We start from the raw sequence: 57,671 nt of genomic DNA, 5'->3' as shown, positions 1-57,671 counted from the left end.
TATTACTTTAAGCAATACTGCCGCGCTTCCGTGTTTCCTTATAAGAAATTCCGACATTTTTTAAGCCGGCTTTAATCATTTGCTGCTCTAACAAAGCGAAAAAGCGAGTTCGATCGCCCCCCGTGACTACCGCTTGATTATGAGCTTCTGCTAGCGTCACCGGATAGCCGCCGCCTTTGTGTACTTGAGCCAGCATCATTCCTAATGCTAAATCTAGCTGTGCTGTATCTTGTGCTACCCATTCCGGCACTTCTATTCTAGCAATTTCTGTGCCAACATGAACGTAACAGAAATAGACGGAATTAATGCCGTACAAATCTAAAATTCGAGCTTGGGATTTCCACAAAGGGCTTCTTTGTCCCGGTGACAGGATTGTTGCCCACAATATGGCATCCCGCAAGGGTTCAAATTCTTGACAAGGTGCTTTTTCGGCGAAAGAAATTGTGGCGGCAAATCCGACGTTGGGGCAATTTGTCATGCAGTCGGGTACTTCGTGGGTGCAAGCTTCAAACCGCAAAAAAGATAAGCTTTCGCTGCTGCGAGAAGCGCTTAAGTATCCTAAAAGGGGAATTCCTGCTAAACGCAACTTGTCCCAAGATTCTAAAATTGGCAGCAAAATTTGATCGCGCGCTTCGCTGGGTAACTGTTCCAAAAACCAATAAATCAGGGAACCGTCTACCATTGCTAAAGCTGGCGCGGGTAATTTATTGTCGTTAACTTTTGCCCAATTGCAGCCCATTTCTGCTAAGGCAATTGCTTCGGAAACTGCTCGCCGATATCCCATCCATTCTTCGGTTCTAATTCCCCACTGCCGCGAACCGTACAAGTCTTCGGGTTTGTAGAAAACCTCGGGTACGCTGTCTAAAACTGGGTGGCGACTTTGGCCGTAGTGTAGCATGACTGTGCCGACGTTTAGCAGGTAGCAGTAGGCTATTTCGTGATGGTTGGGGGAAATTTGCGATCCGTCTGTGGCAAAGACTGTGTGAGAGGCGGGGGGTGCGGTGATGTAGGTGCGATCGTCTAAGGGCTCGATCGGGGTGGCAGCATTAAATAAAGTGCGATCGCGCCAATTCTCTTGCAATTCCACCAATTTTTCCTGTTCCGCTGCAGCCTTTACCAGCAAATTCTGAGCCACTTCCAAACGTTGGCGAGCGGCAGCCGCTTCCACATTCAAATGTTGGCTCATTCCCTGCATTGCCTTGGCTGCTTTAGTTAAATCGAGCATGGGTTTTAAGTCTCAATATTAGAAAGCTTTCAAGCTGAGAAATTATCAAAACACTTTTCAAATTTTTGGTTCCGAATCTGGTTTTTTTGTGATATACGCGGTTTGATTAACTAAAATACTTCGTACCCGCCCCCAGAAATAGTAAAAAAACCAGGTTTTTGATGTCAAGAGTACCTGAAAAAAAAAACCTTTTTTTTTGTCGATCGGCTTGCTTTTTTGAGGAATTTCTGTTATATTTATCTTATAATGGGATGGTGACAAAAATATTATTTTTGCCACCATCCCATTATATTAAAATACCATGTCTACGCCGCCAAAGTCAACAAAAAAGATGTAAATTTTTGTGATTTTTTTTTGACTCTGAGAAGCGAAAAAAATCACCACTGTAAACAAATCTAACATCAACAGTCGATCGGCAGCCAATCGGCAAAATCTCCGGCAAACTGCGACAGAGAAAGCAATTGAACTGGTGGATTTTGAGCCACAGATTCCCGTTCCGGCAAAGTATTGTAACCCCAATCAGCCAAAAATAACCTCACCTGAGATAAATCCGGCTGCTGCTTCACCGACAGCAAAGTTTTTAACCTGTCTTCCACAAACCAAATAGTCGAATCTTTGCCAGACGCAGCCAAAAATTCCCGCAAAATCTGGTGTTTTGGCTTGTTGTATTCCTTGCCAAAAATTAACTCTGACGGCATTTGTACGCCTGCTAGTTGCAAAAGTTCCCGCACAAAACGGCCTTCCTTCGTAGTGACGATCGCCACTTTCACTCCCCTCTCCTGCAACGAGTGCAAGCGATCAGCAACCCCTGGATAAAAGCGGTGCAAAGACAGCCACCCCGCTAAATCCTCAGCAATCCAATTATCGCGCAATCCGTCTAACATAGCGCCGACAGACTGCGCTTTTAAATTATTTTCGGTCAACAAATACGGTACTATATTCGGCCACTCTAGCAAAATTTGCTCTGGGGAAATTCCTGTCAGTAGTGCGCGGATCAGCAGCGGCATTTCCCAACCGGTTTCTATGGCTGGGCGCACTCGGTAAAAACTCAAAGCTAAATCTGGATCGGGCACTGTTTCCACTGGTTTCCAAATTTGACAGTAGGTACGCCAAGCTGTTTGGAAATATTCGATTAGTCCGTCACAAATCACACCGTCAAAATCAAGAGCTAGAATTGTCGGAAAGTTATTAGCCATCAATCGATTTTAGATTTTAGATTTTGGATTTTGGATTGAAGAATTGAAGAATTGGAGAATTGAAGAAAGCGATATCACTGATGAATCCGGGGACTGGTTATCGGATAGTATTTTTGGGTTGTACCAGGATAAGAACGGGGGCTTGTACCCTGGCTGCTTTCGGTCACTGGATTGAATAATTGAAGAATTGACTATGCAAACACTCAGCAATGATTGGTCAAGAGTCGTTATTAAAAAGACTGAACTAGCGGTTGATCTGCGATCGATTCTAGTCCTTGGGACTGCAACAATTGCGTCCACTCGGTCGTCAGCCGCGAATCATTGGGTGCGAGGCGTCGCATTTCGGCTAGAGTAGCAAGAGTCTCGTACCAAATCCCATTTCTAGCATAAGCAATCACCTTAGCCATAGGGTCGGGATTTGCCAAATCGTTCTTGAGATTTGCCTGGGGTTCAATTCGCTGCATCCATCCTTTAACAATATAATCTCCAGAACGCTCCAGAGGATCGCAGGCTAGGGCAAACGACCACACATATCGCTTACCAACCTCAATTTTTTTTGTCTTGTCTTTCTCAGAAAGGTTAACTCCAACTATTCCGGCTTTGTCATTTTTTAAAGTAGTTTCGTAAACTACTTCGGATTCATCTGCGTTTAGCAAAATAAACTCTACTTGAGCTGCCGGTTGAGAAACATATACAAAAAATGTTGGCGACTCTGTTAGCGTTAAGCCAATATTGCTTTCAGGTACTAAGGGAGTAATGAATAAACCATCCCGTAACTTACAGCCTCGATGCGTTCCCCCTTGCCGATTGTCGGGGGCTGTTACATCGGGAGGTGTGAAATTAACATTCTGACTCAGCAGGATTGGTGCGGGCACAGCCTGCATCGGTGTCAGCAAACTGGGGAGAGTAACGGCGATCGCCAATACAGTCATCACCAGTGCAGTAAAATTTATAAAACGTTTCATTTTTCCACCAACTTGTAGAAATATTTATAGAGTACATCTCTAATGTTAACCCGGAGTTTTAGCTCCGGGCGCGATCGAGTGAATTTGTCAATCGATTTTAGATTTTAGATTTTAGATTTTAGAGGCGACCCCACGGATAAATGCTCTTTCTTGAGGATTTTCGATTTTGGATTTTGGATTCATTCCACGGATAAATCACGTGGCGGGTACCACCTTTGAAATTCGTGGTCAATTTTCACATCGCCATCGGCCGATCGACAAAACTTCAAGAAATAGCGAGATTTAAAGAGGCGCAACCAGTGGTTGAGCTGCAACTGATTCCAGTCCTTGGGACTGCAATAATTGCGTCCACTTGGCTGTCAGCTTCACATCCCCCGGTGTCTGGCGCCGCATTTGGGCTAAAGTAGCGATAGTTTCGTACCAAATCCCATTTTGAGCATAAACGTTGAGCCTAGTCATGGGGTCGGGATTTGCCAACTCGCTCTTGAGAGTTGCCTGCGGTTCAATTCGCTGCACGAACCCTTTAACAACTAAATCCGCAGCTCGGTCTTCGGGGTCGCAAACTAGCGAAAATGACCACACGTATCGCTTACCAACTTCAAGGGATTTGTTGTTGTCCACGGTAGCAGGAATAGTAACTCCAACAATCCCAGATTTGTCTAGTTTAAATGTTTTTTCGTAGACGACTTCCTCTTCCTTGTCGTTGAGCACAGTAAACTCTATTTTTGCAGAGGTTTGAGGAACATAGACAAAAATTGTGGGAGACTCTGTTAGGGTTAAACCGATATTAGTTGGAGGTACTAAAGGAGTAATAGATAAACCCGCTGGACAAAGCTTGTTGCCGCGATGTGTTCCTCCTTGTCGGTTGGCGGGGGCTGTTACATCGGGAGGCTGGAAATTAACATTTTGACTCAGCAGAAGCGGCTGGGATTGTGCGCGCATCGGTGCAAGTGAACTGGGTAGGGTAGCTGCGATCGCAGATACGGCGACGGCAAGTGTAGCCCGATGTAGAAAACATTTCATTTTGTTGTACCTTTCACTATAATTGCAAACACAGGCATTCGCTGATGGCGATAAATATTTTTGAGATGCTAGTCGAGGGCGCAGATACACAATTTATACCTTGACATATCATCAATAACATTAATTAATTCGAGCGGCAAGTGGATTCTCTGTCGGAAAAATCCGGTTGCCTAGGTCGCAAGTATCATTGGATACAGTTGGTCGCTACGTAAGGTAAATTTTTGTAACAAAGTGGTCGGAGTTTCCGAGTGTTCTAAGATGGAGGAAGTCTCCGGCAGGTGGGGAATGTGAAACAACTGCTGTTCCAGAAACGAGTCAAACTTTTATGCTCGGATAATGAGTAAAATATCTAACAAAATTCGATCGGCAGTGGCTCAAGTGAGTCAAAGGTATAAACCATCACTAGCATTGGCTAAGTCTGTATTAATTGCCAGCGCGGCAGTAACATTATCCTTGATGGGAGCCAGACAGCTAGGAATACTCGAACCAGTAGAATTAAGCGCTTATGACCAAATGGTGAGGTGGCGTCCCGATGAACAGCCAGACTCGCGTTTGCTAGTTGTGGGGATTACCGAAGCAGACATTCAGAAACTGAATCAGTGGCCAATATCCGATCGCAAAATAGCCGAAATCTTACAAAAACTGGAAAAAATGCAGCCGGCAGTCATCGGTTTAGATGTACTGCGAGACGTACCTTTAGGAGACGGGCGCGAGGAATTGACTAAATTTTTACAAAAAAGCGATCGAACGATCGGGGTATGTTTAGTCACCGACGGAAGCCCGGACAATCCCGGTTCTCCGCCTGCGCCGGGGCTGCCACAAAACCGGGTGGGATTTGCAGATTTCGGAGTCGATCCCGGTGGCATACTCCGCAGGGCTTTATTATTTATGAAACCGCCGAAAATTGAGGGCAACTCTTCTGCCCAAAAACATCTTTGCAATGACAATTCTCAAGTTTTATATTCCTTCAACCTCCAGCTAGCACTCCGCTACCTGCAAGGGCAAAAAATCTATCCCAAACTGGCACCAGATCAATCTTTATGGCTGGGAGAAACTCAATTAAAACAACTAGCAAGCAATGACGGAGGATACAAAAATGCCGATGTCAGGGGATATCAAATATTAATTAACTATCGTTCCAGGCGGCAAGTCGCAAACCAAGTCAGAATTACCGATGTTTTAGAAGGGAAAGTTGACCCAAATTTAGTTAAAGATAAAATAGTTCTCATCGGTTACACCACAGAAACCGTTAAAGATTTATTTTATACTCCTTACAGTGGGCGACAGCAAAGCAACCAATTCATGCCTGGTATCGTGGCACACGCACAAGTAGTCAGCCAAATTCTGAGTGCTGTTTTAGACAACAGACCGATGTTTTGGTTTTGGCCGGAATGGGCAGAAATCTTGTGGATTTCGGCATGGTCAATTGTGGGAGGAACCTTGGCATCGCGGATGGCTCACCCAGCGAAGTTGACGGTGACATTCGGAGCAATGCTGTCCGGGTGTTGCGCGATCGGCTTTGGGATTTTTCTGTTGGGAGGGTGGGTGCCTGTGGCAGCGCCAGCCTTAGCATTAATCGTAACTGGCGGTAGCATTGTATCAGCAGAGAGATTTAATAAAGCCGGATACGGGAAAGCAATTAGCGATCGAGTAAAACAAGTCTTCAAAATCGAAATAGACCAAGCCAAAAAAGAACAGCAAGTCGCAGAAATCACAGAATCTGATTTCTTTAAAGAATTGCAGCAAAAGAAAGATAAACTGAGGATTAGCAAACAAGAAACCTCTGAAAAAGCATCTTCCGAACCCCAAGAAATAATTGCCATTACCCCAGAGCTTCCCAAGGTCGAAAGTCAGACAGACGATTACTTAGCTCAGTTGCAGGAAAAAGCCAAACAGCAGAAGCAGCGCGCCGCCGTGACTGAATCGGAAAGCGGCTCTCAAACAGGTGTCCCCATCAATGGGGGCGGCGGTGCTAGTTCAGCCGAAACCAAACCTGATGACGAGTTCAGCGATTTGCAAACCAAAGCCAAACAGATGCGGCAGCGCAGGGGCGGCCAAAAGATGATAAAAGATGAAAAAATTGATAGTTTAGCAGACAAGGAGGATTTGGGGGACAAGGAAGAATGACCGACAACTCGACTGTATCATCGAGAATTGCATCATAATGGGTTCTCCCCGTTTCTTACCCTCATACGCAGATCATGTCCAAAATCATCTCTGTCCACTCTTACCGGGGCGGAACTGGCAAATCGAACACGACAGCAAACCTGGCATCTATTATCGCTCGCGGCGGAAATCGAGTCGCCATTGTGGACACAGACATTCAATCGCCGGGGATTCACGTGCTGTTCGGTTTCAGCGAGAGCAATATGGATCGCTGCTTGAACGATTACCTGTGGGGCCGATGTCCGATCGCGGATACGGCCTACAATGTGAGTTCCCTGCTGCCAAAATTAGCCAGTAACGGCAGCCTCTACCTGATTCCTTCGAGCATTAAAGCAGGGGAGATAGCGCGAGTTTTGCGCGAAGGCTACGATGTGGGACTGCTTACCGACGGCTTTCAAGAACTGATCGAGGTTTTGAACTTAGACTACCTATTTATAGACACGCACCCGGGGCTCAACGAAGAAACCCTCCTCAGCATCACCATTTCCGACATCCTGCTGCTGATTCTGCGTCCGGATCAGCAAGATTTTCAGGGAACTGCTGTCACGGTAGATGTGGCCCGCAAATTAGAAGTTCCCAAGATTTTGATGACGATTAACAAAGCCCCAGAATCGCTGGATTTCGAGGATTTGAAGCAGCAAGTAGAGAGTATTTACAACATCCCAGTGGCAGGGGTACTGCCCCACAGCGACCAGATGATGCTGCTCGCCAGCAAGGGGGTGTTTGCGCTGCACTTCCCTAACGACCCTCTAACTAAGGTTGTGGAAGGGATTGCCAAACAGATTGTGGGATAATTGGTGCAGCGAATGCCGAGATCCCGCCCAGGAGTTTCGCTTTCGCTCTCAATTCTTGGGGAGCGATGTCCTCCTGCGTATCCCGAATATTTGCTTAGAGAGTCAGGAGAATGGCGACAAAATGAGATACAAATAGATTATGAGAATTTGTTAAAAAACTTTAGGAGGAGAACTCATGGATTTTGACTTCCGCATACTAATAGTATTGATGCCCGTATTGTTGGCGGGCGGCTGGGCGGCTTACAACGTCGGCGCTATAGCTCTCAAACAAGTGCAGAAAATGTTGAACAAGCAAGCATGAACTAAGCATTATCACCAGTAATTTCGCAGCCGGCTGTTTTTTGAGATACAAAACAGCCGGCTGATTTGTGCATGGGCTCTGCTTAAGTGATGGCTGATTTTTTGTGGGCAATTTACGACTGCAGAGAGATGGGGCAAAAACCCAAAAAAAGTTAAGTTTAAAGGTTAGGCAGAAACCGACTAGGCTCAAGCAACATACTTTGTTGCAGCAAACGATCCTGGGTAAAAAAAACCTAGCTGTGAAAGCAGGGCGATCGTGTAAGTTCGGATTTTGATGTTTTGAACTCTACTGAGGATTTATGAGTAGAGTTCCATAAAAATATTTGGTAAGTACGTTATCGCAGAAAATATGAGACAATCACAAAAGTATTTGCCCTGAAAATCGCCCTAAAAACTGCGAAGTTTAACTGGTAGGGAAGATAGGTCAAATTGTCAATGTTAAATTCCTATATCTTTAGATAGATTATGCTTTTTCCCCGATCGAGCGGCATATTACTCCACCCCACATCCTTTCCCAGTCGATTTGGCATTGGGGACTTGGGAATGGAAGCATATCGCTTTATTGACTTTTTAGTAGAGAGCGACCAGCTATACTGGCAGATATTGCCGCTGGGCCCGACAGGATACGGCAATTCTCCTTATTCATGCTATTCAGCAATGGCGGGAAATCCGCTGCTGATTAACCCTGAACTGCTGCGGAACGATCAATTGCTCGCAGATGAAGACTTCGCTAATTTGCCAGAATTTCCGCTGGATTATGTAGACTTCGAGCGGGCGATCGCCCTGAAAGTGTCTTTGCTCAAAAAAGCTTGCGAAAACTTCAAAGCCAAAGCATCGCCGGTGCAGCAAAGAGACTTCTCAGCTTTTTGCGAAAGCAAAGAGAGTTGGCTGGAAGATTATGCCTTCTTTATGGCACTCAAGGATCACTTTGGCGGTGTTAGCTGGAACAATTGGGAACCCGAAATTGCCCGTCGAGAACCCAAGTCCCTAGAAAAGTGGCGCCAGCAGCTAAATGCTGAGATTTATTACTACAAATACGTTCAATTTGAGTTTTTCCGCCAGTGGACGGAGTTGAAACGCTATGCCAACCAGCGTCACATTCAAATTATTGGTGACATTCCGATTTATGTAGCTCACGACAGCGCGGATGTGTGGTCGAATCCCCACTTATTCTGCTTGGATGAAGCCAGCAGAGAACCAGCTTTAATGGCCGGAGTTCCCCCGGATTACTTCAGTGCAACAGGTCAATTGTGGGGCAACCCCGTATACAATTGGGAGAAGTTGCAAGCAACTAATTTCGAGTGGTGGGTGCAGCGTTTTGAAGCGATTTTCTCTTATGTAGACGTGACTCGGATCGACCACTTTCGAGGATTTGACGCTTACTGGGCGGTGAAGCGCGGACAAGAAACTGCGATCGAGGGAGAGTGGATTAAAGCGCCGGGAACAGCTTTGTTGGATGTAATTAACGAAAAGTTTGGCAACTTGCCGATTATCGCTGAGGATTTAGGGGTAATTACTCCAGAAGTGGAAGCTTTGCGCGATCGATACGAGTTTCCAGGAATGAAGATTTTGCAGTTTGCTTTTGGCGCTGGTCCGGGCGATCCTTTTTTGCCTTTCAATTACGATCGCAACTCCGTAGTCTACACCGGCACCCACGACAACGACACGACTGTTGGATGGTTCAATCAACTGCAAAACTACGAAAGAGACGAGGTTTTGCGTTATTTGGGCTGCATCGATCCCCAAGGAATTCACTGGTCTTTAATCCGCATGGGCTGGATTTCTGTTGCTAATATGGCAATTGTGCCGTTTCAAGATTTGTTGGGTTTAGGTACTGACGCGCGGATGAATTTTCCGGGGAAACCAGAGGGAAATTGGGGCTGGCGGTATCGGCCCGAAGCTGTGAATTGGGAAGTGCGCGATCGGCTAAAAACTATGACTTACATCTCCGGGCGCGCTCCTAATAAACATTGATTGTCGGGAAGGGGTAATTGGTAATTGTTAATGGGTAATATCAAATCTGTTAACATCGGAATTATTCCTATCTCTCTTCTCTTTATCTGCGTGAATCAGCGTCAATCCCTTGTCCGGGGCGGTTCAGAAATTATCTTTTCTTGACCGCAGATACAGGCAGATGCAACACAGATTAACGCAGATGAATTCTATCAATTCCGGTTGCACCATCCGTGATTGTTAACCGAAAGCATCCAGGATACAAGCCCCCGGATTCATCCGTCCAGAAATAAAAAACCTGTATCCCATGAAACTTGCCGAACGTATTTATCCGTGGGGTCAATGCTTCAATTCTAAAATCTAAAATCTAAAATCTAAAATCGATTGACTGTTGACTGGATATGACTATTCCGATGCAACCGGGTTTGATAGAATGGGTAATTGGTAATTGGTAATGAGTGCATCAAGACGGACATTCTAATTAAAATGTATGGACTGCCCGCTATTACCTATTACCCATTAACAATTACCCATTAACACTCAACCTTCATTCTGGGGCGGTGCTGAAGGCTTAAGTTCGCTTGCTTTAAAAACAACTTCTTTAGCGACTCCAGGCTCTCCGAGTTGTTCGGCTTGTCCGTTATTAACAGCAACCATTACCCCGCCGGCGTTACCTGCTACCACTACCAATTGCTTTTGAGCCCCCCAGGTGCGAACAGTCCCGGTCGGCAAAGTTCCCTCAAACTCTGTTTTACCATCGACTTCAACCTGCATCCACGATTCTGCTTTAAAAGTGACGCTAACCATTACTGGTTTATTGCCAGATTTATTTAAATTTTGACCGGTTCTTACTGCTTCGACAGCCTCGTAACTATCCGGTTTCTGATTTTGTGAGGCTCTTGATGCCTCAGCAGCGGCGCGAGCTTGTTCTTGCTGCCCAAGCGCTAGTTCTTCGGCTCCCGCACCGTTTTTTGCGGTAACAGAACCGCTCATCAATTGAGATAAGACATTGACCGAACAGATAATTAGAAATGTGTAAAAGAGGTAGAGGTGCATCGGCCGCAACTGAGGCCCATCTTGCCAAGATAGCTTGCTTATCGATCGGGGCGGCGGTTCGATCGGAAAAAATTCGGCAAACTGAGTTCCGTCCAAACCCATTGCTTCAGCGTAGCGCTTGATCAAACCCTGAGTGTAGACGGGTTCGGGAAGTTGGTCGAGTTGACCGTCCTCGATTGCTTGTAGCAGATTCCGCCGAATCATTGTTACCACGGCTACTTTGTCCAAACAAATCGACTGCTGTTCGCGGTACTGACGGAGTTTAGCTCCTATTTCCGCTAGCTTCTTCTGAGCTGGTTCTGGCTCTTGGGAGTGCAGTTTCTGCTTAGTGGTTTTGAAGAATAAAAACAATAAATTCTTTGTCATATGCTGTGCTCCTGGGAATTTACTGGCACGCTTATTGATGTTAGGTTGACTAGATTCCATAAATAAATAATTTCCGCATCTTCTAGGGGTCGGCAGCAGCCTGGTGGCAATATTGGCGAACCGGGCCGCTGCAATTGAATCGGGCCAATGGCTGTGCGGTGCAGGCGCACCACGGGATATCCCAAGAGCTCGGCTGTTCGCCGAATCTGTCGGTTTCTGCCTTCTGATAGAATGACTTCTAACAGAGTTTGGTCTTGCGCGCGATCGATAACTTTAACTTTCGCGGGCAAAGTTTTTCTGCCGGACAAGATGATGCCCTGACGCCACGTTTGTAGTATGGGTTCCGGGGGATCGCCGCTCACCCAAACCTGATAAGTTTTGGCGATCGAGTGACGCGGATGGGTCAAACAAAATGTCAGCTTACCATCATTGGTGAGCAAGAGGGCGCCGGTGGAATCTGCATCTAAGCGTCCTACGGGGTGGATGCCTTGACCCGAACGCAGTTGGGGTGGCAGCAAGTCGAGAACTTTCGATCGGGATCTTGGATCGCTGCAAGTAGAAACTACGCCTGCCGGTTTGTTGAGCAACAGATACACCTTTGCGGGTTTATCCGTTGGTTTCACCGGGACTCCATCGACTTGGATGAGATCGCGATCGGGATTCGCTTTTTCTCCTAAGTGAACAATATTGCCATTAACTCGGACTCGTCCAGCTACAATCATCTGTTCTGCAAGACGGCGAGAGGCAATGCCCCACTGGGCGAGGATTTTTTGCAGCCTTTCATCAGACATGACGGGAGTGTGGAAATCCCCAACGAGCCAGCGGTGGGGAGGAAACACGACACGGTTAATTGATTAACCGTACTAGCAATGCTCAATTCCTGGTTGGGAATAAATTATAATGCTGACCAATTATTACAGGACGTCCGGCAAGAGTGCAGATTGTCCTTGTGCCCGGTGCAGATTGTCCTGATGGCATTACCCTGAATGCTGTGCAAAAACTACGACGAAAAGACTCGCGGCAGGCACAGGTTTGCACCGTTGGTTTGCGGCTGGTTTGAAAGGTGTGGGTCTGACCCGACCATAAACCAACACTACCATAAATTCCGTACTACTGGTTAAATTTATACGCTCGATCGCGAATTTTTCATCGGGATCGCACAACTCGTGAACTACCCAAAGATCCCAAGGGGGGAAAGGTGAGAATTTTTCTGCTTCTGGCGTTGCTGATGCCAGATTTCTGCTTGGTTTTGGAGTTAATCTGACTGGTTTTCATCAACCCTGTTTCTAAGAAAAATCAAAGGTTGACAGCAGTACATCTGTGCAGAAATCGGGTTTTTGAGTCCAGATGTGCAAGTTCTAGTTAAATTTCTGTGCTTGAATATTAAGGTTTATATTCTGAAATTGTTTATGACTGTCGATCGAAACTCTCTTCAATTTGACAATAGAGATGGCGCTGCTGGCTCTGGTGAGACTGTTAATCTGGGCGAGGAACCGGGGAGAGCTTCGCCGAGTCAAGGCAGCCGGATCGCGAGCGCGGTGCTGTCTCCGGCGGTGCAGTTGTGGCTGCGATCGCAAGTTCAGCATGTGGACGAGTTGAAGGTGAAAATTGAGGGGAGCGATCGACAAATCTTCAGCGGTGCGATCCCCAAAGTCACGGCGGCCGCGATCGGTGCTGTGTATAAAGGACTACACCTAACTGACGTTGCCATAGAGGGCTGTGGCATTCGCATCAACCTCGGTCAAGCTCTCAAAGGCCAACCCCTGCGCCTCCTGGAATCCGTTCCCGTAACAGGTGTTTTGAGGGTCAGCCAAGCGGATTTGAATGCGTCGCTGAAAGCGCCTTTGCTGGCTGATGCTTTGAGCGAATTTTTGCTCCCCCTGCTGCCACTAACAGATAGGGAAAAGTCGCTGAAGTTGCAAAATTCGCAGATTGCAATTGAGGGGGGTTTGTTAACGCTTTCGGCGACAATTTTGCGCGCTGGCGGTAGGCAAATTCCTTTGGTATTGCGGACTGGTTTGCGGATAGCCAGCGGTCGCGAATTGATGTTTGAATCACCAGAAATCGAAATGGATGGAGAATTAAAGAGCAGTGATTTCAATGGTTTTAAAATTGATTTTGGGCCGGAAGTTGAGATAGAAGAATTGATTTTGAGTCCGGGGGAGATTGTTTGTCGGGGGGGAATTAGAGTTTTGCCTTAGTTAGTTGACAGTTGACTGTTGACTGTTGGCTGTTGGCTTTAACCTGGTTCTTCGGTAGATCCTGGGAATACATACCCAATGCCCTGTTTGGCCAATGCCCTGTTTGGCCAATTCCCAATTCCCAATTCCCAATTCCCAATTACCGATTAATTAAAAAAGAGTCGATCGCGGGCAACAGTAAAGTGACAAAATAGTAGACTAACGGTGCGGTAAAAACATAACTGTCGGTGCGATCGAGAATGCCGCCGTGACCGGGGATCAACTGTCCCGAATCCTTAACGCCGGCGTCTCGCTTCATCATCGACTCAGTTAAATCTCCCAACAGGCTAGCAACCCCAATCAACATACCAAAAGCAGCCCCAGTATACTGCCACCCCGGCCAGTGTAAATACCAAGAACCAGCGACTGCCACGGCGATGCTGCCGCAAACTCCAAATACGGCACCTTCAACGGTTTTTTTGGGGCTGATGTGGGATAGGCTAGTGCGCCCGAAGAATTTGCCGACAAAATAAGCCCCAATGTCAGCGGCCCAGATGCAGAAGAAAGCCAGCAGCAGCGAAGTCAATCCTAAAGATATATGGCTGGAAGTTGTCCAAGACGGCGGCGAGTAAATGTTAACGGGCAAATTGCTTGCTACTGCTTGCGAAAATTGGGTTGTAGCAAGATTGGCTGGGTCGAGGCCGACTCGCAGCCGTACCCAATAGCTGGGCAAATAACCGCCGTAGAACAATCCTAAAACTGAGGAGGCAATATCGGCGATCGTCGATAATTTAGGTTGGAATAACAGGTAGAAACAGATTAAGGTTCCCGCTAAGGGGAACATGGCATCTACGAGTTCCGGTGCTAGGGCGGCAGTAATTAATAGCCCTTGACTGACGGCTAAGGTAGTTTTGGCAGCGGGTGCAATACCTTTAGCCCTGGCTAATTGAAAATATTCCAATTGGCCTAGGTAGACGATGACTCCAAAGCCGACGGTGAAGTACCATCCGCCCATAATAATCATTCCCAAAGCAAGGGCGATCGCAACTATTCCACTCAGGATACGAGACCAAGGCATAAAATGAATTTCTCTTGCAGACGGCGGTGGATCATTCGATTTTGGATTTTGGATTTTGGATTTTGGATTTGAGATTTGGGATTTTTCTAGAGCACGAGTTGATCCCTTGCACAACTAACCCCCATCCCCCATCGGTCATCCAATATCTCAAGTCAGGCGGTCAATCCAGCTATGGTGGCCCCTATTCTTAAGTATGAAGGTTAAGTGAACTTAAAAAAGATTAAGAATTACATTTAGGAATGGGCATAGGGCATAGGGCATGGGGCATTGGGTATGTATTCCCAGGCTGTGCCGAGGAACCAGGTTAAAGTTAACTGTCAACTGTCAACTAACTTCTAATCCAGCTTTTCGCCGCTGAGAATAAATATGGGATTGACGGCGGCAAAGGTTTGACTGAGGCCGCGAGTCTCCAAGCGGTTGACGGCGGACTGGACTACTTCAATGTTGCGGACTTGTAACTCGGCGAAACCTTCGGAAAGGGCGTAAAGATTCTCTAAATTCGATGCTGTGGCGACAACTCTACCGTGGGGTTGCAAGTACCGCCAGACTTCTTGGAGAATGGCTTTAATGGGGCGACCTCCTTCGATGCAGACTCGGTGGGGGGGTTGGGGCAGGTTTTCCAGGCATTCCGGGGCACTACCTTCTATGACTTCTACGTTGTCGAGCTCGAATCGATCGCAATTTCTGCGAATCAAGCTTGCTACTTCTTCGTCCCTTTCAACGGCAATAATCCGACCTTTAGGACACAGCAAACCTGTTTCTACGGCGATCGTACCAGTACCTGCACCGATGTCCCACACGACTGAATCTGCTTGCAGCCGCAGGTGGGAGATTAACAGCAGTCGGACTTCTCGCTTACTCATGGGAATGCCCGGTAAACGTTCAAATAAGTCATCCGGGATGCCTGGAGTGACGTAGGGCCAAAGCATAGTTATATTTTTGATTTTTGATTTTTGATTGAAGCAAGACCGAAGTTGGAACTCGCGGAAGAAGTAGAAATTCTGCCAATTTCCCCCAAGCCTTAATATTTACTGTCGCACAACCTTGAGAGTTTGGAGGCCGGGATCGCTACAACCTGTGATTTTTCCGCCGGCGGCCAGGATTTGTTGCAGGTAGTCAACGGCTTCTGGGGTAATGATTTCACCGGGCATCAGGACTGGTATTCCTGGGGGGTAGGGACAGATGAGTTCGGCACTGAGTCGATCGACTGCTTTGTCTGCTGGTACTGTTTCCGCTGGAAAAAAGAAAGCCTCGCGGGGGGAGAGGAGAGGGGGAGAGGGGGAGAGTGGGAGAGTGGGAGAGTGGGCAAATCTTCCATCGGACATCGGACTTCTTCTCTCGGACTTCTTCTCTCGGACTTCTTCTTTCTTCCTGACATCCGTTACATCTTGTACAGTGCTCGTTGCCGAACTTCCTTCTTCCTTCTTCCTTCTTCCTTCTAAAAGAGTACAAGCTTTAACTAAATTGTCAATATCTAATTCTGTATTTCCCAAGCTGATAATAAATGTTAAATGTCTGGCCATTGGTAATTCTGCCGTGACGCCGAGTTGAGAGTGCAAAATTTCATCGGCGGCAAATCCTGTGATTCCTAAATCTGATACTTTTACTGTTAGCCTGGTGCGGTCTAATGCTGCAAAACCCGGAGTATTTAATGGTTCTAAAACTGATAAGCCGGGAATTTGACTGATGCGCGATCGCGCTTTTTCTGCTAGCTGTAAAGTCTGCGCCATTAACTCTTTGCCGTGGAGTGCGATTTGTTGGCGGGCTGCGTCTAGGGATGCTAATAATAAGTAGCTGGGGCTGGTGGATTGTACTAGCTGCAATGCTTTATTTATTTTTTGGATATCTATGCGATCACCCTTGACGTGAAGCATCGATGCTTGTGTCATTGCACCGAGGGTTTTGTGGATTGATTGTACTGTTAAATCGGCACCTGCTGATAGTGCCGGTTCTGGCAAGTTTGGATGAAAGTTAAAGTGCGCGCCGTGGGCTTCATCTACTAATAACGGTATATTGTATTGATGGGTAATTTGGGCGATCGCCCGCAAATCCCCGCAGACACCGTGATAGGTTGGGTAAACCATCATTACTGCTTTGGCGTCGGGATGTTGTTCTAATGCGAAGGCTGTGGCTTCTGGGGTGATGCTGTTGGCAATATCCCAATCCGAGTTGTACTCTGGATTGACAAAAATCGGAATTGCACCCGATAAAATTAAACCAGAAATCGCCGAGGAGTGGATATTTCGAGGTAGGATAATTTTATCTCCTGGGCCGCAAGTTGCTAAGATGGCGGCGATTATTCCGCAAGTTGAACCGTTAGCCAAAAACCGAGTTGATTGAGCTCCAAATGCTGCGGCGGCTAAGTCTTGAGCTTCGGCAATTGCACTTTCTGGGTTAAAGAGATTATCTAATTCTGGCAATTCGGGCAAATCCGATCGAAATACTGCCGCACCGAATAAGTCAATTAGGGGTTGAGAGATTCCTTGTCCGCGTTTATGTCCGGGGGCGTAGAATGGGGCGTGCGGATGATTTGTGCGATCGCGCAAAGCATCTAATAGGGGCGTTTGTTGTTGAGAGTTTGCTGGTGACACGCTTAATCTTGATTGCTGTATTTGATATCTAAGTAGAGCGATATGAAAAAACCATAATATCTTGTAGGGACGGGTTGATCGAGTACCTTTACTCTCAGGCAGTTTCTTGCTGTACTCACGCGCCCTCCCCATCTAATGTTTATTTGTAACCACTTACTTAGTTTAATGCCAAAGGTATAATTTTATGCTGACTTAATAGTTAATTATAGCTATTTAGATAGATGTGTCCGTCGCAATCTTGAGTTTAAAATTATGAGATAAAACAATACCACAACTCAGTTATTTTTGTTGAAAAATATAGCTAGAAGTGGCGACCAAATGTTTTTGGAACATCTCTATTAGCGAGCCAAACACTAACATGATTTTTCCCAACCCTAGTCCGTTTCCAGGCCCCCAGATTCCCAGTACCGAACCGGGGGTGCCGACTATACCCGCATCGCCACCAGTGCCGGGCCCCGTACCCGAACCGATTCCCGGCTTCGTACCGGAACCCGTACCTGCGCCAATTCCGCAGCCAATTCCCGAACCGGTGCCGGAAACTGTACCCTCTCCGATTCCTCAAACAGTGCCGGAACCTATTCCTCAGACAATCCCTGAACCTGTTTAAATTATGTTTTAGTCGATCGCGAAATTTAAGATTGTTTGTCAGGCCGATCGCAAAAACCGAGTTTCCCCAAAGTCCCCAATATTTTTGTGGAATATCAGACTTGAAAAAACTCGGTTTTTGCCTAAATTATCGATTAACTACTTACTGAAGTTGATCGACGGCGCTGTACAAAAGTTAATACCACGCAAATCAGACTGTGTGCCGTCAGAGTATGTGGCCATGATATCAAAAACACAGCCATCCGAGATATCATCCTCGTACTCAGCTGAATCAAATTCAAAAGGGACAGTGCCCCGATCGGCAAGCGGACCGTCTAACAGGTTTTCTCCCCAATCATCGTCGGAATTACTCGACTGGAGGACTGTCATCGTCTTGCCGCTGTTGTTAATCACCGAAAGTTTGACCCTCTCAGCGAAAACGCTAGCTGCTGTGAGTCCTAACAGAGGCAGCGAGAGCACCGCAGCGATCGTCACTTTGCTTAACCATCGGTTAACCATTGAGCCATCTACCTTAAGTTGTATATTTACTCAAGCTTAGCAGTGGAAGTTAAAACACACAAGTCAGATATATTGCTATTGCTTATGATATTTTGATACAGTGATATGTTTCTAAATAGCTATGCTTACCGCCGGAATTGTCGGACTGCCTAATGTTGGCAAATCTACCTTGTTTAATGCTCTGGTTGCTAATGCCAAGGCGACTGCTGCTAATTTTCCTTTCTGTACGATCGAGCCAAATACGGGTATCGTGGCAGTGCCAGACGAACGGTTGAAGGTGCTGAGCAATATTTCCAATTCCGTGCAAACTGTGCCAACGCGGATGGAATTTGTGGATATTGCGGGTTTGGTGAAGGGGGCGAGTCAGGGGGAAGGATTAGGAAATCAGTTTTTGTCTCACATTCGGGCTGTGGATGCGATCGTCCACGTTGTCCGCTGTTTTGACAATGATGATATTATTCACGTTGCCGGTTCTGTCGATCCCCAGCGAGATATTGACATTATCAATCTCGAATTAATTTTAGCAGACTTAGCTCAAATTGAACGCAGGCTCGATCGCACTCGCAAGCTAGCCCGCAACAATAAGGAAGCTCAGGCAGAAGTGGATGTACTCGAAAAATTGGTCGCAGTTTTGAATGCCGGGAAACCAGCACGGCAGTACAATTTCACAGATGAAGAATCTGAATTAGTTAAAGGTTTGGAATTACTGACCAACAAACCAATTATCTATGCTGCTAACGTATCTGATGACGACTTAGCAACAGGAAATAGCTATGTCGAACAAGTGCGGGAAGTAGCAGCTAAAGAAAATGCTAAGGTTGTTATTGTTTCGGCGCAAGTTGAGTCAGAATTGGTGGAGTTATCTGAGGAAGAACGAACGGATTTCCTAGAATCTCTGGGGGTCAAAGAAGGTGGCTTGAAATCTCTGATTCGAGCTACTTACGAATTATTGGGTTTGCGGACTTATTTTACTAGCGGGCCGAAGGAAACTCGCGCTTGGACAATTATCGCCGGAATGTTAGCACCGCAAGCTGCGGGGGTGATTCACTCGGACTTTGAACGGGGTTTCATCCGGGCCGAAACTGTAGCATATGAAGATTTGGTTGCTACGGGCGCGATGAATGCGGCTAAGGAAAAAGGCTTAGTTCGCAGTGAAGGTAAAGAGTATGTTGTACAAGAGGGGGATGTGCTGTTGTTCCGATTTAATGTTTAGCTTTTTTAAGGAGATTGGCACATGGATATTATTTCGCTGGTAATTGCTTGGCTAGTTACTTCCGTGAGCTTTTTTATCATTTCCAAGTTGCCCATCGGGGTGGATATTGACACTTTTGGAAAAGCGATGATTTCGGCGGCGGTTTTTGGATTGCTGAATGCTTTGGTGCGGCCGCTTTTTGTGGTTTTGGGTTTTCCTTTGGTGTTGGTAACTTTTGGTTTGTGGATAATTGTTATCAACGCCATTATCTTTGGATTGGCGGCTTGGCTAGTCGAAGGATTTCGCTTGCGGTGGGGAATTTGGAGTGCTTTGCTGGGGGCTATCGCCCTCGGTTTTATCAACTCTTTGCTCTATGAGCTGTTGCGGACTCTGCCTAGTTTTCGCTAGTTAAATGTAACGCGCTGGGCGGAAGAAGGAAGGGGCGGGTTTATTCATCCTGTTAGTTATAGCAAATATTTCGGGTGAAACCCGCCCCTACGGCAAATATTTTAGGTGTAATTCTCCCATATCAGGTATTTGTTTTTTGGTATTGGTTGAGTTATTAGCCTTCGCAGTAGTCGATAAATTTGTCTGGAACTAGGCGCAATTCGCCCGACCGAAAGCGCTCGATCGGCATCCAAAATGCAGTATGTTCCCCATCTCCGTCTGCAAAATCCAGACTCTCCAATTCATAAAATTTGCGATCGACAAATTCGCACTCATAGAGTTGTATTAGTTCGTGTCCGGCTTGGCCATTAAAAATAAAAAAATTTTCCAAACAAGCCAAATATTTGATATTTGTTAACTCGGCTTTAATTTCTTCTTGAAACTCTCTTCGCAAAGCGTCGATGCTGTGCTCTCCGAATTCTACGCCACCGCCCAGAGCTCGGTAAAATGTGTCTTGTTTGACCGGATCTTCGCATTCTGACACGAAGATGCGATCGCCCGATCGAATTAATCCTAAAACAATTACGCGAATTTTACCTTTTTGCATAATTAGTAATCAATCATTAACTGGTTCCTAGGCTCTGCCTAGGAATCAATGTCCAGAGGCTCTGCCTCGCTTTCGGAGCAGCAAAATAGGAGGCAGAGCCTCCGGATATGTGTTACCAGGCAGAGCCTAGTAACGAGTAGAATCCGCCCCTAATGAGTAATCACTAATGACTAATTATCAGCAGCAAAAGACTCTCGACGGCGACTGTTGTCAACGGGCCAGTTTCTATTTTCCCCGCCAATAATCAGTTTTTCAATCGTTACGAATTCTTTGCTGAGTTGCTGGAAAACATTAATCAAAACATCGAGGCCAATTGCATCGCTAGTGCCCAAATCAAACCAGCAGCGAGCCCAAGAACCTTGATACTCCATTTCTCCCATATTGTGCATCAAAGCCATCATACTTTGGTCGGCTAGATTAACATCGTAATTCATCTGGCTGATATCTAAGCCTTCATCTTGAACTTGCAAATTTTCCGCATTAAATCCTCCGAGTTTTCCCAAGAAAAACCAAGAGTCAAACACTTCTTCAACATACTGTTTTTCACCGTTTGAAGGCACGTTGCTGAACTTCAGCCAAATCCAGAGGTCAAAGGGGTTAAACTCGCGAAACTCTACTTGCATCAATTTTTTCAAAGAAAGGGAATGGAATTGCAGGAATTGGATTGTAGGAGAGAGGAAAATTGGGAGAGAGGGAGACAGGGAAAATTTTCCTCCTGACTCCTGACTTCTGACTTTTACTCTGACTCTTTTTATAGTGGTGGTAAGGCTGCCGGCCCCCAGACTCCATCTGCATCTCTGATTTTATCGCGCATCGGGTCGCAGGCGCGAGATTGGCTGTCGAGACGGTTACGGGTTCTGCACTGCTGAAAGAAGATTTCGGCTACTAAACTGCGCGGCAGTTGGTCTGGTTTTGCTAAGGCGGCGTCGAAGTTTTTTCGGGCTTCCTCAAGTAAGGTTTTGTTGCTGTCTTTTCCCTGGGATTTGGAGAACAAAATTTGTGCTTTTAGATAGAGAAGTTCGGGATTGTTGGGCGTTTCTGCTAGGGATTTGTTGGCAAACTCTAAAGCGCGATCGTACTTTTTCAAGTCTCGATAGCCTACTGCCATGCCGCGATAAGCTAAGTAGCGGGGAGAGGCTTTTTGTTCGAGTCTTTGAATGGCTTCGTTGGGGTTGGAAAAGGGCAGGTTTGTGGCTAGCATTAAGTCCATGTAGCCTTTGATTAGGTTGAGTTCGGGGTCGTTGGGAGCTATTTTTTCTGCGGCCTCTAGGTATTGAAATACTACTCGCAATTTACTCAAAGCTTGGGGCGCGCCTTTGGCTGTTCCTTCTTTGGCTATAATGTTCGCCCCTTCTAGAAAGTGACCTGCTGCTGTGTAAATATTGCCGCGCAATGGATTAGTTTTAGTCAATTTTTCGCCGACTTCGCGGGTTTTTTGCGCGTAGGAATTCATCGAGTTTAAGTCCTGCTCGATGTATGAGAGGGAGGCTGCCATTGCATAGGCTAGCGGCTCGTTTGGTTCGGTGGATAGTGCTTGTTGAACTTGTGCTTTTGCTTGTTTGTAGTTTCCTTGCTGAAACATTGTTTTGAAAGCGGTTTCGGTGTTGGGCCCGATCGCCTGCGGGTTGCTGCTGCGAAAGGGATCGCCCGCTACTGCTGAGTTAATGCAGATGCTGAGGGCGATCGCTCCTGCACAGGCGATCGCCCGCACTGTCTGTTTAGAACTTAACATTTGCTTGCCCACCGATGCTAAAGGAGTTTTCGTCATCGTCAATTCTCTCAATGTAATATACTGTAAACTAGAAACAAGAGAGTTAAATTTTCAGACTTTCGGGCCGCCACCAAAAAAAGAGTGAAATTTGCTTGATTTTTTGTGGTTGTTGAGGTATATTTTAATAATGGGAGTGTGACTTGTAATATATTGACGGACAGATTTCCATTATTAAACTATACCATGAAAAAACAGAAAAATCAAACGCCACTCCTGAAAAAAAAAGGAAATTTTTGTTAAGATTTATGTAAAATAATTGTGTGCGATCGACCCCTGCCAAAAACAGCCTTAACTATCAATAGCACAACCAGAAGTTCCCCCCTCCAACAATAACTATTTTTCTGATTGTTGACTGTTGAGTGTTAACAACTGCCAACTAACAACTGCCAACTGCCAACTAACAACTGCCGTTAATGCTTTATCTAAAAAACTTAGTATATCATCCTACCGCCTGTCCGAATCCTATTCTGAAAAATATTAACTTAGAACTGCCATCGCAGCAAATGGGGCTGATTGTGGGTCGCAGCGGTTCAGGCAAAAGTACGCTATTAGAAATATTAGCAGGTTTAGCCGAAAAAACTAGCGGCGATATCCGTTGGCGGGAACAGGAATTAACACCCGAACACTTGCAACAGTTAGGAGGGTTAGTATTCCAGTTTCCCGAAAGGCATTTTTGCGGAGGCACAATTTTAGAAGAATTGCGGTTGGGGCATCCTGAATTGGGACAAGAACAAATTAACTCAGCAATGGCAGAAGTGGGACTAGGACATTTGCCGCTGCGCGCTTCCCCCCACGCTTTGAGCGGCGGACAACAGCGCAGGGTAGCCCTGGCGGTGCAGCTAATTCGGCAGCCGCATTTGCTACTTTTGGACGAACCGACGGCGGGTTTAGATTGGTCGATGCGGCGGCAGTTGGTAAGCTTGTTGAGTAAGTTGAAAAGTCACTGGACTTTGTTGATTGTTACTCACGATGCTAGCGATTTGTTGAGTGTAGCCGATAAATTTTGGACTCTAAACCACGGGGATTTGCAAGAGGTCGATCGGGCTAAATTAGAAGCTAAGGAAACGAGTTGCGTTTGATTTTTTTGGCGTTTCCAATGGTTTCCCGGCTAATAGAATTCGCGTCTAAATCAATTGGGAGCGAATAGAATTCGCTTCTACACAAACAAAGTCCGACTGCGCGGACTGAAGAAATTGTCGGCGAATAAAATTCGCGACTACACAAACAAAGTCCGCCTGTGCGGACTCAAAGAAAAGAGTGGAAATAGAATCTGATGAATGATATTAAAATGCCTGTGTTGCCCCAGATGAACGAGTTGTGGCAAAAAACGCTGAATTGGCAGCCGAATGAGTCGCAGCAACAACAATTTCAGCGACTTTATGAGTTAATTGTCGAGGGAAATCGCTCCTTGAATTTAACTCGAATTACTGAGCCAATGGAGTTTTGGGAAAAACATTTGTGGGATTCTCTGCGGGGAATTGCCAGACTGCTGCCAACTAATCACAATTCGGCGGAAAATCCCGAATTGGCCGCCGAGTCGGTTCAGAAAGCGATCGATATCGGGACAGGTGGGGGTTTTCCGGGTCTGCCGATCGCGATCGCCCTGCCGCATTTATCAGTTACCTTGCTCGATTCTACGCGCAAAAAAATTACTTTTTTGGAAACAGTTGTACCGTCTTTAGGGATAGAGAATGCGGCGACTTTGTTGGGCCGCTCCGATGAAATTGCCCGACAGCCACAGCACAAACAAGCTTATGATTTAGCCGTTCTTCGAGCAGTGGGAGCAGCTTCTCTCTGCGCTAAATGCGCGCTGCCTCTGCTGAAAAATGGCGGTTTGGCTGTACTTTACCGTGGGAATTGGACGGTGGAGGAAGAAACTGAGTTGCAAAGGGCGATCGAGCATTTGGGCGGCACAGTTGAGTCAGTCGAAGCATTCACAACGCCGACGAGTCAGGGGGCGCGGCACTGCGTTTACTTGCGGAAAGTTGTACAGCAGTTCGATCGTCCCGTGCGCTAGTAGGGACACGGCACTGCCGTGTCCTGTATTTCATCGGCCGTGTCCTGTATTTCATCTAATTGAAAACTACCCGATCGCCTGTTCGTAGCGCTTGTTAATTTCCGCCCAATTAACCACATTCCACCAAGCTTTTAAGTAGTCGGCGCGCAAATTTTGGTATTTGAGATAATAAGCGTGTTCCCAAACATCGTTACCCATAATTGGATAGTTGCCCTCCATGAAAGGAGTGTCTTGATTTGCTGTAGTTGTAATCTCAAGTTTGCCAGCTTTATTACGGACTAGCCACACCCAACCGCTGCCAAAACGCTTGGCGCCGGCATCGTTAAATTTTGTTTTAAAATCGTCCACACTGCCGAAATTTTGCTGGATTGCTGTTGCAATTGCCCCTGTGGGTTCGCCGCCGCCGTTGGGGCCCATGATTTCCCAAAACATACTGTGATTTAGGTGTCCGCCGCCATTGTTACGCACGGTTGTGCGAATATCTTCCGGCACTTTGCTCAAATCTCGCAGCATATTTTCCGCAGTGATATTTTTTAGTTGCGGGTATTTACTGACAGCATCGTTGAGGTTTTTAACGTAGGCGGCATGGTGTTTGTCGTGGTGAAATTGCATTGTCCGCGCATCGATGTGCGGTTCTAAAGCATTGTATTCGTAGCGCAGAGGTGGCAGTGTAAAAGGCCCCGGAGTTTGGGCTATTTTTGGGCTTTCTGCAATTGGACTTGCTTGAGATACATTATTTCCTGATGCTTGGCAAGCACCTCCGGTAATAGCTCCGACGCTGGCCGTCAGCAAATACAAGAAATCTCGGCGTTTGAGAGTCATAAAAAGTACCTAAGTGAATTATTAACTGTTTTATCTCAGATTAAAGCAAAATGGGAGTGAGTTGAGAAAAAAAGTTGTATCGCCCGAATGGATGAGACGGATGGGCGATGGTGGTGAGAGTTTCTCAAGTATAGGCTAATTGTATGCGCGTAACTAACTCACGTGCTCCGGTTCACCAATCCGGTTTCTGTCTCGAAACCGGGTTTTTTTTGATTATTCTTGGGACAAGCGTTGGATGGCTTCGCCTCCAAAAAGCCGATCGGCTGCTTGGAGAATACCGGGAATTTTAGCAGCGTGGGGACTGTGGGCTAGGCAGCGGCGCAAGTCTAATTCATCGAGGCGATGGCGTTCCGCCCCGCAAGCTACGGCTTTTTGGCCTGGGAACCAGTGACTGGCATTACCTAAAAGGTTGTAGCGCATCTTGCAATAGTCGATCGTATCGTAAGCCTGCGCCAAATTCCACAGCCACAAAATCACATAAATATTAATACCTCCGGGAGTATTTTCGATAGTTGGTAAACCGACGTGCCAAGTCTTAAACCACTCTTCTCCTAATTTATCAATGGCTGCTTTTTCTAACTTTTCTAATATCGGTGGCAAAATTTCATCGGCTCTATCTAACAATTCTACAGCTTTCAGATGCTCGTTAAAATCTTCAGGTTTGGCTGCGCCCAAACTCAAAGTGTGTACTTGCGGATGCGACAAACAAAACAAATCATTAAACACCATCGGACTCAACGGATAGCACAAGTCTACCAATTTTTGCGGCGGGCTGTAAAGTTGACCGCCTTTATCGGAAGGACTGATAATAAAAACGCCCATATCGTGACGTTTAGCAGCTTCTATTGCCGGCCAATTACTTTGATTGATGTAGTACCAGTGCAAGTTAAGATAATCAAATTGATTTGTTTCAATTGTTTTGACAATTACATCCGTCGGGCCGTGAGTTGAGAAACCAATAAACTTAACTTTGCCTTCTGCTTGCAACTTTCTCGCCACATCCATGCAGCCGCCCGGACGGATAGACTCGTCTAGCAATTCCCATGTATTAATGCCGTGCAGCGACAGTAAATCGACGTATTCCAGTTGCAAATAAGCTAAGGATTTATCAAATTCTTCGCGAAACTCTTGGGAGTTGGGTTTGGGACTAACTTTCGTTTGCACTATCAAGTTTTCGCGGGGAAACTTCGGCAAAATTCGCCCCAATTGCATCTCGGAAGTGCCGTAACCGCGAGCAGTTTCTATGTGATTGATGCCGCATTCAATCGAGTAGCTAATCGTCGCTTCTAGATTTTGTTGATTGTCTGGGGGAATTTCATTGGCTGGCACGTCTTGCCATTTGTACTGATATCTCATGCCACCGCAGGAAAAGACGGGCATGGATAATTCTGTGCGACCGAATCTGCGATATTTCATCATCATAATCAAAGTCAAAGTTATAGAAGAAGGAAGAAGGAAGAAGGAAGAAGGAAGAAGGAAGAAGGAAGAAGGAAGAAGGGAGATGTAACAATCGCAAGGGTTTTACTGATTAAGAACTTCTTAAGAGTCTTGGCGGTTGCTATAGGGTAAGAAACCTTGTTTTTGGTGTTTTTGCGGGCTGTAAATCGCATATTGCAGCATTCTCCTGAACAGGCAAGATGCCTGTTCCACAAAGAGTTTTTGCAGCATTTTCCTGAACAGGCAAGATGCCTGTTCCACAAAGAGTTTTTGCAGCATTCTTCTGAACAGGCAAGATGCCTGTTCCACAAAGAGTTTATGACCAAACCTGGGCAATTTTGACTATTTAGAAATTTCGCGTACCACTGGTTTTCCGTCTTGGATTTCGCCGACTAAAACTAAATCTGTACAGTCTACAAACAAACCATTTTCTAACACACCGGGAATGTTATTCAAGCTTTTTTCCATTTCTCCGGGGTTGGCAATGTCATCAAATTTGACATCAATTACCATATTACCTTGATCGGTAATTACGGGGCCTGCTTTTTTCACGCCCATGCGGAGTTCGGGTTTGCCACCCAATTTTTCAATGGCGCGCATCACTGGTGTTAATGCCATCGGTATAACTTCGATGGGCACGCGAAAAGTCGAACCCAATTTATCTACGATTTTGGAACTGTCAACTACTACAATAAACTGAGTGGCGAGGTAATCGACTACTTTTTCGCGGGTGTGGGCTGCGCCGCCACCTTTAATTAAGTTGAGGTGGGGATCTACTTCGTCAGCGCCGTCAATAGCTACATCAATTCTGTCAATTTCATCTAGTGTTGTCAGCGGTACTCCGTACTGTTTGGCTAACACTTCTGATTGAAAAGATGTCGGCACTCCCTTGATATCTTTGAGTTCACCTGATTTTATGCGATCGCCCAATGCTTGAATAGTATAAGCTGTAGTTGACCCGGTGCCGAGTCCGACAATCATACCAGATTTTACGCGATCGGCGGCAGCAAAGCCGACTTGCTGTTTCATCAATTTTACGGGATCTTGTTCTGTGGTCATGTTCGGTACTCCTTAATAGTTTTAAGATTATACCATTTATTATGGATTTATTTAACCGCAGAGAGCGCAGAGAACGCAGAGAGGAAGAAGATGAAGAGAGGGAACTGGCAAATTATTTCAAGTGGGAACTTCTCTCTTTTTTCTCTGCGCCTTCTGCGTCCTCTGCGGTTAAATAAAAAAATCTAGTTCACAAATCGGTGGATAATTGCCACAATGAAAATCTGATTTCTCGATATCGAAATTCGTCAATCTGTTTCCATAACCATATTAAACTATTTTCAAGCATGAAAGTACACCAAATATACGACAATGATAACCAGCTTTTTTTTGTCAACTTTACCGCCAGTGCCAGGAAACAGAAGGCGTCGAGTACGTCGGTTCCGTACCGCAACCCGAACTCGTCCGGCAACTGCGTTCAGTCGCGGTTTTAGCTTACTCGAATACCTGTTTGGAAACGTCATCTATTGTCGCGATGGAGGCGATGGCCTGCGGTTGCCGGATTGTGACGAGTGCATTGGCAGCTTTGCCGGAAACAACTGCTGGATTTGCCCGTCTAGTTTCCATGTCAGGGGTGGAAAATTTGGCATCGGTAACTAATTGGAAGCGGGCGGGTAAACCAGATTGGGAGGGATATACAAGGCGGTTTTTAGAGGCGATAGTCGGAGTTTTAAAAGAGGGCGCGGGTGCGGGCGGCGCAACTGCTGAAAATCATCTGAGACAGCAGGTAGAATATATAAATCGAGGGTGTACTTGGTCTGTGCGATACCGATAGTGGGTAGAATGGTTGAATATTATTAGTGTAAAATCTGTAAGAGTGGCAGAGCAAATGATCGGGAATTCTTTAGTAGGTTTAGAGGCAGTGAGAGATTATTTTCAAAAGGGAAATTGGCGGAAAGAGCGAGGCGATCTCGGTGGCGCTATCGAGAATTATCAGAAAGCTTTAGAGTTTAATCCCGAAGATGCGGAAGTTCATAAAAAGTTGGCGGAAGTTTATGTTTTGCAAGGAGAATTTGAAAAGGCGATCGCCTCTTGCAATCTCGCGATTAAATTCAAACCGAATTTTGCTGCAGCTTACTTGACCATGGGCAATGCCCTGCACAGTCAAAACAAGCTGGAAAGGGCAATTCAAGCTTACTTGCAAGCTTTAAAAATTCAGCCAGAATTTGCCGAAGCTAGCGCAAATCTCGGCAGTATGTATTACAAGTTAGGGCAATTGGAACAGGCGGCAAATTATTACCAAAAAGCTCTTGCCATTAATCCTCAATTAAGCTCAGTTAATTTGATGCTGGGCAGCGTTTTGCAGCAGCAAGGAAAGTTAGATGCAGCAATTAATTGCTATCAAAAAGTGCTGCAACAGCAACCGGAAGATGCCACCGCTGCTGAGAAATTAGCGAGTTTAATCGCACAAAAAGAGCGGGCAACTACTGACAGCAACTTTATCGAATTAGAAACAGAATCAGGGGAATCGCAACCAGTATCGGTCAACAAAGATGAAGGCTACGGCTTGCAGCCTTCGAGCATCAATTTGCCGCCAGCACCAACCACTGAGACTTTAAATACTCCGTTTACAAATCCCGCCGAACTTTCCGAACAAGTTACATCGTTAAATGTTCCCGATGCCGGACAAGTTGCCAATTTTGAAGAAGTAGAACCGTACAAAAAACTGGCAGAAAACTTTTTAGTTCAAGGTAAAATTAAAGAGGCGATCGCAGCTTGTCAGCAAGCGATAAAAATTCGACCGGATTTCATCCATGCTTACGTCACTTTAGGCAATGCCTTGCAAGCAGTAGGCAAAACTGAAGCTGCCATTCGTTCATATTCTCAAGCCCTAGAATTGCAGCCAAATTTTGCGGAAGTGCGCGCCAATATCGGCAGTATGTATTTCAAATTGGGGCGTTTGGAAGAAGCGATCGCCCATTATCAGCAAGCCATCGCCCTGAGTCCCGATTTAGCGGGAGCTCACTGGAATTTAGGGAAAGTATATCAGCAACACGGCAACATCGAAGCAGCGATCGCCTGTTTTAAAAGAACATCCGAACTCAACCCGCAGCTAGTCGGTGCAGACTTCCACTTTAACTTAGGTAATCGACTTTTCAGCCAAGGAAAGCGCGATGAAGCCATCGAATGCTACGAAAAAGCGATCGCCATTAAACCGGATTGGGCCGAAGCTTACGGTAACATCGGCAGCGCGCGATCGCAACAAGGCAATCTCGACGCCGCCATCGCTTACTATCAGAAAGCTGTAGCTTTAAAGCCGCATTTAGAAGTTCTGCACTTCAATATAGCCAACTCTTTTTTACAGCAAAACAAGTACGAAGAAGCGATTACTAATTATCAAAACACTCTGAAAATCAAGCCCAACTGGCCGGAAGTTCACGCTAACCTCGGCAGTTGTTTTTCCATGCAGGGGCGGCTGGAAGAAGCTTTAGCCAGCTATCAGCAAGCTTTGGCATTAAAACCGAATTGGGCAGAGGTTTACTGTCGGATGGGGCACATTCAAAAACAAGATAAGCCCTTGGAGGCGATCGCCAAATTTGAAAAGGCGATCCAATGCAACCCCAAATACAGCGAAGCCTACCAACAACTGTGCGACTTGCTAAGCCATTCCACCAACCTCGCCGGAGCCCGCAACGTCGCCGACAAATACTGCGAAAACTGCGGCGATGTCGCCCCAGTCATGTCAGCTACAGCCTACGTCTTTTCCTACCTGCAATCAGGTGTCAGCAAACAGGCAATTCAGAAACTCGAAGAAATCGAAAAACTCTGCTACGAAAAGGTCGAAAGTTTTACCACAATCGAACTAAAACTGCTCTACGAAATCTTCCTCTTTGCAGTTTCTCACCTGCGAGACAACCGCGAAAAAAATGCCAGTTTCTACAGACTCATTGCCAAAGAATACTACCAAAAAGCCGTTCCTAAGCGCCAGGAAATTAACAGAAGCAACCTAGCCAAGTACCAAACAAAAGAACAGCGTCCTTTAAAAATCGGCTTCCTTTCCAAACACTTCCGCCGCCACTCAGTAGGCTGGTGCAGCGAAGCTTTAATTCGCGAATTAAGCCACATCACCCCCCACGTTCACCTTTACGTCACCGGGAAACTCCACCGAGATGAAGTTACGCAGCGGTTTGAAGACATGGCGGGCAAGTTTTACTGGCCTAAAAAATATCCAAACGGCTTTGCTGACGGCGGCGAAATCTTTGCCGAAGTAGCGCAAGACAACTTGGATGTTTTGATAGACTTAGACTCGATGACAGTGCCCACAAATGTCGAAGTGCTGTATCAATATCCTGCGGGTATTTGCGTTTCTTGGCTGGGATTTGACGCACCCTACATTTCAGATAATCACTACTTTCTGTGCGACGAACACACTCACCCCCCTGGTGTTGAAAAAAATTACTTAGAACAGTTAGTAAGATTGCCTGCTGGTTCGGTAGCAATTGGCGCACTGCAAAGCATTCCTGTGAACCGAGAGGCGATTAGAAACGCTCTCGGAATTGGCTTGGATCAAATGACTTATCTGTGCGTTGCGCCAGGGAGAAAAACTAATCCCGAAATGGTACGAGCTCAAGTTCAAATCCTTAAGGAAGTACCAGATAGTGTGTTAATCCGCAAAGGTCAAGGCGACCCCGATATTATTCACAGCACTTACCGCGAAGAATGCGAAATTCAGGGAGTAGATTTTGCTCGGATTAAGTTTATAGGTCAAACCAGAAGTGAAGAAGAACACCGCGCTATTTATTATGTAGCCGACGTGCTTTTAGATTCCTATCCTTACAACGGCGGCACTCACAATTTAGAGGCTTTGTGGGCGAATTTGCCAGTGGTAACTCGATCCGGCGACCAATATCTTTCGCGCATGGGTTACGCTTTTCTGAAAAGTGCAAATCTTGATGTAGGTGCGGCGTGGAGTTGGGAAGAATACACGCAGTGGGGAGTTAAGTTTGGTCGTGATGCGGGTTTCAGAAATGCGGTGAAAGAGCATTTAGTAAAATCTAAGCAGCCAGAACATCTCGCACCTTTGTGGAATCCTAAAAAGTTAGCCGAGGATATGTATAAGGTGTTTCAAAAACTGTTAGCGAAATAGGTGAGTAATTGCTATAGCAATCCCCAATCAATTGCGAACTCCTTCCTTGCTCTTTTCTCTTCCTCTGCGCTCTCTGTGTCCTCTGCGGTTCAATAAAAAAAGAGACATCGGGTAGAGAAACGTGGTTTTTGGATATTTGTACGCTACTCACGGTAAAGTTTTGTAAAAAAATCAGTGGAAATGCGTAAAAAATCCGCGCTGAGTCTGATAGATAAATAGCTGATTCATAGTACCGCGATCGCACTAACTTTATGCCAGTTAGGGCGATCGTTTTTTTAGTAATACCAGTTTCAAACAAGAATGCAACTGTAGACAAGCCCCAAACCAGCAGCTTCATCAGTAATTCCAAAATCTAAAATCTCAAATTTAAAATAACCTGATTACTCATTAATAGCCACTCGATCGCGCCCGCCCGACTTAGCTCGATACAGTGCCTTATCTGCAGCTTCAATCAGCATTTTCGGGGAATTTTGACTTTGCGAAACGGCCGCAACTCCCAAGCTGAGAGTCACGCAATCGCTGACAACAGACTTAATGTGGGGAATTGCTAAGGCTTTGACGCGGCTGCGGATTCCCTCAGCAACAGCCTGTGCAGCCACGACATCCGTATTTGGCAAAATTACCCCAAATTCCTCGCCGCCGTACCTAGCAGCTAAATAGAGGCGCTCTGCGGGTGCGTTTGTGCAAGCATCTCCGATCGCCCGCGCCACTTGCTGCAAACAAGCATCCCCGGCTTGGTGGCCGTAATTGTCGTTGTAAAGTTTAAAACAGTCAATGTCGCACATAATCAAAGATAGCGGTTCCGAAGAGCTCGACTGCTCCCATTCTCGGTTGATCACCTCGTCAAAACGGCGGCGGTTAGCTAGTTGAGTCAGACTGTCCAAATTCGCCAAGCCGTCCAACCGCTGGTTGGCAGCAGCTAGCTGCTGGTAAAGTAAAGATTGTTCGATCGCGATCGCAACTTGAGTACCCAACTGACTCAGCAAATCCACATCAAACTGCTGCCACTGGCGGGGTGCCGAACAGTGGTGGGCAATCAGTAAACCCCACAACTTCGGCACTTGACAAGAACTGTTACCTTCCCTAGGTTCTATGCCCTGCTGGACAATCGGCACTACCAAATTTGCCTTCACCTGACAAGTCTCCAAAAAATTAAGATGACACTCGCTCAAATTAGAAGCATGAATATCCTCTATGGCGCGAATGCGACCCTTTAAATACTGTCCGATGTAAGTATTGGCAAAACAGCAATCGTCAATTCCCATCCCCTTGAGTGGCATCCATCCTTCTGCAACCGACTCCACCACCACATCTCCGTTCCAGTCGGGTCGGAAGCGGAAAACCAGCACGCGATCGGTTGCCAAAAACTCCCGCACTTCCGCTACTGTAGTGTTGAGAATATCTTGGAGATCCAGAGAAGAACGAATGCGCGATTGAATCTGCCCGATCAGGCGTTCCCGTTCTATTTGTTGCCGCAGCGCGACTTGGGCTTGCTTACTTTCAGTAATGTCCCGACCTTCCGGCAGCAACAATACTATTTTGCCAGTTTCATCCGCGACCGGTTTGAGAGAAAAATCAACAGTTGCCGTCCGATTTACACCTTGAACTTCCACTTCATAGCGGACAAATTCACCTTTTGCCGATCGAGAAATCGCCTCTTGCAACTGTTCCTGAACTTCCTCAGCATCTCCCCACCAAGGCAATAGCCAAAACGGTTTATTAGCCACATCCCGTAGCTTAATTCCTGCAAAATCTAGAGAAGTTTGGTTAGCTTCCAGCAGAGTGCCGTCCGGTTTCAATAAGCTCACAAATTGGAAAGAAGAATCAAAAATTGCCCGAAAGCGCCTTTGAGAATCTCCCAACATTGCCGTCACCTTTTCGCGAGAGGTAATATCCCGGAAGCGCCACACCCTGCCAATAATATTTTGTCCGACTCGAATTGGCTGCGTGTAGCGCTCAAAAGTGCGGCCGTCTTTAAATTCTAGAATATCGCAACCTTCCGACTCCGCATCGCTATAAAATTCTTTAACTCTCTGCAAAAAAGCCCTCGGATCTTTCACTTGCTTCGTGAGAAATGCCAGCCGCACCGTTCTATCCATTGAGTTTCTAACTTCTTCATAAATTCCCCACATTTGAACTAACTTTTCGTTATAACTAATCATTTCTCCGGCGGTAGTAACGGCGAGAATGCCGTCTGCCGTTGCTTCTAAGGTAGCGTGCAGCAGAGAGCGCGATCGCTCTAATTCTGCTGCGAGCAATTTGCGTTCCGTGAGGTCTCGGACTGCTTTTACCTGGACTAAACGACCTTCCCAAAATACGAATTTGCTGCGAACGTCAGCAGGAAAAGCAGTTCCATCTCGCTTGAGAAAAATAGTTTCACAGACTGTATTGCTGGCTGCAGAAATCATTTGCGACGCCTGTTTGTATGATTTCGGCGACAGTAGTTCCAGCAAGCTCATTCCCACCATTTCCGCAGGTTCGTAACCGAAAAGTTGGGCAAAATTGCTGCTGACGCTCAAAATTGTGTCGCGGTCAGCCACGGCAACTGCTTCAAAATAAGCTTCGCATTCGAGCAAGCGTGCTGCTGACTGGCTGCTGCCATTTTCCCCAGAGGAATAGCTGTTGTTAATTAACTGTTGCAATTGCGTATTTGCCGAGTACAAAGCGGTCATGGCTTGCCTGTACATAGCAGTACGTTTTTCTACTTTTTGTGCGAGGCGATCGCGATATTCTCGCAGTTCTTTTTCGACTCTAATTAAATCAGTAATATCTACTGCAAACACGATTACACCAGCGACTTTACCTGTTTCATCGCGGTAAGGTATTTTATCTGTCCGCACCCAGCATTTTTGACCAGAGGCTGTTGGCAGTAGTTCGACTTGGCCCTGCTTGGGAACGCCAGAATTGATTACTTCCAAATCTTCTAAATAATATTGCTCTGCTTCGTCTGGATAGATTTCATAAAAAGATTTACCTTCTAATTGATCGGCAGGCAAACCTCTCGATGCAGCCGCGGCTTGATTAATTCGCAGCAGGCGACTTTCGGTATCTTTGAGCCAAATCATCGCCGGCACGGAATCAAAAATTATTTGCTGTTCTTGTTGCTGCAGGCGTAGTTCGGCTTCGGCTTGCTTTCTTTTAATTATTTCTTTTTGCAGTTTGTGGTTAGCTTTTTTGAGTTCAGCCGTGCGTCTTTCTACTCTTTCTTCTAGTTGATCGTAGTATTGGCTTAGCAAGTTTTGCTGCTGTTCGTGCCGCATTGCTTCTAATTTTAACTTTTCGCTAGCTGACAAACTTGAGGATACAAAATCTGCTAATATTTGGGTAAATTCGTGTTCTTCTTCCGTCCAATCACCGTCCGAACCCTGGCGTTCGGCGCTGACTATTCCCAAGCTTTTACCTGCTAGCACAATCGGTACGTTCAACAAGGAAGTCGCGCCCCGATCGAGCAAATAAAGACCGACAAGTTCTCGCGTTCTGGGGTCATTTTCTGCAGCCACAGTTGCGATCGCACTTGCCGATTTTAAAGCTTGAAAATATGCCGGACAGTCTGCTGCTGTGATGATTATTTGTACAGAATGGAGTTTAGTATTTTGTTCGTAAAGGTCAATGCAGTGAAGCTGCGTTTTGTCTTCGCCATACAGCCAAATACTGGCTCGATCGCAGTTGACAATACTGACAGCGGTTTCTGTTACTTCGCGGATGAAGTCTTCTATATTGTGGCGTTCTTTAAGTTGACTTTTGGCTAATTTTGCGATCGCCAAAGTTGGACTGCGCCAATTTCCTCTCTGGTTGGGCGGCATGGGTGACTGCGAAGCAGCCTTAATTTCTTCGCAAACTAACAGTACAGCCGGCCGTTGGAAATTGGCAATTGAACGACCATTAGTATTTTCCTCTATTTTCCAATCTACCGCCGGCATTGCGCGCGCGGTAGCTTTTACCCTAATAATCTTGCCGTCTTTGCAAGTCAAGCAGCCTTCCCAACAGGCAACTTTTGGAGTTGACGTACCGTTTTCCGGCTGGGCCAATCCAGCAAATTCTGCCTGCATTTTGCCTTGTTCTTGGCAGTAAAATATGTTAAAAATTGAATGACAAATTAATTCCTGCGATTTGTAGGCGAGGCGAGACGCGCCGAATTGATTGAGCGAAAAAACTCTTCCCAAAGCATCTAGAACGAAGTAAATGCCCGGAAAATTCTCGTAGAGAGTTCCATACCAATCTTGTTCGACTTGTTGGCTGCACGCAAGTTTTGCTGTCGCGAACTCGCCCTCTGTGTCGATCAAGTGAGAATAGTTGGTTTCGGGGTTGCTTGAATTACTTTTTTTAGCAAACACTTTTAGCTTAACTCGACTGTAATTAATTTTACTTTCTGGAATTTAACTTTTTTGTGAAACTAAATTAAACCTGTTGTTTGAAAAAAGTTACAAGTTGTAACAAAAATACCACTTGTCCAGCACCCTGATTTTCGCTTCCCAATGCAACCACTGTGTTTGTTTGTAGTTAGTAGACCGTCTGCCGACGATATTTCCCGCTAGTTGCAATGCCAGCAGGTTTAGCTGCAATTACCCGGTCTGTACTTTTAGCATCCTAGACAATGGAAAAAACTGGCAATCAATGATTTTAAGTATATATGATAACACTCAAATACCTAGTATTGGGACTGACCTACTTCGGATTCGATTTGGGATATTTGCCGGGGCTGCGGATGAACCGGGCGGCGGTTGCAATTATCGAGTCAGATGAGTGCTGTGGCTTTTGGGGATACTCGACCTGAAAACTGCTTGGGAGGCGATCGACCCCAATACGATGTTTTGTATTGGGAATGACGAGCGTGAATCTAATTAATTAGACTGTTTAATAAATATTTATAATACTTAAGTTAAGTAAATCTTATAATGCACAATCGGCCACCGACTTTAGTCCCATAGTTTATACTTAATCTTGTCCAGCAAACGCTAAGGAGGTAAGGAACAGTGACTACCCAACCCGCTGCGAAACCCAGACTTAATTCTGCGTTCAAACAACTGATGTCCTTACACTGGGTGATGTCAGCTTGCTATTTAGTGCTGTTTATTGGCGGTATGTTTATGGCTCGATTGCCGAGAGGCTTGTTTATTCGAGGCCCCCTTTATGATTTTCACAAATCCGTAGCGGTGCTGACAATGGCTTTACTGACTTGGCGGATTTTAACTCTGTTGCGGGTATGGTGGAAAAAATATACAAAACGCCTGCCAAAGTTTACAAAGGAATGGTACAAAAATTTTGCTTTGCACGCAACTTTGTACGTTTTTATGTGGCTAGTTCCGGTTACAGGCTTCTTTTTTTCTAACTCTTTCAAAAGTAACAATGTGAAATTTTTCGGCATTGTTTTACCGGATGTGTTTCCGCAGAATTCCGCAATGGTTGATTTGGGAAGGAGTTTGCATTTTTGGCTGGCGTACACATTTTTAGCGTTCGTAATTTTGCATATTTTAGATCAGAAGAAAGTTGTGAGAGCTAATTGGCGCAGGTTGACAAATTTTGTTAACAGTAAGTTCCCAAAGTCTCAAAAGGTTGGATAAATGTCCGATGGGGTACTATTCTCCATTGGCAATGATAAATTTACTGCAAAACTCGCTATTTTCCACGGTGATATTGTGAAACTTGTCCCATCGTCTGACTTCTGGGGCAAATTTATGGGTTGTTCTAATAAATCGACAGGCTGACTAATCGCCAAACCCAAATCGCTCTTTAATTCCAACTTCGCCTCTTCACCGTGACACTCGTAACACCGCAAAATCCACAAATTAGAATCATCTTCCGATTGTTTGAATGCCATCAGCACTAAATTTTCGGCGGACAAATCCAAAAACTTGCCAACTGCGGGCAGAGTCTTGTGGTCATTTTTCTCTAACTTGGGCAACACCTTTACTAGCAGTGGTAAATTCAACTCGTAGCCCTGTCGAACTGTGTCGGCTTCTTGCCAATTTCCAGCATGGGGATAAACTGCACAAGTAAATTCCGAAACTCCTAAATCTGCTTGTTCATCCGGCCAAGTCGAACCCCGAAGCAAAGTCAGCCGAATTTGATTTGGTTGAAGGTCGCAACCGTATTTGCAATCATTGAGCAAACTCACTCCAAAACCGTCATTGCTGATATCAGTCCAGCGCAAAATCGGCACTTCCCATTTGGCTTTTTCGGCGGGTGTTTGCGGCTTGGTTGTGCGTGCGATCGCACCGCCGGGAATTTCGCAAGTTGCCCAATCTGCTTCTACATTTAACCCAAAGGCTGCTTTTACTAAAACGTGACTTTCTTGCCAATCTGCAACAGTTTTGATTTTCAGCAGCGGCGAACCTATTTCTACTATATAATCTTGGCAAAACTCCGATTTGCCAATTTGTCGGACTACGCGCAAACTCTGCCGTATTTCTCCCTGCTCTACCCAACAAATATCTTTGAGTGTCGGCGTGGGTAATTGATGTTTTTCATAATTTGGGTCAATGTTCCAAGCATCCCAATATTGGCCGCTGTCTTGAAATGCTTGCAGTTGATTGCCGCCTGCTGCATTCAGGACTTCTCTGTTATTTACTTTATCCCAAATGCTGGATAAATCCCCAGTTTTGCCGTCTATTGTTGCCCGAATAAATTCATTTTCTAGAACCATTTGTGCGGCTGCAAAATGCGTTTCTTGACAACGTGTGTTTTTTTGTGCTATACCGTATGTAAGTTTTGATAAATCTGTCTTTTTTTCAGTTTCTGGACTCGCGGACGCATTATCCACAGTTTGAGCGTCTTCGCGACACAGCCAAAACACTTGGTAGCCAAGGGCGGGGATATTATTTGCCGAGAATAACAGTGTAGATTGCGATTGCGGTCGATCGCCCCTGACAATCTGCGAAGCCAATCGCCGTCGGGAAAAATCGTAAATTTGCCAAGCGGAATCAGGCGAATCGGGAAGCGGTACGGCGACAACCTCAGAGCGCGACCAATTGAGAGTATTGAAAATCAAAATCGGTTGAGCGTCAGGCTGCGGAGGGGAAGGGAGAGAAATTTGAGCCGAGATGGCATCCAAAGATTGTAGCAGGATTTCGCGACAAGTGCGATCGACCTCAGCAAAGGCTAGATTAGCATCCGCATAAACTTGGGCGATCGCCGAACCGGGCAAAATATCGTGAAACTGGTTAAACAAAATTTGTTTCCAAACTGATTCTAACTCAGATTTCGGATAAACCGCACCAGTACAAATCGTTGCCAGCGAAGACAGCAACTCCGCTTGGTAGAGCAATTCTTCGCAGCGGCGGTTTTGTCGTTTTTGGTCGGCGCGAGTCGTGTAGCAACCCCGGTGGAATTCTAAATAAAGTTCATCTTTCCAAACGGGAAGAGTTTTGAGTTGTGAGATGGGAGGATTTGCATCCTTCATTGCCGACAAGTTTGAAAATTCTAGCGCCCGCAAATTTTCCTGATAGTCCGAGTCGGGAACATCGCTTTCGGGCTTAGTTGTCGCAACTGCCGGTAAAAACTGACTCTCAATCAAAGACAAATAATCAACCGCTTTCGCAAACTCCAACCTGGGGAAAAAAGGCGACATTTTCCAGCGTTTCGCCACCTCCAACATATCACGAGTCGGGCCACCGCCGTGGTCGCCAACCCCAGGCAACCAAAGAGCATCTGGCAAATTAGTTTTAGCTTGCCAGTCAAAAGCATAACTTGCCATTTTCACAGATTCTATGCCTTCACCAATGGGAGGAGACATCATACTAAATATTTTAGTACCGTCCAACCCTTCCCACCAAAACGCACCGTGGGGAAATTCCGTTCTATCGTTCCAACGCAACTTTTGCGTCACAAAATAATCAACTCCACCTTGCCGCAAAATCTGAGGTAATTGCCACCCAAAACCGAAAGTATCAGGTAGCCAAGCCACCCGCATCAATTCCCCAAAATTTTCTTTTGCATAACGCTGTCCATAAAAAACTTGCCGCACCATTGACTCAGCAGAAATCAAGTTTAAATCCGGTTCTACCCACATCCCGCCGACAACTTCCCAACGTCCGACGGCCACCTGTTTTTTAATCGCAGCAAATAAGTCCGGCCGATGTTCTTCCACCCAAGCATAAAGCGCCGGAGTAGAATGACAGAAAATCAAATCGGGAAACTCAGATTGTAATTTCAATACCGACTCAAAAGTTCGCTTTGCCGCTTCCCAAGTTTCCGGGACAGGCCACAGCCAAGCCAAATCTAAATGAGCGTGACCCACCAAATAGATTTTACCTGTATATATAGATGTCAGCTCACCGCTTTCTCCTATATATATAGATGTAGCATTGCTATTGTCTCCAACCTGAGAAACCTCCTCCCTTCTTCCTCCCTCTGCGCCCTCTGTGCCCTCTGCGGTTCCCACATCTAAATCCCCAGAAAAAGATGTCAGTTCGCCGCTTTCTCCTATATATATAGATGTAGCATCGCTACTTTCTCCCACATCAACAACCTCATCTCTTCTTCCTCCCTCTGCGGCCTCTGCGGCCTCTGCGGTTCCCTCATCTAAATCCCCCGAAAAAGCCCGCAGATATCCCAGTAAATTGTGCCGCAAAACAGACAGCGAGCGATCGAACTTTTCGCGATCGCCCACCGCCGCCCAATCAATCAAACCCATCGCCAAATCAATCTCAGATTTCAGCATTTCCCCCTTGACAAACCGGGGGCGATTTGCTATTATTTCGGTGGGGAGGTATTGGGAATTTTCAATTTCTAAATTTCGACTAAGCGAATTTTGCAAAATCTCTAATTCGGCAGCCACAAAACCCGGATCGAAACAACAAGAATCAGCAGCTTCGTACAAACAAATCGATCGCACTAAAGCACCGTTATCGTGACCCGGACTTACCAACCGCAAAATTACTAAAAATTCATCTCCGGGATTAGCCGACGAACTCAACAAAACTCGATCGGCAAAATCAAATAAATCTCCCTGTCCGACTAACTCGCCGTTGACAAAAATTTGAGCATCTTCAGCCCACCAAGTCAAACCCAGCAGCAACCGCAAACCAACCACAGGATAGCCGTGCAAATTGTCAGGAATTACAAATTGCTGGCCCAAATACAAAACTTGCTTCCCAGACGGCCAAGCAATATGTCCTTTCCCGTTAAGTTCGGCAACGGGGCTGTTACAAATATTTACCGAAGAGACCGCCGAGTCAGAATCGCAGTACCTCCAACCAGACTGAACCTCCACTTGGCTGAGGCGGCGCAACTTCTCGACAACTTCAGAAATATTATTGCTAGCAGGTGACACAGAAGCGCTCATATTTCGCTAAAATAGGAATTGTGTATTAATCAAAAATCGGATTGAACTCACATCTTGCACTATTCTCAAGAACAGGCAAGATGCCTGTTCCACAAAGAGTGAATTTTCTTGTGGGGAGTAGGGGTGGGCATCCTGCAGTCAGTAAAAGGCTTATTGACATTGGTGCAATATCTTATATCGAACCGCGAAGACGCGTTCGGCGAAGCCGTTCCCGAAGGGTAGGACGCGAAGAAATAAAGGTTTCAGAGGGTTTGAAGCTTCGATTAAGATATCGCTTTGATTTTACAGCAATATTCAGCAATTCCGGCGCGAATCAAAAATCTGAATTCAAGAATTAAACTTATGTCCAACGGTTACTACGGCCCATACCAAAGCCGACTATTAAACTTTATATCGAAACAGTCCCGCCAAGTCGCTGACAATTGCGATCGAACTTGGCGTCAAATTAAAGAAACAACTCTCACCGCCACCCAAATTCTGCTTTATCCAGCTTATTTGCTGGTGCAAAGTTCCCGAATGCTGGGCCGACAGTTGCGGGCATCAAGTCAAAAAATAGATTTACCGGAACTGCAAGAATTTGGCGGTGACGAAAATGCCGATTTGCCACAAAATTGGTATCAGGGCGAAACTTCCGACGAAAGTTCTATCGCCGAAATTTTGCACCTAGCCGAAAATTTACTAACCTCGTCGCAAACCGCGAAAACTTTAGCCAGCTTCCCGATGTTAATTAATCAGGGAAATGCTGCTAGCGATTTACCTCCAGCTATCAATTTTAGCGGACAAATCGCCAAGCATCAAACAACTTCCGTCTTAGAACACCCGCTTGCTAAAACTGGATTAAAACCGCAACCGAAAGTTGAGGGAATTGCCAGTTTTATCCCAGCCCGCACTTTAGTATTGGTGGGAAGAGAAAATCAGATATTAGATATTTTGACACCCGAACAGCAGGAAATGCTTGAAGGTTGCATAACTTGGGAAGTAGCCAACAGCGGGCCGGAACGACGGGAAATTACCCAAAAAGAATTAAAATTTAATCTCGGTTTGGAGTCAGCGGCGAAAAAAGCGCAGTTACCGCCGATGCGTCGTTTTTGGGAATTGATGGCCTGGCTTCAGACGAGTCCGGTTGCCCTCAAAAAAAATCAGTTTGGAGAATCAATCCTCGCAGTTAAAAAATCGATCGACCGCAATGCCATCCTAGTCCAAAAAGCCCGCGCGCAGATCGAAGCAAAAACCGCACAGCAGTCAATGGCGGCATCGAATTCGATCGACCACAATACCCCAAAACTAGAAACTAATTTTAACAGCAAGTTCGATCGACCCCCAACTCCTCTCTCCTTTGTTACATTACTCGATCGCGCCGCCGTCAACATTGAGGAATTAACCCTACCGCCAGCGGCAAAAACAGTCGTCGCACCCACGGAAGCCCCCGGAGTCAAAATTAATACATCCGGCACAGACGCTAATGTAGATTTGTCCGCCCGCGACATCCTCGAAAAATACGCTCGAAACATCGAACAAATGATTTGGTCGTCAGTAGACCACCTTTTGGGCAAAGAAACGGCAGCCAGTGATAATACGGAGAAATCAGTTGCAATTCAGTATTATTTGAAACAGCGACAAGAACAAGAAAACACCCAAAATAGCCCAGAGGTCGATCGACCGTGGCTCAACTGGCAAGACTTATTCGGGGAAGCAGCACCGCCGCATTTAATCGACGGCAGTTCCGAACCCGATGCTATAGCACAAATCAGCCCAAAAGTCAAGCAAGAAATTGCAGAATTAGGAGAATTGGCAGAAGGTCGATCGACCGCACTCTCAATCTCCCCTTACCCCGAAGCACTTCACCGCCTGCTGGGGCAGCTAAAACAGAGCTTGCTGACACAAAGCCCCAAAAGTCAACCCCAAACAGCATCTGATTTATCAGATTTAGCAGTTACTCAAAAAAATAGCTCTGCACTCGCAGCAGAATCAACCCCAGGGCGCGCGCCGGAAACCCAAGTGCCAAAAAACACCAACCCGAACACCGCACAAAACAACAAATCCCCAGCAGCAATCACCGCGCAAACCAGCAGATACACCGCCCCAACCCGCGCTGCTGCTGAACCCAAAAATCCCAGCGCAGGCGTCCCCCCCGATGGCGAATACTTAGAAACAAAAGCAGAATCGATGGGATACATTAAGCACCCCCTAGAACAAGTGCTCGAATGGCTCGATCGAGTTATGCTGCGGCTAGAAAACATCGCCGAGCAACTCTGGAATTGGGCAAAAATCAACTTGCCAAAAATCCTCAAAAGCAAAGATAAAATTGACTAATCTTTAGCTTATGATAAAAAAGTTGCTGCAACAGCAGCAGCTCAGTATTAGGCCATCTTTGGAGACTCCCACAGTGCTAACCCTCAAAATCGTAGTTAATGTAGTTGTTTTATTTTTTGTTTCCCTGTTCATATTTGGATTTTTGTCCAATGACCCAGCCCGGAACCCCAACCGCAGAGACATGGAATAAACAACTTATCTCGCCCGCAGAGTGGGGGCGCGTCACCGCAGCCCCTGCAACAGCCGACAAACCCGCAAAAATTAGTCGGACAAAACTTGACAATCCAAGCATCCAGGATACAAGCCCCCTGATTCATCAGTCCAGAAATAAAAAACCTGTATCCGATAAAGGAGCCCCCGAATTGATCCGTGGGGTAAATGCTTCAAATCTAAAATCTAAAATCTAAAATCTAAAATCGATTGACCTCGCACCGCCAGCGAGGTTATCTTGTGGCGGAAGCAAGTTCTGAAAGCAGCCCTATTCCGGCGCGCCCAAGCCACTGCAAATTTTAGATGTCAGATTAATCTCTAAACAGTTACCTTTTAGATGCAAAATTTTCAATAAATTGCACCCTATAAAATCTAAAATCTAAAATCTAAAATCTAAAATCGGATGACTTACCTGTAGTAACTATGCCCTATCCGGTACCGCCGCCAGAACCCCCTGGCATCATCTACATCGCAAAGCCAAAAAAAGTCGCCCTCACTGTCGCGGCCGGCGATGGAGACACCCGCAGCAACCCCGCAGAAATACCGGAACCAAGCCCAGATATCGTTCAGCCAGAACCCACACCAGCCCCAGCAGAACCCGCAGCCACACTCCTCGGCACCACCGCAGCCACCGATGGGCCTCCAGAAATCGCCGACCCCCTAGCGGAAGTCGAAAGTGGCCACGCAGTGGTGGGATTTCAGCGTCAGGCCCCTGTGGAAGAACCCGAAACTGCGGAAACTCCGAAAGATTCCTCGTTTACAGCTTACCAATTGGGTTCGGTAGAAAATGCCATTGCCATTCGCAATCGGGAACGAACCGCAGAGGCGCAGAGAAAACAGGAGAGAAATCTTGCCGGAAAGCAGGAAAGTTGGTATCAGGCCCAAGGTCGGCAGTTAGAGGATAACTCTCCCGAACCGGCAGAGATTCCCGTTCCAGAACCAGCGCTAGAACCAGCACCTAGCGGGCAACAGCAGTTCGACATTCCCACACCAGGAACCATCCCCACACCCAGAACACCCCCTGCGCCGACACCGAAACCTAAACCAGCCGCGCCGGGAGTCCGCACCGCCCCTTCTCAGCGAACGGTGCCTTTTCCGGTGACTCCGGCCGATATTATTGAAGTTAAGGCTGACAGTCAAGAATTCGACGACCAGCAGCAAATTGTGACGGCGGTTGGTAATGTCGTTGTGCGGTTCCGGCAAACTGTGATTGATGCCGATCGAGCGATCGTCAACTTAGTCACCCGCCAAGTGGTAGCATCCGGCAATGTCGCCTATACCCGCGGGCAACAAGTAGTGCGCGGCCAGCGGATGGAGTTCAATCTCGGCCTCAACAGCGGCGCAGTCGAACAAGCAAGAGGCGAAATATTCCTGCCCGCAGCAGGTAGCGAATTGACTCCCACACTGCCGACAGATATCAGTGCCGGGACGATTCTCGAACAGCCGCTGAGCGATCGAATTACCAGCCAGCAGCCCCTGCGCGGAGTCAGATCCCCCGGCGCTGCTACAGTGACTCTCGGTGGGGGTGGACAGCTAGCAGCCCCCCAAGTGGTCGGCGCCGTCAACCGCATCCGCTTTGAAGCAGAACGCATCGAACTGCTGCCAGACGGCGCGAGGGTAGCAACCAACATTCGGCTTACTAACGACCCGTTTTCCCCCCCGGAATTTGAATACAGGGCCCGGACGGCGACGATTAGAAGGATTTCGCCCACGGCAGAGGAATTAGTCACAACGAAACCCCGCTTGGTGTTCGACAACCGAGTGAAAATACCCGTGTATCCCCGCAGGCAAGTGTTTGACAGCAGGCAGCAGAGCGGCCCGTGTTTGACCTTTGGCTACGACGGAGGCGAACGCGGCGGTTTGTATGCCGAGTGCGGTTTTGAGGTGTTGCAAAACGGGCCGGTGCGACTGACTCTGACACCCCAAATTTACCTGCAGCGGATCGTGGCAGAGAACGGCGGCAATCCGTTTTCTCCCGACAGCTACGGGCTGAAAGCGAGGTTGGGCGCTAGTCTGGGCCCGCGTACCAGGCTGGACGGCTCGGCAATATTTCTGAGTTTTGAAAATTTTCCGAACTTGCCAGAAGACAGCTTTCGGGGCAATTTGCGCCTGCGACAGTTGATCGGCACTCACACTCTGGCTGCAGAATACAGTTATCGCGATCGGCTGTTTAACGGTTCTCTGGGCTATCAAACCGTGCAGAGCAGCCTGGGGGCAGTCCTAACTTCCCCAGTCATCCCACTCGGAGGCACGGGCATCAATCTCAGCTACCAAGCTGGGTATCAATTTATCAATGCTGACACCGATCGAGCAGACTTGCTCGAACCAGTGCGGGAAAACAACCGCATCGATCTGGGCCGTTCCCAACTCAGCTTTGCCTTGAGCCGCGGCTTCAACCTGTGGGAGGGCGAACCTCTCCCCCGCACTCCCACCCAGGGTTTGAGGTATACGCGGACGCCGGTGGTTCCTTTCTTGCAACTGGCCTTGGGACTCCGGGGAGTTGGTACTTATTACAGCAGTGGCGATCGACAAAATTCCCTCGCCGGCAGCGTCGGCATTCAAGGGCAGTTCGGTCATTTCTCCCGCCCTTTCCTCGACTACACTGGGTTTAACGTGACTTATACCCAGGTGGGGCGCGACGGTATCTCGCCGTTTTTATTCGATCGCTTAGTAGATTTGAGAGTCCTGTCTTTTGGACTTGTCCAGCAAGTTTACGGAGGCTTTCGAGTTGGATTTCAAAGTGCTATTAATTTAGAAAGCGGGGAAACAATCAGTACCAATTACACTCTAGAATACAGCCGCCGCAGCTACGCAATCATTTTGCGTTTTAATCCTGAGCGTCAAGTCGGCAGCCTGACTTTTAGAATTAGCGACTTCAACTGGAATGGGACTCCCCAACCTTTTTCCGGGGACGCGCGAACTGTAGAAGGAGGAGTGCGTTTATCTGATTAATTCACTTGGTAATTGGTAATTAGTGATTGGGAATTGGTCATTGGGAATTGGTCATTGGGAATTTTGAACCAACCGTCAACAGAAAACAGTCCACAGAAAACAGTCAACAGTCAACAGTCAACAGACAACACATGACAGAAGTGACCGCAATATCTGCACAAGCAGCGGCTCTGCTGGTTCACTACGGTTTTGACCTAGGTGGCAAAAAAGCCGAGAAATTGGCGGGTGAATGGCTGACCAAGTATCCCGGCTATTGGCTGCGTTTAGCAGTGGTTGAAGCGCTTTATCAAGGGCGCTACAAGGCTGTTTCTGTGGGACAGCTATTGAGTATGTGGCATCGGATAGGTCAACCTCTCTATCATTTCAATCGCGAGTTTGAACGCTTGGTATGCAATAATTTTCCTCAAAATTTAACCGGGGAAAGTGCTGCTCAACTGTCACCGGAAGATATACTTTTATCGCACCAGGAACCGGAAGTAAGTGCCGCAGAGTTAGATTTGCGTGGGCCGTCAGAGGCGCAACTGGATGTGGCGCTTCAAGCAGAAGTCCCAAACACAGAGGCCCAGGAAACAGGAAAATTACCTGCTGCCGACGATCGCACCAAAGAAAATACAGAATTTGTAGTATATGAAGATGTGGCTGTTACTGCCCTCGCCGATCGAGCCGAAGCCGAGCACAAATTAGCGGACAAACCTGTGGCAAAATCATTCCCAGTTGTCAAACACACTGATTTTCATACCAAGTTAAAAGCGATTGCCAGAGAAGGCCGAAGAAAGAAGGGAGAAAGCAGAAATAGAGTGTAAACTTTGGGAACTATATAGTTATTTTTCACTTTTCACTTGGGGCACTTACTCCCATCCGAATTTCCGAACAAAAAGAAGCTTGTTCCGTACCGTTAGCTTGCCTAACAACGCTAGTCCGCAGCCGCAAATTGGGCATGAGATACCACAGCCTTTCTTCCGCATGGAGGGTGTCTGATTCTGTAATCAATGTCAGCACGTCGTCGCCCATCACGTAGCGACTATTACCCTTGTCTTGCAACACTTTGCCTTCGCTTGGATTGTCGGGATTTGGTACGATCGCTAGTATTGTAGAACCGATTTGTTTAGCTTGGTCGCGATCGGGAATACCGTCCCAACTAATCCGAACGCTAGTTAGCTTAGTTGAAGCCGGGTTAATCGAGTGTTGTTGGCAAAGTTTAACGACTGCTGCATCGCTAGCTGTCAGTATTTCTATTTTGAGGTCGGATTTACCTGCCTGCAATTCCCCAGAATGGAGATTGTGTACGGTACGCTGAGAAAACCATTTACCTGCACTTAACTCGAAAAACTCGATAACATCCATGAAATTTGTCTCTAAAGTCAATACTGCTTTATTTGCGATCGTGACTTGCGCGCTATGGAGTCAGAAACCCGGTTTCTTCCTACGTACCTAGCGGTCAAACCAATGATTTTGTCTAGAAACCCGGTTTAATAGTGCAAGTCCTTTTCTATATTTTAGAGGAAGGGGGCGCACCTGCAAAGCTTTCTGAGAGCTTTAGGTGAAACAGATTGCAGATGCCGCCCTGGTAGCAAACCCAACCAGGGGGACATCTGCCTCCCTGATGTGGCCGACTTGAGAGAAAATTAGAGCATCCGCCATCATGTTTCGTTATAAAAAGTCTTTTTCGCACTTTCAATAGGATTGCGATACCTGAAAATTTTTAGCTTGAGAGTGTTTATCGATCGACCATTGCCCAAAGAGCCGCTATGTTAAGAAAAACAAAGATATATGTCAGCTTTTGTCGCTCAATCGGTAAATTGGGCGTTGCTGAGTTGAATTATATTGGCCGCGATTTATTGTAATCGCACTGCTTGAAAATTCTCAAAGCAGACTTCGACTAAAAAACAAGCAATTCATCGAACCATCACCAAACCGAGGACAGCAAGCCTATAGCACATAGCATTCAAATATGTCATGCTAAGTCTAAGAGAAAAGATTCTCGATCGGCTTTTCGGTAGGGTGCAGCTAGCGATCGTATACATTTAAAGAACACATCCGTAAATTTATGACCGAGTTTAAACAAGGGCTGGATCAAATCCAGCCCGCAGAACAGACGAACTACCTGGGAATATTGCCCAGTCAGCTAGCAGCGACTTCAGACTCCGAAAAATTATACAGCTTACTAACAGATTACAATTTTATTAAAGCCAAGCTGTCAGCATCGGGAGTACAGGCGCTAATAGAAGATTACGATTTAGCAACAAGTCCCGATATTATTTCAGACCAAAAAGCCGATCAACTCAAATTAATCCAAGAAGCAATTCGGCTGTCAGCCCACATTCTAGCCGCAGATAAAAGCCAACTAGCCCCCCAACTAATAGCCCGCTTGATGCGCTTTGAAAGTCCAGAAATTCAAGCCCTGCTAGCACAGGCAAAACATCAAACAACCCCCTGGCTGCGACCGCTAACGCCCAGCTTTACCCCTCCCGGCGGGAGATTGCTGCGTACCCTCACCGGACATACAGACTGGGTACAAGGTGTAGCAATCACCCCCGACGGCAAGCGGGCAATTTCTGCGTCCTCCGACCACACTCTTAAAATTTGGCAATTAGAAACAGGAGAAGAACTTTCCACCCTCAAAGGTCATCTTACCTACGTCAATGCTGTAGCTGTAACCCCCGACGGTACTAAAGTAATTTCCGGTTCTTGGGACAATACCATTAAAATTTGGGATTTAGAAACGGGACAAGAAATATTTACTTTTGCAGGCGATACTTTTGCGGTAGAAGCAGTAGCAGTTACTCCCGACGGCAAGCGAGTAATTTCTGGTTCTTGGGATGGCAGTATTAAAGTTTGGGATTTGACAAGCAGGGAAGTAATTTTTAACTTCAAAGGTCACAGCAGTTTTGTCCAGTCCGTAGCAGTAAGTCCTGATAGCAAACGGTTGATTTCCGGGTCGGGAGACAACAGCATGAAAGTCTGGAACATAGAAACCGGAAAAGAACTTTTTACTCTCACCGGTCATACAGACTGGGTAAAAAGTGTAGCCGTTACTCCCGACGGCGAAAAAATAATTTCCGGCAGCTACGACGAAACTGTTCAAGTCTGGAGTTTGTCAGAAAGAAAGCAACTTTTCACTTTAGGAAAACACAGCAGTTTCGTTCAAGCTGTGGCAGTCAGTCCCGACGGCAAACGAGTAATTTCGGCTGCCGGCGACAAAACGCTGAAAGTTTGGAATCTCGAAACAAAAGAAGAACTTTTCACTTTTACCAATCACATAGCCCCAGTGAATGCTGTGGCCGTTACCCCGGACGGCAAGAGGATAGTTTCTGGTTCCTCTGACAAAACTCTCAAAGTTTGGCACTTAGAAACAGGCAAAGAAAATTTATCATTTGCAGGTCACGATGACTGGGTAAATGCCGTAGCAGTGACGGCGGATGGTACGAAAGCGATTTCCGGTTCAGGAGACAACAGAATTAAAGTCTGGAATCTCAAAAATGGACAAGAAATTTGTACTATTCCCGGTCATAAAGATTGGGTAAAAGCGATCGCAATCACACCGGATAGCAAGCGAGTAGTTTCGGGTTCCGGCGACAAAACTGTGAAAGTTTGGGATATAGAAACCGGAAAAGAAATCTTTACTTTCACGGGTCACACAGACTGGGTAAATTCTGTGGCAGTGACGCCAGACGGAACGATGGCGATTTCCGGTTCTGGAGACAAAACTATTAAAGTTTGGAATCTAGAAACAGGAGAGGAAGTTTTTACTTTTTTAGGTCATGAGGACGGGATAAAAGCTGTGGCAGTTACTCCCGACAGCAAGCGGGTTATTTCGGCTTCCGGCGACCAAACTCTGAAAATTTGGAGTTTGGGTAAAGAAAAGAATATTTTGGCAAATTTCTGGAATTTAGCCGTCAAAAATCTACTTTTCACTCTCAAAGGTCATGAGAGTTTTGTGAATGCTGTGGCAGTTACGGCGGATGGCAAATGGGCGATTTCAGGAGGGCGGGAACAGAATTTGAAAGTTTGGGATTTGTCAAGTAGAAAAGAAGTTTTTACTTTGGCCGGTCATGCTGATGCGGTAACATCGGTGGCGACTATGGGAACAAAGGCAATTTCTGTTTCGGACGATAATACTCTCAAAGTTTGGGATTTGTTAAGTCGAGAAGTAATTGCTAGTTTCAGCGGAGATAGTGCTTTGAAGGCTTGCGCTATTGCACCGGATGGAGTGACAATCTTAGTGGCGGAAGCTTCGGGACAGGTGCATTTTTTGAGGTTAGAAGACGGGAAATAGTCATTAGTCATTAGTCATTATGCCGATCGCACTTTTGCTAAAATTTAAAAGTGCGATCGCCCTTTGCCCCAATCAAGTCTACAATTATTCCGCGTCAATACCCATCGATCGCAGTCTTTCCGCTAGAACAGCAGCCCAAAGTGCGATCTTTCTCAATACAGCGGTTCATCAAAAAAAAATCTCACTCAGCATCGAAAATAGGGCAGACACCACCCGCCCTACAAAACTACTTCCTCAGCAACTTCACCCCGCGAATCGAATAATCCAAAAGCTCAATTGGGTGCATTAAAGTAACTGTTTTTCCCTGCAACTCCAAATGCTTCTTAATTTGCAAAGAACAACCCGGATTAGAAGAAGCAATCAACTCCGCCCCAGTATTCAGCAAATTCTCCACCTTTTGCACACCCAATTCATCAGCAATCTCCGGCTGAAGCATATTGTAAACCCCCGCACTCCCGCAGCACAAAGCCGCATCCACAGGTTCTTTTAACTTCACACCCGGAATTTGTTGCAGCAACTGACGTGGCTGCAAACTAATCTTTTGCCCGTGCAACAAATGACAAGCATCCTGATAAACAATTGTCAAATCTCCCTCAATCAAAGGATTGAGTTTTGCCGTAATTCCTGCACTTGCCAAAAACTCTTGCACGTCCTTAACATTAGCAGCAAATTTCTCAGCTTTCTCCCGATATTGCAGGTCATCTGCTAAAATGTGACCGTATTCTTTCAAAGTATGGCCGCACCCAGCAGCGTTGATAATCACAAAATCAACACCAGTATTTTCAAAGCTATCAATCATTTGTCTCGCCAAGGCTTTAGCCTGTTCTGCTTGGCCTTGATGTTCCGGCAAAGCAGCACAGCATCCCTGACTTTTAGGAACCACAACCTCGCAACCGTTAGCCGTTAAAACTCGCACCGTCGCTTCATTAACTGGCGAAAATAACAGCCGCTGCACGCAGCCTAAAATCACGCCGACTCGATAGCGTTTCTCCCCTTGTGCCGGAATTACCTCTGGTAAATTATCCCGGAAAGAATCGACAGAAACTTTCGGCAAAATTGATTCCATCGCCGCCAAGCGAGGAAATACTTTTTTCAGCAAACCTGTTTTGCGGACAAGTTTTGGCAGTCCTAATTTTTGATAAATAAACAGCGGTACAAGCAAAGGCCGCAATCTGTGAGGATAAGGGAAGAGATTAAAAATCAGAGTGCGAATTACATTGTCGGAAAAAGTGCGTTCCTGATTTCTAGTAACTTGGTGGCGAGTTGCGGAAATTAATTTGTCGTATTGTACTCCAGAAGGGCAAGTTGTAACGCAGGCCAAACAGCCCAAACAAGTATCGAAATGCTGTGAGGTTGCTTCGTTTAAAGGTGCGTCGCCTTCGTTAATTGCATCCATTAAATAAATGCGGCCTCTGGGGGAATCCATTTCTTTGCCGAGTACGCGATAACTCGGACAAGTTGACAAACAAAAGCCGCAGTGTACGCAAGTATCGATTAATTTCGGATCAGGCGGATTGTTCGCGTCGAAACCTGGGATTTCGAGGGTTTGTAAGTGGGGATTTTGTGCTAGAAAATTGCTTTCTTTGGCAGGTCTTAAATTGTCGCTGGGAAGTTGAGATTTTTCTGAAGTTTGCATATATATATTACCTAATTGTTTTGGTTCCTAGTGACTATCGCCTAAAACCCTTGATAATTCTTGCTTTTAGCTGAGTCTAAATCCCCCTTAATAAGGGGAGTAGGGGTTGACTTTGAGCATTTCCTGTCCCCCCTTCTTAAGGGCGGCTAGGGGGGATCTAGAGTCTAATCGTCAAACAGTAGATCGGTACTACATAAGACGTTAAGGATCGTGGATTAAATAACTTCCGTAGGTTGGGTTGAGGCACGAAACCCAACAATCAAGCGTGGGGTTGGGTTTCGTTCCTCAACCCAACCTACAAAAAATGCAAGTTATTTAATTCTCATTCCTAAGTTGACACCAATGAAACTGAAGTCCTGACTACAAACTTTAAACTAAATACCGCTGATAAAACGATGGGGACTCAAAAGATTTTCCGGGTCAAACTGCTGTTTTATCCGGCGCATTAAATCGATCGCACTTCCAGTATAGCCCCAAACATCTAACTCTTGCTTGATGTCGGTCGGCGCTGCTAAAACAGTCAGAAAACCGCCTTTAGCTTCGCACCCTCTGCGTACCTGCAACAACCTGTCTGCAGTTGTAGTCTCAAACCGCAAAACCCCCAAACCGCTGCCTGCATGAATCCAAGCGTCCTGTACTGGCAATGTGTTAATGGCTGTTACAGCTTCCGACGGTCTGATTCCTATTTTGCAAATAATTGCCGACTTTGTGCCAGAATCCCACATTGTTTCTGGCAATCTTTGCCATAACTTATGCTCATCATTTTCGCGGCAGCTAGTGCCTTGCAAACCCAACTTTTCGGCAACTTCCAGCAAGCGGGCTGATTGTTGTTTAACACTTTCTGCGATACTTTGAAATCTGACGATTAATCCTGTGCCCTTTCCTAAGCCTAATTTGGCGACTAATTCAGGTGACAGCAAATCGATCGCACTTGGTGTCAAAGCAGAGGATAATAAGATTTGAGCCGTTTGGGACAAAGCATTAATTTCCCCTGTCAGCACTACGGTTCCCGATGATTCAGGCAGGGGATACACTCGGAAAGTTACTTGAGAAATGACGCCCAAGGTACCGTAAGCACCAGTAAACAATTTCATCAAGTCGTAGCCGGCGACATTTTTAACAACTCGACCTCCGGCTACCGCAATTTTACCGTCCGATCGCACAAAGGTAATTCCCAACAGCAAATCGCGCACCCCCCGATAGCGATGCCGCAAGGAACCCGCATCAGCAGTAGCGACAATGCCGCCCAAAGTTGCCTGTTGCGGATATGCTGGATCGATCGGCAAAAACTGACCTGCTGCAGCTAAAATTTGTTGCAAATCCGCAAACTTCATCCCCGCTTCCGCAGTCACCGTTAAATCGCCCACAGCGTGTTCTACAAGCCGATTGAGGCGCGAAGTGCTGACAGCCACAAGCGCCGCTGCATCAGGAGGATTTGGGCGTGTTTTCAAACCCGGAGATCCCCCTAAATCCCCCTTAAGAAGGGGGACTTTGAGTGAATTCTCCCCCCTTTGTAGGGGCGGTGCCCCCGTGCCCGCCCTGGGCTGGGGGGGATCGGAGTCTAATTTAACTAAACCGCCCCAATCAAGTTTGCTGCCACTGCCACAAGGCAAGACTGCACAGCGATGTTGCTGTGCCCAAGCAATGACAGCCGCCAGTTCTTCCTGAGTATTGGGGTAAACAGTACAATCTATTTTCGTGTCGGGGGCAACTGCTTTTTCTACCCGTTCTTGCCAAAATGGCTCTGTATCTTGCCAGCGACAGATGCTAGCAGCCCCGACAATAATTTCTAATTCTTGTATGCTTACGTAATTTTCGGTAGAAAAAGATTTCATGAAGGTTATCAGACGCCCGGTAAAAAAAATTATCAAAACACTGCCTAAAACCATTAAATATTAATACGGGCCCGATATTCAAAACATGAAGAAACAAATGTCTCAAAACCGAATTTCTCTGGGAATTACCGGTCTCAACGAAGTGATTGGCGGTGGCCTAATTCCTCAACGCTCTTATCTGGTGCGCGGCGGCCCGGGTACTGGCAAGACTACACTGGGCTTTCACTTTTTGGCAGCAGGTGTGGCTCTGGGAGAAACGCCCCTGTTTATTACTTTAGGAGAACCGGAAGCGCAATTGCGGGCCAATGCCACAAGTCTCGGTTTTGATATGGAAGCGATGGCGTTCCTCGATTTGAGCCCATCGTCAGAATTTTTTACCCAAGTTCAAACTTATGACATTTTCTCCCCCTCCGAGGTTGAGCGAGAACCGACTACACAAAAGATTATCGAGCGAGTCGAAGCTGTCAAGCCACAACGGGTGTTTTTGGACGCAATCACTCAATTTCGCTACTTAGCTGCGGATGAGTTCCAATTCCGCAAGCAAGTTCTGTCTTTTCTGCGGTTTTTGGTGGAAGGGGGGGCGACGGTGGTGTTTACCTCAGAAGGTACATCAAGTGCTCCCGATGACGATTTGCAATTCATCAGCGACGGAGTAATTTACTTGGAACTGCGCCCAGAAGGACGCACCCTGTCTGTCACCAAGCTGCGAGGCTCTAACTTCCGCACCGGCCGCCATTCGCTCCGCCTGAGTCAGGCTGGTATGGAGGTATTTCCGCGACTGCTTCCGGACAACTTTCAACAGGATTTTGTTGCTGAAGCGATTTCTTCGGGGGTTCCAGAAATGGACGAACTGCTGCACGGGGGACTGGAACGGGGGACTGTGACGGTGATTAGCGGGCCTAGCGGCGTGGGTAAAACGACGGTGGGGATTCAGTTTATGAAGGAAGCCGCAGGAAGGGGGGAGCGATCGGTAGTTTACATTTTTGAGGAGTCAACTTCTACTCTGTTGCAGCGCTGCGAATCAGTTAACATCCCGGTTGGGGCGATGATGGGGCAAGGAAGTCTTTCCGTGATACCCGTGGAACCTTTGCTGTACTCGCCGGATCAGTTTGCCTGTATGGTTCGCCAGGAGGTGGAGCAGGAAAAGACGCGGATTGTGATGCTTGACAGTATTTCTGGCTATCAGCTTTCGATGCAGGGGCAAGATTTGGTGAACAATTTGCACGCTTTGTGCAAGTATCTGAAGAATATGGGAGTCACCGTTATCTTGATTAATGAGGTAGAAGCCATTAGCGGAGATTTTCGGCTGACCGAGATCGGAATTAGCTATTTGGCGGATAATCTTCTGTTTATACGCTATCTGGAACGCCAATTGCATAATAGGACAGAAATCCGCAAGGCGATCGGAGTAATTAAAAAACGAGTCAGCAATTTCGAGAGAACTCTGCGAGAACTCGATATTACTCGCTACGGCATCAAAGTCAGCAAACCGATAGCGGGGCTGCGCGGCATTTTGAGTTCGGCGCCGGTGTGGATTGAGGGGGAAGCGGATGAAGATTGAATCGGGATTGGTCGTGCTGTTTCTGGGCAAGTGCAGCTAATTTCGCAGTCGTGAATCTACTAATGAGTAGGGGGCGCACCGCGCACCTCACCACTAGCCTAAGTCCTGGAAAACTTAAATATATTGGTAAATTTGTGTATTTTTCGACTTTTATCGTAGTGTAGTTTTCAATTCTATGAAATACAGTAGGAGTACAGGGTACGCGGCCGTGTCCTGTACCCCAGCATCTGTACTTCACTCAACTGAAAACCTATGTAATCCCTCGCCGAAAAGTAAGCTAATACCAGATAAAAAAAGAATCCAACTTTATGCCACCTCCCAACCCATATATAATCACTCACTCCCCATTCTAAAATCTAAAATCTAAAATCTAAAATCTAAAATGGTTATAACCCGTATTCACAGGAAGCTGATAAATGACTGGCACTTCAATAATTTTAGCCGTAGACCGCAATCAGCGCAACTTGGAACTGTTAGCACAGTTTCTCAACAAAGAAGGATACCAGATGATCGCGGCTTATAACTTTGAAGATGTTGCACAAGCTATCAGTCAGCCTGCGAGGATCGGGATGGCTTTAGTAGATATTTCTGGTTTCGATCGCCGGATTTGGGAGTGCTGCGAACAACTGCGAAATCACCAAATCCCTTTTCTGATACTCTCGCCCAAACAAAGCGCTGCCATTCAGCACGAAAGCCTCTGCCACGGTGCTCGGAATATGTTGGTAAAACCTTTGATAGTTAGAGATTTGCTGGGAATTGTTCACAGCTTGCTAGGAGAATCTGCGTGAGTCAAATTTTATTGCTTGTCGAACAGAAAGAAAATCGCCGCCTGTTATTAGAATGGCTAGCAGTTTATTATGAGGTATTGCTGCCACACTCAACAGAAAATAGTGAGGAGTTTTTACCATTTAATCAATCTTTTGACCTGGCGATAATTGACGGTATTTCCCTGAAACGCCACTGGCAATGGGTTGCCGCCCAAAAACAGGCAGAACACCCGGTATGCTTGCCTTTTCTTTTGATTACATCCCGCTCGGATGTAGGGATGGCAACGCAATTTATTTGGCAAAGTATTGACGATTTGATTATCGCTCCGATCGAGAAGATAGAGTTGCAAGCGCGGGTGGAAATTTTGCTGCGATCGCGCCAGTTGTCTTTAACTCTCAAATTGTCTCACGACCAACTCGATCGCACTCTGCAGACAGCCCAAGAACTCAACGAGATGAAAACATCTTTGCTGTACATGATTGCCCACGACGTTCGCAATCCTTTGAATTTCATCATCGGCACTACACAACTTCTTAGCAAGTACAAGTTGACATTAACAGAGGAGAAAACACAAGAACTTCTAGACAAAACTCAAGCAGCCGCCAAAGGTATAGATTTGTTATTAGATGATGTTCTGCTGCTGGGGCGTGTTGAGTCGGGAAAAACAGGCTTTTCCTTGCTACCGATAGACTTAGCAAAGTTGTGTAATGAGTTGGTAGAGGAATTTCAGAGCAGCCTGAATTTGAAACCTGAAAATGATCGGGTGACGCTGATTTTTGTCAATCACCATCAATCCGCGATGGCCTGTTTGGAGGTAAGCTTGCTCCGGCGAATTCTGGGGAATTTGCTGTCCAATGCTATTAAGTATTCTCCCCCAAATACTGAAGTAATTTTTGAATTCAAACTTACTGAAACTGAGGCTATTTTTTCGATACAGGATGCAGGAATTGGCATACCTGTCGCCGACCAAGAACAGTTATTTGATTCATTTTACCGGGCTAAAAATGTCGGTCGAATTCCCGGTACTGGACTGGGGCTGAGCATTGTTAAAAAATGCGTGGACTTGCAGGGTGGCGAAATTACTTTGACCAGTGAAGAAGGCGTTGGCAGTACATTTACAGTAACGCTGCCGATCGCAAAACCAGGAAAAAAGCAAATGTCGCCTGCAACGCCTTAAACTAGATGCAGGCTTTTTCTTGGGATTTCAAGACGGGATTTTTCACAGTGATAATGTATGGCTGGTTTCTCATTTTTATTACGGACTCGATGGGACGCTTTTGATGGTTTTTTCGTGGGCTATTGCAGCGGAAATTTATCATGCTCGATCGCACCGCTGGCGGAAAATTTACACTGTTTTAAACTGCATCGCGCTGCTGCTATTTCTCTGCTAAGGAATGAGAATTAAATAACTTCCACTCTTGAAAGTGGGATGGGCGTCCCGCCCGTCCAAAAAGGACGGGCGGG

The 57,671-nt window shown here is 46.4% G+C and carries 46 protein-coding genes; 25 read left to right on the top strand and 21 right to left on the bottom strand.

The annotated features are described in order from the left end of the window. Nucleotides 1-7 precede the first annotated feature (7 nt). The 4 genes from QUB26_RS14300 to QUB26_RS14285 all read right to left on the bottom strand — a co-directional run bounded on the left by QUB26_RS14300 (nucleotide 8) and on the right by QUB26_RS14285 (nucleotide 4,409). A complete protein-coding gene (locus tag QUB26_RS14300) occupies nucleotides 8-1,225 on the bottom strand; it encodes a DNA double-strand break repair nuclease NurA (RefSeq protein ID WP_333243035.1) in 1,218 nt (405 codons plus the stop codon). 401 nt (nucleotides 1,226-1,626) lie between these two features. Beyond that, nucleotides 1,627-2,421 (bottom strand): HAD family hydrolase, encoded by a 795-nt coding sequence (locus QUB26_RS14295; protein WP_333243032.1) that lies wholly within the window; start codon nucleotides 2,419-2,421, stop codon nucleotides 1,627-1,629. A gap of 230 nt (nucleotides 2,422-2,651) precedes the next feature. Beyond that, the gene (locus tag QUB26_RS14290; RefSeq protein WP_333243029.1) at nucleotides 2,652-3,386 is read right to left on the bottom strand and encodes a DUF928 domain-containing protein; all 735 of its coding nucleotides are present in this window, start codon (nucleotides 3,384-3,386) and stop codon (nucleotides 2,652-2,654) included. A 282-nt stretch (nucleotides 3,387-3,668) separates the two neighbouring features. Further along, nucleotides 3,669-4,409: a DUF928 domain-containing protein gene (locus QUB26_RS14285; RefSeq protein WP_333318526.1), complete on the bottom strand. Its 741-nt coding sequence runs from the start codon at nucleotides 4,407-4,409 to the stop codon at nucleotides 3,669-3,671. A 336-nt stretch (nucleotides 4,410-4,745) separates the two neighbouring features. Here QUB26_RS14285 and QUB26_RS14280 point away from each other — a divergent pair, with 336 nt between their 5' ends. From QUB26_RS14280 to malQ, 4 genes are all read left to right on the top strand, one after another. Beyond that, entirely contained in the window at nucleotides 4,746-6,536 is a 1,791-nt protein-coding gene (locus QUB26_RS14280; RefSeq protein ID WP_333243024.1) for a CHASE2 domain-containing protein, read from the top strand. Between the two features lie 74 nt (nucleotides 6,537-6,610). After that, nucleotides 6,611-7,369: a MinD/ParA family protein gene (locus QUB26_RS14275; protein ID WP_333205872.1), complete on the top strand. Its 759-nt coding sequence runs from the start codon at nucleotides 6,611-6,613 to the stop codon at nucleotides 7,367-7,369. A gap of 175 nt (nucleotides 7,370-7,544) precedes the next feature. Beyond that, nucleotides 7,545-7,670: a photosystem II protein Y gene (locus tag QUB26_RS14270; RefSeq protein ID WP_333105443.1), complete on the top strand. Its 126-nt coding sequence runs from the start codon at nucleotides 7,545-7,547 to the stop codon at nucleotides 7,668-7,670. Between the two features lie 464 nt (nucleotides 7,671-8,134). Beyond that, on the top strand, nucleotides 8,135-9,643 hold the full coding sequence (malQ, locus tag QUB26_RS14265; protein WP_333243021.1) for a 4-alpha-glucanotransferase: 1,509 nt from the start codon (nucleotides 8,135-8,137) through the stop codon (nucleotides 9,641-9,643). A 519-nt stretch (nucleotides 9,644-10,162) separates the two neighbouring features. Here malQ and QUB26_RS14260 read toward each other — a convergent pair. Continuing rightward, nucleotides 10,163-11,044, bottom strand: coding sequence for a RodZ domain-containing protein (locus QUB26_RS14260; protein WP_333243018.1), 882 nt, complete (start codon nucleotides 11,042-11,044; stop codon nucleotides 10,163-10,165). Then, entirely contained in the window at nucleotides 11,041-11,835 is a 795-nt protein-coding gene (locus QUB26_RS14255) for a pseudouridine synthase (protein WP_333243108.1), read from the bottom strand. Before QUB26_RS14255 ends, QUB26_RS14260 begins: the two co-directional genes overlap by 4 nt. 618 nt (nucleotides 11,836-12,453) lie before the next feature. Between QUB26_RS14255 and QUB26_RS14250 the strand changes: the two genes are divergently transcribed. Continuing rightward, on the top strand, nucleotides 12,454-13,245 hold the full coding sequence (locus QUB26_RS14250) for a DUF2993 domain-containing protein (RefSeq protein WP_333244223.1): 792 nt from the start codon (nucleotides 12,454-12,456) through the stop codon (nucleotides 13,243-13,245). A 139-nt stretch (nucleotides 13,246-13,384) separates the two neighbouring features. On the opposite strand, the gene QUB26_RS14245 is transcribed toward QUB26_RS14250, so the two are convergent. From QUB26_RS14245 to QUB26_RS14235, 3 genes are all read right to left on the bottom strand, one after another. After that, a complete protein-coding gene (locus QUB26_RS14245; RefSeq protein ID WP_333243012.1) occupies nucleotides 13,385-14,302 on the bottom strand; it encodes a phosphatidate cytidylyltransferase in 918 nt (305 codons plus the stop codon). A 335-nt stretch (nucleotides 14,303-14,637) separates the two neighbouring features. After that, nucleotides 14,638-15,231, bottom strand: coding sequence for a precorrin-6Y C5,15-methyltransferase subunit CbiT (gene cbiT, locus QUB26_RS14240; RefSeq protein ID WP_190659397.1), 594 nt, complete (start codon nucleotides 15,229-15,231; stop codon nucleotides 14,638-14,640). Nucleotides 15,232-15,330: 99 nt separating this feature from the next. Then, on the bottom strand, nucleotides 15,331-16,893 hold the full coding sequence (locus tag QUB26_RS14235; protein WP_333318523.1) for an aminotransferase class I/II-fold pyridoxal phosphate-dependent enzyme: 1,563 nt from the start codon (nucleotides 16,891-16,893) through the stop codon (nucleotides 15,331-15,333). A 358-nt stretch (nucleotides 16,894-17,251) separates the two neighbouring features. Between QUB26_RS14235 and QUB26_RS14230 the strand changes: the two genes are divergently transcribed. After that, nucleotides 17,252-17,500, top strand: a complete 249-nt coding sequence (locus QUB26_RS14230) for a gamma-aminobutyric acid A receptor, epsilon-like protein (RefSeq protein ID WP_333318521.1) — start codon at nucleotides 17,252-17,254, stop codon at nucleotides 17,498-17,500. A 137-nt stretch (nucleotides 17,501-17,637) separates the two neighbouring features. Here the strand turns inward: QUB26_RS14230 and QUB26_RS14225 are convergent, their stop codons facing one another. Next, the gene (locus QUB26_RS14225) at nucleotides 17,638-17,997 is read right to left on the bottom strand and encodes a hypothetical protein (protein ID WP_333243004.1); all 360 of its coding nucleotides are present in this window, start codon (nucleotides 17,995-17,997) and stop codon (nucleotides 17,638-17,640) included. Between the two features lie 121 nt (nucleotides 17,998-18,118). Here QUB26_RS14225 and ychF point away from each other — a divergent pair, with 121 nt between their 5' ends. Together ychF and QUB26_RS14215 are read left to right on the top strand one after the other, a co-directional pair. Continuing rightward, the gene (ychF, locus tag QUB26_RS14220) at nucleotides 18,119-19,210 is read left to right on the top strand and encodes a redox-regulated ATPase YchF (protein WP_333318518.1); all 1,092 of its coding nucleotides are present in this window, start codon (nucleotides 18,119-18,121) and stop codon (nucleotides 19,208-19,210) included. Nucleotides 19,211-19,231: 21 nt separating this feature from the next. After that, nucleotides 19,232-19,597: a phage holin family protein gene (locus QUB26_RS14215; RefSeq protein WP_333318515.1), complete on the top strand. Its 366-nt coding sequence runs from the start codon at nucleotides 19,232-19,234 to the stop codon at nucleotides 19,595-19,597. Nucleotides 19,598-19,751: 154 nt separating this feature from the next. Here QUB26_RS14215 and QUB26_RS14210 read toward each other — a convergent pair whose 3' ends face one another. The 3 genes from QUB26_RS14210 to QUB26_RS14200 form a co-directional block, all read right to left on the bottom strand. Next, nucleotides 19,752-20,183: an NUDIX domain-containing protein gene (locus QUB26_RS14210; protein WP_333245333.1), complete on the bottom strand. Its 432-nt coding sequence runs from the start codon at nucleotides 20,181-20,183 to the stop codon at nucleotides 19,752-19,754. Between the two features lie 170 nt (nucleotides 20,184-20,353). Next, complete coding sequence (locus QUB26_RS14205; protein ID WP_333046970.1) at nucleotides 20,354-20,806, bottom strand: DUF3531 family protein; 453 nt, start codon at nucleotides 20,804-20,806, stop codon at nucleotides 20,354-20,356. Between the two features lie 128 nt (nucleotides 20,807-20,934). Beyond that, nucleotides 20,935-21,951, bottom strand: coding sequence for a Sll0314/Alr1548 family TPR repeat-containing protein (locus tag QUB26_RS14200; RefSeq protein ID WP_333245336.1), 1,017 nt, complete (start codon nucleotides 21,949-21,951; stop codon nucleotides 20,935-20,937). A 416-nt stretch (nucleotides 21,952-22,367) separates the two neighbouring features. Here QUB26_RS14200 and QUB26_RS14195 point away from each other — a divergent pair, with 416 nt between their 5' ends. Together QUB26_RS14195 and rsmG are read left to right on the top strand one after the other, a co-directional pair. Next, nucleotides 22,368-23,033 carry an energy-coupling factor ABC transporter ATP-binding protein gene (locus QUB26_RS14195; RefSeq protein ID WP_333245338.1) on the top strand — a complete coding sequence of 222 codons (666 nt, stop codon included), beginning with the start codon at nucleotides 22,368-22,370 and terminating at the stop codon, nucleotides 23,031-23,033. Between the two features lie 194 nt (nucleotides 23,034-23,227). Further along, on the top strand, nucleotides 23,228-23,971 hold the full coding sequence (rsmG, locus tag QUB26_RS14190) for a 16S rRNA (guanine(527)-N(7))-methyltransferase RsmG (RefSeq protein WP_333245341.1): 744 nt from the start codon (nucleotides 23,228-23,230) through the stop codon (nucleotides 23,969-23,971). Between the two features lie 66 nt (nucleotides 23,972-24,037). Here rsmG and QUB26_RS14185 read toward each other — a convergent pair whose 3' ends face one another. After that, nucleotides 24,038-24,793, bottom strand: coding sequence for a Fe-Mn family superoxide dismutase (locus QUB26_RS14185; RefSeq protein ID WP_333245344.1), 756 nt, complete (start codon nucleotides 24,791-24,793; stop codon nucleotides 24,038-24,040). Between the two features lie 213 nt (nucleotides 24,794-25,006). Next, entirely contained in the window at nucleotides 25,007-26,212 is a 1,206-nt protein-coding gene (locus QUB26_RS14180) for an aldo/keto reductase (protein WP_445299608.1), read from the bottom strand. Nucleotides 26,213-26,368: 156 nt separating this feature from the next. Here QUB26_RS14180 and QUB26_RS14175 point away from each other — a divergent pair, with 156 nt between their 5' ends. Next, entirely contained in the window at nucleotides 26,369-26,572 is a 204-nt protein-coding gene (locus QUB26_RS14175; protein WP_333302852.1) for a hypothetical protein, read from the top strand. On the opposite strand, the gene rpiA is transcribed toward QUB26_RS14175, so the two are convergent. After that, nucleotides 26,573-27,289 carry a ribose-5-phosphate isomerase RpiA gene (rpiA, locus tag QUB26_RS14170; RefSeq protein WP_333153978.1) on the bottom strand — a complete coding sequence of 239 codons (717 nt, stop codon included), beginning with the start codon at nucleotides 27,287-27,289 and terminating at the stop codon, nucleotides 26,573-26,575. It abuts the gene before it with no gap. Between the two features lie 409 nt (nucleotides 27,290-27,698). Here rpiA and QUB26_RS14165 point away from each other — a divergent pair, with 409 nt between their 5' ends. Together QUB26_RS14165 and QUB26_RS14160 are read left to right on the top strand one after the other, a co-directional pair. Further along, the gene (locus tag QUB26_RS14165) at nucleotides 27,699-28,061 is read left to right on the top strand and encodes a hypothetical protein (RefSeq protein WP_333244303.1); all 363 of its coding nucleotides are present in this window, start codon (nucleotides 27,699-27,701) and stop codon (nucleotides 28,059-28,061) included. Nucleotides 28,062-28,115: 54 nt separating this feature from the next. Further along, nucleotides 28,116-31,373 (top strand): tetratricopeptide repeat protein, encoded by a 3,258-nt coding sequence (locus QUB26_RS14160; protein WP_333318510.1) that lies wholly within the window; start codon nucleotides 28,116-28,118, stop codon nucleotides 31,371-31,373. Between the two features lie 380 nt (nucleotides 31,374-31,753). Here the strand turns inward: QUB26_RS14160 and QUB26_RS14155 are convergent, their stop codons facing one another. Beyond that, nucleotides 31,754-35,707, bottom strand: a complete 3,954-nt coding sequence (locus tag QUB26_RS14155) for a PAS domain S-box protein (protein ID WP_333318507.1) — start codon at nucleotides 35,705-35,707, stop codon at nucleotides 31,754-31,756. A 296-nt stretch (nucleotides 35,708-36,003) separates the two neighbouring features. Here QUB26_RS14155 and QUB26_RS14150 point away from each other — a divergent pair, with 296 nt between their 5' ends. After that, nucleotides 36,004-36,147 carry a hypothetical protein gene (locus QUB26_RS14150; protein ID WP_333318504.1) on the top strand — a complete coding sequence of 48 codons (144 nt, stop codon included), beginning with the start codon at nucleotides 36,004-36,006 and terminating at the stop codon, nucleotides 36,145-36,147. A 199-nt stretch (nucleotides 36,148-36,346) separates the two neighbouring features. Further along, a complete protein-coding gene (locus QUB26_RS14145; RefSeq protein ID WP_333318501.1) occupies nucleotides 36,347-36,934 on the top strand; it encodes a cytochrome b in 588 nt (195 codons plus the stop codon). Here the strand turns inward: QUB26_RS14145 and QUB26_RS14140 are convergent. Continuing rightward, complete coding sequence (locus QUB26_RS14140) at nucleotides 36,919-40,656, bottom strand: alpha-mannosidase (RefSeq protein WP_333318499.1); 3,738 nt, start codon at nucleotides 40,654-40,656, stop codon at nucleotides 36,919-36,921. The two genes, QUB26_RS14145 and QUB26_RS14140, sit on opposite strands and share 16 nt — an antisense overlap. Nucleotides 40,657-40,736: 80 nt before the next feature. Here QUB26_RS14140 and QUB26_RS14135 point away from each other — a divergent pair, with 80 nt between their 5' ends. From QUB26_RS14135 to QUB26_RS14115, 5 genes are all read left to right on the top strand, one after another. Next, nucleotides 40,737-40,994 (top strand): hypothetical protein, encoded by a 258-nt coding sequence (locus QUB26_RS14135; protein WP_333302849.1) that lies wholly within the window; start codon nucleotides 40,737-40,739, stop codon nucleotides 40,992-40,994. A gap of 4 nt (nucleotides 40,995-40,998) precedes the next feature. Next, nucleotides 40,999-42,969 (top strand): hypothetical protein, encoded by a 1,971-nt coding sequence (locus tag QUB26_RS14130; RefSeq protein ID WP_333245365.1) that lies wholly within the window; start codon nucleotides 40,999-41,001, stop codon nucleotides 42,967-42,969. A gap of 73 nt (nucleotides 42,970-43,042) precedes the next feature. After that, a complete protein-coding gene (locus QUB26_RS14125) occupies nucleotides 43,043-43,159 on the top strand; it encodes a photosystem II reaction center protein I (protein ID WP_039887172.1) in 117 nt (38 codons plus the stop codon). Nucleotides 43,160-43,602: 443 nt separating this feature from the next. Further along, complete coding sequence (locus tag QUB26_RS14120; protein ID WP_333318496.1) at nucleotides 43,603-46,131, top strand: DUF3769 domain-containing protein; 2,529 nt, start codon at nucleotides 43,603-43,605, stop codon at nucleotides 46,129-46,131. A 131-nt stretch (nucleotides 46,132-46,262) separates the two neighbouring features. Further along, on the top strand, nucleotides 46,263-46,934 hold the full coding sequence (locus QUB26_RS14115; protein ID WP_333209691.1) for a hypothetical protein: 672 nt from the start codon (nucleotides 46,263-46,265) through the stop codon (nucleotides 46,932-46,934). Between the two features lie 25 nt (nucleotides 46,935-46,959). On the opposite strand, the gene QUB26_RS14110 is transcribed toward QUB26_RS14115, so the two are convergent. After that, nucleotides 46,960-47,475 carry a phycobiliprotein lyase gene (locus QUB26_RS14110; protein ID WP_333245371.1) on the bottom strand — a complete coding sequence of 172 codons (516 nt, stop codon included), beginning with the start codon at nucleotides 47,473-47,475 and terminating at the stop codon, nucleotides 46,960-46,962. 703 nt (nucleotides 47,476-48,178) lie between these two features. Here QUB26_RS14110 and QUB26_RS14105 point away from each other — a divergent pair. Continuing rightward, nucleotides 48,179-50,407 carry a hypothetical protein gene (locus QUB26_RS14105; protein ID WP_333318493.1) on the top strand — a complete coding sequence of 743 codons (2,229 nt, stop codon included), beginning with the start codon at nucleotides 48,179-48,181 and terminating at the stop codon, nucleotides 50,405-50,407. Nucleotides 50,408-50,633: 226 nt separating this feature from the next. Here QUB26_RS14105 and QUB26_RS14100 read toward each other — a convergent pair whose 3' ends face one another. Then, nucleotides 50,634-52,043 carry a (Fe-S)-binding protein gene (locus QUB26_RS14100; RefSeq protein ID WP_333318491.1) on the bottom strand — a complete coding sequence of 470 codons (1,410 nt, stop codon included), beginning with the start codon at nucleotides 52,041-52,043 and terminating at the stop codon, nucleotides 50,634-50,636. A gap of 374 nt (nucleotides 52,044-52,417) precedes the next feature. Then, complete coding sequence (locus QUB26_RS14095; RefSeq protein ID WP_333318488.1) at nucleotides 52,418-53,878, bottom strand: FAD-binding oxidoreductase; 1,461 nt, start codon at nucleotides 53,876-53,878, stop codon at nucleotides 52,418-52,420. A gap of 97 nt (nucleotides 53,879-53,975) precedes the next feature. Here QUB26_RS14095 and QUB26_RS14090 point away from each other — a divergent pair, with 97 nt between their 5' ends. The 4 genes from QUB26_RS14090 (at nucleotide 53,976) to QUB26_RS14075 (ending at nucleotide 57,598) form a co-directional block, all read left to right on the top strand. Next, nucleotides 53,976-55,439, top strand: coding sequence for an ATPase domain-containing protein (locus tag QUB26_RS14090; RefSeq protein ID WP_333318486.1), 1,464 nt, complete (start codon nucleotides 53,976-53,978; stop codon nucleotides 55,437-55,439). A 416-nt stretch (nucleotides 55,440-55,855) separates the two neighbouring features. After that, nucleotides 55,856-56,227: a response regulator gene (locus QUB26_RS14085; protein ID WP_333145572.1), complete on the top strand. Its 372-nt coding sequence runs from the start codon at nucleotides 55,856-55,858 to the stop codon at nucleotides 56,225-56,227. Next, complete coding sequence (locus QUB26_RS14080; RefSeq protein WP_333244158.1) at nucleotides 56,224-57,384, top strand: ATP-binding protein; 1,161 nt, start codon at nucleotides 56,224-56,226, stop codon at nucleotides 57,382-57,384. Before QUB26_RS14085 ends, QUB26_RS14080 begins: the two co-directional genes overlap by 4 nt. A 19-nt stretch (nucleotides 57,385-57,403) precedes the next feature. Next, complete coding sequence (locus tag QUB26_RS14075) at nucleotides 57,404-57,598, top strand: DUF4079 family protein (protein WP_333245387.1); 195 nt, start codon at nucleotides 57,404-57,406, stop codon at nucleotides 57,596-57,598. The last annotated feature ends 73 nt before the right edge of the window (nucleotides 57,599-57,671 follow it).

The organism is Microcoleus sp. B4-C1, assembly GCF_036705285.1.
GTDB lineage: Bacteria > Cyanobacteriota > Cyanobacteriia > Cyanobacteriales > Microcoleaceae > Microcoleus.
Note: the sequence above shows the minus strand (reverse complement) of the source record. Positions and strands in the feature narration are given on the sequence as shown.

Excerpts from the sequence above, each read along its gene's own strand:
- QUB26_RS14300 (WP_333243035.1), bottom strand. The coding sequence starts at position 1,225 with ATGCTCGATTTAACTAAAGCAGCCAAGGCAATGCAGGGAATGAGCCAA.
- QUB26_RS14295 (WP_333243032.1), bottom strand. The coding sequence starts at position 2,421 with ATGGCTAATAACTTTCCGACAATTCTAGCTCTTGATTTTGACGGTGTG.
- QUB26_RS14290 (WP_333243029.1), bottom strand. The coding sequence starts at position 3,386 with ATGAAACGTTTTATAAATTTTACTGCACTGGTGATGACTGTATTGGCG.
- QUB26_RS14285 (WP_333318526.1), bottom strand. The coding sequence starts at position 4,409 with ATGAAATGTTTTCTACATCGGGCTACACTTGCCGTCGCCGTATCTGCG.
- QUB26_RS14280 (WP_333243024.1), top strand. The coding sequence starts at position 4,746 with ATGAGTAAAATATCTAACAAAATTCGATCGGCAGTGGCTCAAGTGAGT.
- QUB26_RS14275 (WP_333205872.1), top strand. The coding sequence starts at position 6,611 with ATGTCCAAAATCATCTCTGTCCACTCTTACCGGGGCGGAACTGGCAAA.
- QUB26_RS14270 (WP_333105443.1), top strand. The coding sequence starts at position 7,545 with ATGGATTTTGACTTCCGCATACTAATAGTATTGATGCCCGTATTGTTG.
- malQ (WP_333243021.1), top strand. The coding sequence starts at position 8,135 with ATGCTTTTTCCCCGATCGAGCGGCATATTACTCCACCCCACATCCTTT.
- QUB26_RS14260 (WP_333243018.1), bottom strand. The coding sequence starts at position 11,044 with ATGACAAAGAATTTATTGTTTTTATTCTTCAAAACCACTAAGCAGAAA.
- QUB26_RS14255 (WP_333243108.1), bottom strand. The coding sequence starts at position 11,835 with ATGTCTGATGAAAGGCTGCAAAAAATCCTCGCCCAGTGGGGCATTGCC.
- QUB26_RS14250 (WP_333244223.1), top strand. The coding sequence starts at position 12,454 with ATGACTGTCGATCGAAACTCTCTTCAATTTGACAATAGAGATGGCGCT.
- QUB26_RS14245 (WP_333243012.1), bottom strand. The coding sequence starts at position 14,302 with ATGCCTTGGTCTCGTATCCTGAGTGGAATAGTTGCGATCGCCCTTGCT.
- cbiT (WP_190659397.1), bottom strand. The coding sequence starts at position 15,231 with ATGCTTTGGCCCTACGTCACTCCAGGCATCCCGGATGACTTATTTGAA.
- QUB26_RS14230 (WP_333318521.1), top strand. The coding sequence starts at position 17,252 with ATGATTTTTCCCAACCCTAGTCCGTTTCCAGGCCCCCAGATTCCCAGT.
- QUB26_RS14225 (WP_333243004.1), bottom strand. The coding sequence starts at position 17,997 with ATGGTTAACCGATGGTTAAGCAAAGTGACGATCGCTGCGGTGCTCTCG.
- ychF (WP_333318518.1), top strand. The coding sequence starts at position 18,119 with ATGCTTACCGCCGGAATTGTCGGACTGCCTAATGTTGGCAAATCTACC.
- QUB26_RS14215 (WP_333318515.1), top strand. The coding sequence starts at position 19,232 with ATGGATATTATTTCGCTGGTAATTGCTTGGCTAGTTACTTCCGTGAGC.
- QUB26_RS14210 (WP_333245333.1), bottom strand. The coding sequence starts at position 20,183 with ATGCAAAAAGGTAAAATTCGCGTAATTGTTTTAGGATTAATTCGATCG.
- QUB26_RS14205 (WP_333046970.1), bottom strand. The coding sequence starts at position 20,806 with ATGCAAGTAGAGTTTCGCGAGTTTAACCCCTTTGACCTCTGGATTTGG.
- QUB26_RS14200 (WP_333245336.1), bottom strand. The coding sequence starts at position 21,951 with ATGACGAAAACTCCTTTAGCATCGGTGGGCAAGCAAATGTTAAGTTCT.
- QUB26_RS14195 (WP_333245338.1), top strand. The coding sequence starts at position 22,368 with ATGCTTTATCTAAAAAACTTAGTATATCATCCTACCGCCTGTCCGAAT.
- rsmG (WP_333245341.1), top strand. The coding sequence starts at position 23,228 with ATGAATGATATTAAAATGCCTGTGTTGCCCCAGATGAACGAGTTGTGG.
- QUB26_RS14185 (WP_333245344.1), bottom strand. The coding sequence starts at position 24,793 with ATGACTCTCAAACGCCGAGATTTCTTGTATTTGCTGACGGCCAGCGTC.
- QUB26_RS14180 (WP_445299608.1), bottom strand. The coding sequence starts at position 26,212 with ATGATGAAATATCGCAGATTCGGTCGCACAGAATTATCCATGCCCGTC.
- rpiA (WP_333153978.1), bottom strand. The coding sequence starts at position 27,289 with ATGACCACAGAACAAGATCCCGTAAAATTGATGAAACAGCAAGTCGGC.
- QUB26_RS14160 (WP_333318510.1), top strand. The coding sequence starts at position 28,116 with ATGATCGGGAATTCTTTAGTAGGTTTAGAGGCAGTGAGAGATTATTTT.
- QUB26_RS14150 (WP_333318504.1), top strand. The coding sequence starts at position 36,004 with ATGATAACACTCAAATACCTAGTATTGGGACTGACCTACTTCGGATTC.
- QUB26_RS14140 (WP_333318499.1), bottom strand. The coding sequence starts at position 40,656 with ATGAGCGCTTCTGTGTCACCTGCTAGCAATAATATTTCTGAAGTTGTC.
- QUB26_RS14135 (WP_333302849.1), top strand. The coding sequence starts at position 40,737 with ATGCCTGTTCCACAAAGAGTGAATTTTCTTGTGGGGAGTAGGGGTGGG.
- QUB26_RS14130 (WP_333245365.1), top strand. The coding sequence starts at position 40,999 with ATGTCCAACGGTTACTACGGCCCATACCAAAGCCGACTATTAAACTTT.
- QUB26_RS14120 (WP_333318496.1), top strand. The coding sequence starts at position 43,603 with ATGCCCTATCCGGTACCGCCGCCAGAACCCCCTGGCATCATCTACATC.
- QUB26_RS14115 (WP_333209691.1), top strand. The coding sequence starts at position 46,263 with ATGACAGAAGTGACCGCAATATCTGCACAAGCAGCGGCTCTGCTGGTT.
- QUB26_RS14110 (WP_333245371.1), bottom strand. The coding sequence starts at position 47,475 with ATGGATGTTATCGAGTTTTTCGAGTTAAGTGCAGGTAAATGGTTTTCT.
- QUB26_RS14105 (WP_333318493.1), top strand. The coding sequence starts at position 48,179 with ATGACCGAGTTTAAACAAGGGCTGGATCAAATCCAGCCCGCAGAACAG.
- QUB26_RS14100 (WP_333318491.1), bottom strand. The coding sequence starts at position 52,043 with ATGCAAACTTCAGAAAAATCTCAACTTCCCAGCGACAATTTAAGACCT.
- QUB26_RS14095 (WP_333318488.1), bottom strand. The coding sequence starts at position 53,878 with ATGAAATCTTTTTCTACCGAAAATTACGTAAGCATACAAGAATTAGAA.
- QUB26_RS14090 (WP_333318486.1), top strand. The coding sequence starts at position 53,976 with ATGTCTCAAAACCGAATTTCTCTGGGAATTACCGGTCTCAACGAAGTG.
- QUB26_RS14085 (WP_333145572.1), top strand. The coding sequence starts at position 55,856 with ATGACTGGCACTTCAATAATTTTAGCCGTAGACCGCAATCAGCGCAAC.